Source organism: Streptomyces sp. RLA123 (assembly GCF_056270165.1).
Map to the genome: position 1 here is coordinate 6,927,277 of NZ_JBWDOR010000003.1, position 55,217 is coordinate 6,982,493.

55 protein-coding genes, 4 pseudogenes and 1 riboswitch (2 of these 60 only partly in view) are annotated in these 55,217 nt (G+C 73.3%); of the genes and pseudogenes, 25 read left to right on the forward strand and 34 right to left on the reverse strand.

What is annotated here, in order from left to right; translation table 11 throughout:
- A protein-coding gene (locus RV983_RS31745) for a glycoside hydrolase domain-containing protein (protein ID WP_475989144.1) crosses the window boundary here: on the forward strand, positions 1 to 957 show its 3' portion. The gene continues 414 nt to the left of window position 1, outside the view; the window shows 957 of its 1,371 coding nt (coding positions 415–1,371); its start codon lies beyond the left edge, outside the window; its stop codon occupies positions 955 to 957.
- A 9-nt stretch (positions 958 to 966) separates the two neighbouring features.
- Here RV983_RS31745 and mug read toward each other — a convergent pair whose 3' ends face one another.
- From mug to RV983_RS31785, 8 genes are all read right to left on the reverse strand, one after another.
- Positions 967 to 1,455: a G/U mismatch-specific DNA glycosylase gene (gene mug, locus RV983_RS31750; protein WP_475989145.1), complete on the reverse strand. Its 489-nt coding sequence runs from the start codon at positions 1,453 to 1,455 to the stop codon at positions 967 to 969.
- A gap of 59 nt (positions 1,456 to 1,514) precedes the next feature.
- The gene (gene purB, locus RV983_RS31755; RefSeq protein ID WP_475989146.1) at positions 1,515 to 2,957 is read right to left on the reverse strand and encodes an adenylosuccinate lyase; all 1,443 of its coding nucleotides are present in this window, start codon (positions 2,955 to 2,957) and stop codon (positions 1,515 to 1,517) included.
- An 87-nt stretch (positions 2,958 to 3,044) separates the two neighbouring features.
- Positions 3,045 to 3,824 (reverse strand): SGNH/GDSL hydrolase family protein, encoded by a 780-nt coding sequence (locus tag RV983_RS31760; protein WP_475989147.1) that lies wholly within the window; start codon positions 3,822 to 3,824, stop codon positions 3,045 to 3,047.
- A 37-nt stretch (positions 3,825 to 3,861) separates the two neighbouring features.
- Positions 3,862 to 4,887 (reverse strand): hemolysin family protein, encoded by a 1,026-nt coding sequence (locus RV983_RS31765; RefSeq protein WP_475989148.1) that lies wholly within the window; start codon positions 4,885 to 4,887, stop codon positions 3,862 to 3,864.
- The gene (locus RV983_RS31770; RefSeq protein WP_475989149.1) at positions 4,884 to 6,296 is read right to left on the reverse strand and encodes a hemolysin family protein; all 1,413 of its coding nucleotides are present in this window, start codon (positions 6,294 to 6,296) and stop codon (positions 4,884 to 4,886) included. The genes RV983_RS31765 and RV983_RS31770 overlap by 4 nt, the downstream gene beginning before the upstream one ends.
- A gap of 109 nt (positions 6,297 to 6,405) precedes the next feature.
- Entirely contained in the window at positions 6,406 to 6,861 is a 456-nt protein-coding gene (locus RV983_RS31775; RefSeq protein WP_475989150.1) for a GNAT family N-acetyltransferase, read from the reverse strand.
- 166 nt (positions 6,862 to 7,027) lie between these two features.
- Positions 7,028 to 9,595: an ABC transporter permease gene (locus tag RV983_RS31780; RefSeq protein ID WP_475989151.1), complete on the reverse strand. Its 2,568-nt coding sequence runs from the start codon at positions 9,593 to 9,595 to the stop codon at positions 7,028 to 7,030.
- 9 nt (positions 9,596 to 9,604) lie between these two features.
- Complete coding sequence (locus RV983_RS31785; RefSeq protein ID WP_475989152.1) at positions 9,605 to 10,390, reverse strand: ABC transporter ATP-binding protein; 786 nt, start codon at positions 10,388 to 10,390, stop codon at positions 9,605 to 9,607.
- 151 nt (positions 10,391 to 10,541) lie between these two features.
- Here RV983_RS31785 and RV983_RS31790 point away from each other — a divergent pair, with 151 nt between their 5' ends.
- Together RV983_RS31790 and RV983_RS31795 are read left to right on the forward strand one after the other, a co-directional pair.
- Complete coding sequence (locus RV983_RS31790; protein ID WP_475989153.1) at positions 10,542 to 10,769, forward strand: toxin-antitoxin system HicB family antitoxin; 228 nt, start codon at positions 10,542 to 10,544, stop codon at positions 10,767 to 10,769.
- Positions 10,766 to 11,137, forward strand: a complete 372-nt coding sequence (locus RV983_RS31795) for a fic family toxin-antitoxin system, toxin component (protein WP_475989154.1) — start codon at positions 10,766 to 10,768, stop codon at positions 11,135 to 11,137. Before RV983_RS31790 ends, RV983_RS31795 begins: the two co-directional genes overlap by 4 nt.
- A gap of 12 nt (positions 11,138 to 11,149) precedes the next feature.
- On the opposite strand, the gene RV983_RS31800 is transcribed toward RV983_RS31795, so the two are convergent.
- The 5 genes from RV983_RS31800 to bioB form a co-directional block, all read right to left on the reverse strand.
- Positions 11,150 to 11,740, reverse strand: a complete 591-nt coding sequence (locus RV983_RS31800) for a DUF4865 family protein (protein ID WP_475989155.1) — start codon at positions 11,738 to 11,740, stop codon at positions 11,150 to 11,152.
- A gap of 8 nt (positions 11,741 to 11,748) precedes the next feature.
- A complete protein-coding gene (locus tag RV983_RS31805) occupies positions 11,749 to 12,309 on the reverse strand; it encodes a TetR/AcrR family transcriptional regulator (RefSeq protein ID WP_475989156.1) in 561 nt (186 codons plus the stop codon).
- Between the two features lie 195 nt (positions 12,310 to 12,504).
- Positions 12,505 to 13,230, reverse strand: coding sequence for a dethiobiotin synthase (gene bioD, locus RV983_RS31810; protein WP_475989157.1), 726 nt, complete (start codon positions 13,228 to 13,230; stop codon positions 12,505 to 12,507).
- Positions 13,227 to 14,528, reverse strand: a complete 1,302-nt coding sequence (locus RV983_RS31815) for an adenosylmethionine--8-amino-7-oxononanoate transaminase (protein ID WP_475989158.1) — start codon at positions 14,526 to 14,528, stop codon at positions 13,227 to 13,229. The genes bioD and RV983_RS31815 overlap by 4 nt, the downstream gene beginning before the upstream one ends.
- Positions 14,521 to 15,735, reverse strand: a complete 1,215-nt coding sequence (gene bioB / locus RV983_RS31820) for a biotin synthase BioB (RefSeq protein ID WP_475989159.1) — start codon at positions 15,733 to 15,735, stop codon at positions 14,521 to 14,523. Before bioB ends, RV983_RS31815 begins: the two co-directional genes overlap by 8 nt.
- A gap of 147 nt (positions 15,736 to 15,882) precedes the next feature.
- Between bioB and RV983_RS31825 the strand changes: the two genes are divergently transcribed.
- Complete coding sequence (locus RV983_RS31825; RefSeq protein WP_475989160.1) at positions 15,883 to 17,031, forward strand: 8-amino-7-oxononanoate synthase; 1,149 nt, start codon at positions 15,883 to 15,885, stop codon at positions 17,029 to 17,031.
- A 2-nt stretch (positions 17,032 to 17,033) separates the two neighbouring features.
- Here RV983_RS31825 and RV983_RS31830 read toward each other — a convergent pair whose 3' ends face one another.
- The gene (locus RV983_RS31830) at positions 17,034 to 17,285 is read right to left on the reverse strand and encodes a DUF397 domain-containing protein (protein WP_475989161.1); all 252 of its coding nucleotides are present in this window, start codon (positions 17,283 to 17,285) and stop codon (positions 17,034 to 17,036) included.
- Between the two features lie 14 nt (positions 17,286 to 17,299).
- Positions 17,300 to 18,154: a helix-turn-helix domain-containing protein gene (locus RV983_RS31835; RefSeq protein WP_475989162.1), complete on the reverse strand. Its 855-nt coding sequence runs from the start codon at positions 18,152 to 18,154 to the stop codon at positions 17,300 to 17,302.
- 275 nt (positions 18,155 to 18,429) lie between these two features.
- Here RV983_RS31835 and RV983_RS31840 point away from each other — a divergent pair, with 275 nt between their 5' ends.
- Entirely contained in the window at positions 18,430 to 18,867 is a 438-nt protein-coding gene (locus RV983_RS31840) for an ATP-binding protein (RefSeq protein ID WP_475989163.1), read from the forward strand.
- A 21-nt stretch (positions 18,868 to 18,888) separates the two neighbouring features.
- Here RV983_RS31840 and RV983_RS31845 read toward each other — a convergent pair whose 3' ends face one another.
- The 4 genes from RV983_RS31845 to RV983_RS31860 form a co-directional block, all read right to left on the reverse strand.
- Positions 18,889 to 19,530, reverse strand: coding sequence for an N-acetyltransferase family protein (locus tag RV983_RS31845; RefSeq protein WP_475989164.1), 642 nt, complete (start codon positions 19,528 to 19,530; stop codon positions 18,889 to 18,891).
- Between the two features lie 72 nt (positions 19,531 to 19,602).
- Positions 19,603 to 20,076 carry a C40 family peptidase gene (locus RV983_RS31850; RefSeq protein ID WP_475989165.1) on the reverse strand — a complete coding sequence of 158 codons (474 nt, stop codon included), beginning with the start codon at positions 20,074 to 20,076 and terminating at the stop codon, positions 19,603 to 19,605.
- Positions 20,077 to 20,080: 4 nt separating this feature from the next.
- Positions 20,081 to 20,240: riboswitch (cyclic di-AMP (ydaO/yuaA leader) on the reverse strand.
- 384 nt (positions 20,241 to 20,624) lie between these two features.
- On the reverse strand, positions 20,625 to 20,930 hold the full coding sequence (locus RV983_RS31855; protein WP_475989166.1) for a hypothetical protein: 306 nt from the start codon (positions 20,928 to 20,930) through the stop codon (positions 20,625 to 20,627).
- A gap of 6 nt (positions 20,931 to 20,936) precedes the next feature.
- Entirely contained in the window at positions 20,937 to 21,578 is a 642-nt protein-coding gene (locus tag RV983_RS31860) for an ATP-dependent Clp protease proteolytic subunit (protein ID WP_475989167.1), read from the reverse strand.
- Positions 21,579 to 21,655: 77 nt separating this feature from the next.
- On the opposite strand from RV983_RS31860, the gene RV983_RS31865 reads away from it, so the two are divergent.
- From RV983_RS31865 to RV983_RS31900, 8 genes are all read left to right on the forward strand, one after another.
- The gene (locus tag RV983_RS31865; protein WP_475989168.1) at positions 21,656 to 21,949 is read left to right on the forward strand and encodes a type II toxin-antitoxin system Phd/YefM family antitoxin; all 294 of its coding nucleotides are present in this window, start codon (positions 21,656 to 21,658) and stop codon (positions 21,947 to 21,949) included.
- 281 nt (positions 21,950 to 22,230) lie between these two features.
- The gene (locus tag RV983_RS31870) at positions 22,231 to 22,545 is read left to right on the forward strand and encodes an urease subunit gamma (RefSeq protein WP_475989169.1); all 315 of its coding nucleotides are present in this window, start codon (positions 22,231 to 22,233) and stop codon (positions 22,543 to 22,545) included.
- Positions 22,542 to 22,853 carry an urease subunit beta gene (locus RV983_RS31875; protein ID WP_475989170.1) on the forward strand — a complete coding sequence of 104 codons (312 nt, stop codon included), beginning with the start codon at positions 22,542 to 22,544 and terminating at the stop codon, positions 22,851 to 22,853. The genes RV983_RS31870 and RV983_RS31875 overlap by 4 nt, the downstream gene beginning before the upstream one ends.
- A complete protein-coding gene (locus RV983_RS31880) occupies positions 22,846 to 24,567 on the forward strand; it encodes an urease subunit alpha (protein WP_475989171.1) in 1,722 nt (573 codons plus the stop codon). The genes RV983_RS31875 and RV983_RS31880 overlap by 8 nt, the downstream gene beginning before the upstream one ends.
- A gap of 83 nt (positions 24,568 to 24,650) precedes the next feature.
- Positions 24,651 to 25,310, forward strand: coding sequence for an urease accessory protein UreF (locus RV983_RS31885; RefSeq protein ID WP_475990521.1), 660 nt, complete (start codon positions 24,651 to 24,653; stop codon positions 25,308 to 25,310).
- Positions 25,311 to 25,319: 9 nt separating this feature from the next.
- Positions 25,320 to 26,012 (forward strand): urease accessory protein UreG, encoded by a 693-nt coding sequence (ureG, locus tag RV983_RS31890; RefSeq protein ID WP_475989172.1) that lies wholly within the window; start codon positions 25,320 to 25,322, stop codon positions 26,010 to 26,012.
- The gene (locus tag RV983_RS31895) at positions 26,009 to 26,770 is read left to right on the forward strand and encodes an urease accessory protein UreD (protein WP_475989173.1); all 762 of its coding nucleotides are present in this window, start codon (positions 26,009 to 26,011) and stop codon (positions 26,768 to 26,770) included. The genes ureG and RV983_RS31895 overlap by 4 nt, the downstream gene beginning before the upstream one ends.
- The gene (locus RV983_RS31900; RefSeq protein WP_475989174.1) at positions 26,767 to 27,219 is read left to right on the forward strand and encodes a type II toxin-antitoxin system PemK/MazF family toxin; all 453 of its coding nucleotides are present in this window, start codon (positions 26,767 to 26,769) and stop codon (positions 27,217 to 27,219) included. The genes RV983_RS31895 and RV983_RS31900 overlap by 4 nt, the downstream gene beginning before the upstream one ends.
- Before the next feature lie 104 nt (positions 27,220 to 27,323).
- Here RV983_RS31900 and RV983_RS31905 read toward each other — a convergent pair whose 3' ends face one another.
- Both RV983_RS31905 and RV983_RS31910 read right to left on the reverse strand, forming a co-directional pair.
- A complete protein-coding gene (locus RV983_RS31905; RefSeq protein WP_475989175.1) occupies positions 27,324 to 27,641 on the reverse strand; it encodes an antibiotic biosynthesis monooxygenase family protein in 318 nt (105 codons plus the stop codon).
- 292 nt (positions 27,642 to 27,933) lie between these two features.
- Positions 27,934 to 28,155, reverse strand: coding sequence for a hypothetical protein (locus tag RV983_RS31910; RefSeq protein ID WP_475989176.1), 222 nt, complete (start codon positions 28,153 to 28,155; stop codon positions 27,934 to 27,936).
- A 448-nt stretch (positions 28,156 to 28,603) separates the two neighbouring features.
- On the opposite strand from RV983_RS31910, the pseudogene RV983_RS31915 reads away from it, so the two are divergent.
- Positions 28,604 to 28,873, forward strand: a pseudogene (locus tag RV983_RS31915) (hypothetical protein); the annotation flags it as partial.
- A gap of 51 nt (positions 28,874 to 28,924) precedes the next feature.
- The gene (locus RV983_RS31920) at positions 28,925 to 30,523 is read left to right on the forward strand and encodes an alpha/beta hydrolase (RefSeq protein WP_475989177.1); all 1,599 of its coding nucleotides are present in this window, start codon (positions 28,925 to 28,927) and stop codon (positions 30,521 to 30,523) included.
- Between the two features lie 91 nt (positions 30,524 to 30,614).
- Here RV983_RS31920 and RV983_RS31925 read toward each other — a convergent pair whose 3' ends face one another.
- The 4 genes from RV983_RS31925 to RV983_RS31940 form a co-directional block, all read right to left on the reverse strand.
- On the reverse strand, positions 30,615 to 30,968 hold the full coding sequence (locus RV983_RS31925; RefSeq protein WP_475989178.1) for a cupin domain-containing protein: 354 nt from the start codon (positions 30,966 to 30,968) through the stop codon (positions 30,615 to 30,617).
- A gap of 9 nt (positions 30,969 to 30,977) precedes the next feature.
- The gene (locus RV983_RS31930; RefSeq protein WP_475989179.1) at positions 30,978 to 31,805 is read right to left on the reverse strand and encodes a TIGR02452 family protein; all 828 of its coding nucleotides are present in this window, start codon (positions 31,803 to 31,805) and stop codon (positions 30,978 to 30,980) included.
- A gap of 26 nt (positions 31,806 to 31,831) precedes the next feature.
- Positions 31,832 to 32,905 (reverse strand): NAD-dependent epimerase/dehydratase family protein, encoded by a 1,074-nt coding sequence (locus tag RV983_RS31935; RefSeq protein ID WP_475989180.1) that lies wholly within the window; start codon positions 32,903 to 32,905, stop codon positions 31,832 to 31,834.
- 101 nt (positions 32,906 to 33,006) lie between these two features.
- Positions 33,007 to 33,732 carry a lysophospholipid acyltransferase family protein gene (locus RV983_RS31940; RefSeq protein WP_475989181.1) on the reverse strand — a complete coding sequence of 242 codons (726 nt, stop codon included), beginning with the start codon at positions 33,730 to 33,732 and terminating at the stop codon, positions 33,007 to 33,009.
- A 577-nt stretch (positions 33,733 to 34,309) separates the two neighbouring features.
- On the opposite strand from RV983_RS31940, the gene RV983_RS31945 reads away from it, so the two are divergent.
- Positions 34,310 to 34,483: a hypothetical protein gene (locus RV983_RS31945; RefSeq protein ID WP_475989182.1), complete on the forward strand. Its 174-nt coding sequence runs from the start codon at positions 34,310 to 34,312 to the stop codon at positions 34,481 to 34,483.
- A 34-nt stretch (positions 34,484 to 34,517) separates the two neighbouring features.
- On the opposite strand, the gene RV983_RS31950 is transcribed toward RV983_RS31945, so the two are convergent.
- From RV983_RS31950 to RV983_RS31975, 6 genes and pseudogenes are all read right to left on the reverse strand, one after another.
- Positions 34,518 to 34,679 carry a hypothetical protein gene (locus RV983_RS31950; RefSeq protein WP_475989183.1) on the reverse strand — a complete coding sequence of 54 codons (162 nt, stop codon included), beginning with the start codon at positions 34,677 to 34,679 and terminating at the stop codon, positions 34,518 to 34,520.
- A gap of 72 nt (positions 34,680 to 34,751) precedes the next feature.
- Complete coding sequence (locus RV983_RS31955) at positions 34,752 to 35,798, reverse strand: hypothetical protein (protein WP_475989184.1); 1,047 nt, start codon at positions 35,796 to 35,798, stop codon at positions 34,752 to 34,754.
- A gap of 32 nt (positions 35,799 to 35,830) precedes the next feature.
- Positions 35,831 to 36,784 carry a cytochrome c oxidase assembly protein gene (locus RV983_RS31960; protein ID WP_475989185.1) on the reverse strand — a complete coding sequence of 318 codons (954 nt, stop codon included), beginning with the start codon at positions 36,782 to 36,784 and terminating at the stop codon, positions 35,831 to 35,833.
- A 140-nt stretch (positions 36,785 to 36,924) separates the two neighbouring features.
- Positions 36,925 to 37,951: pseudogene (locus RV983_RS31965) on the reverse strand (6-phosphofructokinase).
- A gap of 167 nt (positions 37,952 to 38,118) precedes the next feature.
- The gene (locus RV983_RS31970) at positions 38,119 to 38,847 is read right to left on the reverse strand and encodes a type 1 glutamine amidotransferase (RefSeq protein WP_475989186.1); all 729 of its coding nucleotides are present in this window, start codon (positions 38,845 to 38,847) and stop codon (positions 38,119 to 38,121) included.
- A 31-nt stretch (positions 38,848 to 38,878) separates the two neighbouring features.
- Positions 38,879 to 40,117 carry a MurT ligase domain-containing protein gene (locus RV983_RS31975; protein ID WP_475989187.1) on the reverse strand — a complete coding sequence of 413 codons (1,239 nt, stop codon included), beginning with the start codon at positions 40,115 to 40,117 and terminating at the stop codon, positions 38,879 to 38,881.
- Between RV983_RS31975 and def the strand changes: the two are divergent.
- A pseudogene (gene def, locus RV983_RS31980) lies at positions 40,107 to 40,825 on the forward strand (peptide deformylase). The gene RV983_RS31975 and the pseudogene def sit on opposite strands and share 11 nt — an antisense overlap.
- A 14-nt stretch (positions 40,826 to 40,839) precedes the next feature.
- Here the strand turns inward: def and RV983_RS31985 are convergent.
- Positions 40,840 to 41,490: a TetR/AcrR family transcriptional regulator gene (locus RV983_RS31985; RefSeq protein ID WP_475989188.1), complete on the reverse strand. Its 651-nt coding sequence runs from the start codon at positions 41,488 to 41,490 to the stop codon at positions 40,840 to 40,842.
- A gap of 125 nt (positions 41,491 to 41,615) precedes the next feature.
- On the opposite strand from RV983_RS31985, the gene RV983_RS31990 reads away from it, so the two are divergent.
- Complete coding sequence (locus RV983_RS31990) at positions 41,616 to 42,839, forward strand: acyl-CoA dehydrogenase family protein (RefSeq protein WP_475989189.1); 1,224 nt, start codon at positions 41,616 to 41,618, stop codon at positions 42,837 to 42,839.
- 685 nt (positions 42,840 to 43,524) lie between these two features.
- Here RV983_RS31990 and RV983_RS31995 read toward each other — a convergent pair.
- Entirely contained in the window at positions 43,525 to 45,603 is a 2,079-nt protein-coding gene (locus tag RV983_RS31995; RefSeq protein ID WP_475989190.1) for an FUSC family protein, read from the reverse strand.
- A 782-nt stretch (positions 45,604 to 46,385) separates the two neighbouring features.
- Here RV983_RS31995 and RV983_RS32000 point away from each other — a divergent pair.
- The 7 genes and pseudogenes from RV983_RS32000 to RV983_RS32030 all read left to right on the forward strand — a co-directional run bounded on the left by RV983_RS32000 (position 46,386) and on the right by RV983_RS32030 (position 54,183).
- Complete coding sequence (locus tag RV983_RS32000) at positions 46,386 to 46,919, forward strand: winged helix-turn-helix domain-containing protein (RefSeq protein WP_475989191.1); 534 nt, start codon at positions 46,386 to 46,388, stop codon at positions 46,917 to 46,919.
- Between the two features lie 189 nt (positions 46,920 to 47,108).
- Entirely contained in the window at positions 47,109 to 49,265 is a 2,157-nt protein-coding gene (locus RV983_RS32005) for a SpoIIE family protein phosphatase (RefSeq protein WP_475989192.1), read from the forward strand.
- A 171-nt stretch (positions 49,266 to 49,436) separates the two neighbouring features.
- Positions 49,437 to 50,015 carry an SRPBCC family protein gene (locus tag RV983_RS32010; RefSeq protein ID WP_475989193.1) on the forward strand — a complete coding sequence of 193 codons (579 nt, stop codon included), beginning with the start codon at positions 49,437 to 49,439 and terminating at the stop codon, positions 50,013 to 50,015.
- 98 nt (positions 50,016 to 50,113) lie between these two features.
- Positions 50,114 to 51,553, forward strand: coding sequence for an NADP-dependent phosphogluconate dehydrogenase (gene gndA / locus RV983_RS32015; protein ID WP_475989194.1), 1,440 nt, complete (start codon positions 50,114 to 50,116; stop codon positions 51,551 to 51,553).
- Positions 51,554 to 51,632: 79 nt separating this feature from the next.
- Positions 51,633 to 52,265, forward strand: a complete 633-nt coding sequence (locus RV983_RS32020; protein WP_475989195.1) for a nucleoside/nucleotide kinase family protein — start codon at positions 51,633 to 51,635, stop codon at positions 52,263 to 52,265.
- Between the two features lie 52 nt (positions 52,266 to 52,317).
- Complete coding sequence (locus tag RV983_RS32025) at positions 52,318 to 53,340, forward strand: N-acetyltransferase family protein (protein ID WP_475989196.1); 1,023 nt, start codon at positions 52,318 to 52,320, stop codon at positions 53,338 to 53,340.
- A 298-nt stretch (positions 53,341 to 53,638) separates the two neighbouring features.
- Positions 53,639 to 54,183: pseudogene (locus RV983_RS32030) on the forward strand (lytic polysaccharide monooxygenase auxiliary activity family 9 protein).
- A 135-nt stretch (positions 54,184 to 54,318) separates the two neighbouring features.
- On the opposite strand, the gene RV983_RS32035 reads toward RV983_RS32030, so the two are convergent.
- Positions 54,319 to 55,217, reverse strand: partial view of an RICIN domain-containing protein gene (locus RV983_RS32035; protein WP_475990522.1) — the 3' portion only. The gene runs 343 nt beyond the window's last position; the window shows 899 of its 1,242 coding nt (coding positions 344–1,242); its start codon lies beyond the right edge, outside the window — the gene reads right to left on this strand; its stop codon occupies positions 54,319 to 54,321.

Sequence of the window (55,217 nt, forward strand, 5' to 3'; positions counted from 1 at the left end):
GCGAAGATCAGCCGGACCGCGGCGACGGCCCGCGCCCAGGGCACCGCCGCGGCCGGCGACGCCGTCGCCGCGGCCAAGGCGCTCGGCATGCGGCCCGGCAGCGCCTTCTACAACGACATCGAGAACTACACGCAGGCCGACGCCGGCTGCCGCACCGCCGTGCTGAGCTATCTGTCCGCCTGGACCAAGGAGTTGCACCGCCTCGGCTACATCTCGGGCGTCTACATGAACCTCAACCTCGGGGCGCGGCAACTCTCCGACGTCTTCACCTCCGCCTCCTACGCCCGCCCCGACGCCCTGTGGGTCGCGCGCTACGACGGCACCGACACCCTCAAGGGCTGGGCGGGCGTGGCGGACGCCAAGTGGGCCGTCCACCAGCGGGCCAAGCAGTACCGCGGCAGCCACGACGAGACCTACGGAGGCGTCACGGTCAACATCGACAACGACCGCCTCGACGCCCCGGTCGCCACGGTCGCGTACGCCTACGCGGTGACCAGTCCCGGCGCGCTCAACGCCCGCTCCGGGCCGGCCGGCAGCTATCCCGTCGTGCGGACCCACGCGTCCCGCTCCGCGCTCCAGGTCGTCTGCCAGACGCCCGGCCCGAAGGTCGGGTCCACCGCGGTCTGGGACAAGCTGAGCGACGGCACCTACGTGACGGACCACTACGTCAGTACGCCCTCGGCCACCGGCTACAGCGCACCCGTCCCGCGCTGCGTCCACCCCTACCAGATCACCGCGAGCGGCGGACTGACCGAACGCAGCGGCCCCGGCGCCTCGTACGCCGCACCGGGCAAGGCGCCGAACGGGGCCCTGGCCTGGGTGGTCTGCCAGACGAGCGGGTCCAAGGTCGGCACCACCGCGATCTGGGACCGGCTCGACAACGGCCGCTACGTCTCGGACCACTACGTGGCGACGCCGAGCGGCACCACGTACAGCAAGCCGGTGCCGCGCTGCTGAGGCCGGGACTCAGTCACCGGCCGCGGCCCGCAGCCGCCCGAACTCCTCCACCATCGCCGCGGTCGTCCACCCGGCGTTGAGCCCGCTGGGGTTGGGCAGCGCCCAGATCCGCGTGCCGCCGATCGTCCGCTCCTGCGGCCCGATCGCGGCGCGCGGATCGGCGAACGCCACGCGGTACGCCGTGACGCCCACCACCGCCAGCCAGCGCGGCCGGCGCCGGAGCACCCGCTCAGTCAACAGCGCGCCGCCCTCGACGAGTTCGGCCTTGCCGAGCTCGTCCGCCCGGGCGGACGCCCGCGCCGCCACATTGGTGATCCCGAGCCCGTAGGACAGCAACTCCCCCTGCTCGGACGGGTCCAGGCGGCGCGGCGTGAACCCGGAGCCGTGCAGGACCGGCCAGAACCTGTTCCCGGGGCGGGCGAAGTGATGGCCCGTGGCGGCGGACATCAGACCGGGGTTGATGCCGCAGAAGAGTACGCGCAGACCGTCCGCGATCACATCAGGGACGATGCGCTCGCGGGCGGCCTCCAGTTCGTCCTGCGTGGGCCGGCGGGCCGTCAGAGGATGGCCCCGGGCCGGTACGTCGCCGCCAGCGGATGACGCGACGTGACCTCCTCGACGCGCCGGACGACCTCCGCGACCTGCGCGGACGCGGCGCCGGTGAAGGACAGCCGGTCCGCCATGAGGGCGTCGAGCCGCGCGCGGTCCAACGGGATGCGCTCGTCCTCGGCGAGCCGGTCCAGCAGCTCGTTGCGGTCGGCACCCTTCTCGCGCATCGCGAGCGCGGACGCCACCGCGTGCTCCTTGATGACCTCGTGCGCGACCTCGCGGCCGACCCCGGCGCGGACGGAGGCCATGAGGACCTTCGTGGTCGCCAGGAACGGCAGGTAGCGGTCGAGCTCGCGGGCGATGACGGCCGGGAAGGCGCCGAACTCGTCCAGCACGGTCAGGAAGGTCTCCATCAGGCCGTCCAGCGCGAAGAACGCGTCCGGCAGCGCCACGCGCCGCACCACCGAGCAGGAGACGTCGCCCTCGTTCCACTGGTCGCCGGCCAGCTCGCCGACCATAGAGGCGTAGCCCCGCAGGACGACGGCGAGGCCGTTGACACGCTCGCAGGAGCGGGTGTTCATCTTGTGCGGCATGGCCGAGGAACCGACCTGCCCGGGCTGGAAGCCCTCCGTGACCAGCTCGTTGCCGGCCATCAGCCGGATCGTCTTGGCCAGCGACGAGGGCGCGGCGGCCAGTTGCACCAGCGCGGTGACGGCGTCGTAGTCCAGCGAGCGCGGGTAGACCTGGCCCACCGAGGTGAACTCGCGCGAGAAGCCCAGGTGCTGCGCGACCCGCCGCTCCAGCTCCGCGAGCCGGGCCTCGCCCTCGGGCCCGCCGCCCAGCAGGTCCAGCATGTCCTGGGCGGTGCCGACCGGGCCCTTGATGCCGCGCAGCGGGTAGCGGCCGAGCAGGTCCTCGACACGGGCGAACGCGACCAGCAGCTCGTCGGCGGCGGTCGCGAACCGCTTGCCGAGCGTGGTGGCCTGGGCGGCGACGTTGTGGGAGCGCCCGGCCATGACCAGCTCGCCGTACTCGGCGGCCAGCCGGCCCAGGCGGGCGAGCACCGCCACCGAGCGGTCGCGCACGAGCTCCAGCGACAGCCGGATCTGCAACTGCTCGACGTTCTCCGTGAGGTCCCGCGAGGTCATGCCCTTGTGGACCTGCTCGTGGCCCGCGAGCGCGTTGAACTCCTCGATACGGGCCTTCACGTCGTGCCGCGTGACCTTCTCGCGCTCCGCGATGGACGCGAGGTCCACCTGCTCGAGCACCCGCTCGTAGTCGGCGATCGCCTCGTCCGGCACCTCGATCCCGAGGTCCTTCTGCGCCCGCAGCACCGCCAGCCACAGGCGGCGCTCCAGCACCACCTTCTGCTCGGGGGACCACAGGGTGGCGAGCTCCACGGATGCGTAGCGGCCGGCCAGGACGTCGGGGATGCGGGGCTTGGAAGTCACGTAGCGAGATTCTACTGCGCGTCCGCGCAGGTCAGCGCCCCGGCGTGGTCTATGCGCGTAGCGCGTGACCCCGTCCGGGGCCCGGGCTCAGGCGTCCACGGGGGGCAGCGGGAGCAGTTCCGCGCGCTTGGGGGACAGGCCGTCGCCCGAGGAGCGGCCGGTGAGGCGGCGGCCGATCCACGGCACCAGGTGCTGCCGGGTGAAGCGCAGGTCGGCCGTGCGGCGGGCGGTCCAGGGGAGGTCGATGCCGAGGGGCAGGGCCTCGGTCCAGTCGAACCGCGGGGTGTGGCCGAGGGTCTGCCAGACCGCCTCGGCGACCCGGCGGTGGCCCTCCTCGTCCAGGTGCAGCCGGTCGTCCGCCCACAGGTGCGGGTCGCCCAGCACGTGCGCGCCGTACAGGTCGACGACGAGGGCGCCGTGCCGGGCGGCCAGCTTGTCGACGAAGTCGAACAGCTCCTCCATGCGGGGTTGGAAGCGCGCCGCGACCGGACCCCGGCGGGCGGGGCTGCGCATGAGCACGAGCTGCCCGCAGTTCGGCGTCAGCCGCTCGACGGCCTCCTCGAGCAGTGCGCACACGCGCGGGACGTCGCACTTGGGCCTCAGCACGTCGTTGAGTCCGCCGACCAGGGTCACCAGGTCCGCGCCCATCGAGGCCGCGGTCTCCACCTGCTCGTCGACGATCTGCTGGATCAGCTTGCCGCGCACGGCCAGATTGGCGTAGCGGAAGTCGGGGCTGTGGGCGGCGAGCCGGCCCGCGAGGAGGTCGGCCCAGCCTCGGTAGGTGCCGTCGGGCAGCGCGTCCGACATGCCTTCGGTGAAGGAGTCGCCGAGCGCGACGAAGCTGGTGTGGGTGGCATTCATCTCCATGGCGGCCGTGATCCTACCGGGCCGTCCCGAGGGCGCCTCAGGCGGCCGGGGTGTGGCCCATCAGCTCCCTGAGCACGTCCTCCATGGTCACCAGGCCCATACCGCGCCCCTCGTCGTCGACCACCGCCGCCAGGTGCGCGCCGCTGGCCCGCATCGCGGCCAGGACGTCGTCCAGCGGGGTCGCCGCGCCCACGCGGGTGATGCGCCGCAGCGCGCCGCGCGGGAACGGCAGGTCGCGCCGCTCGGAACCACAGGCGAGGGCGTCCTTGACATGGAGGTAGCCCAGGATGCGGCCGGTATCCTCGGCGACCGGGAAGCGGGAGAACCCCGATCGCGCGCTCAGCCGCTCCAGCCCGTCGGGAGTGATGTCCGAGTGCGCCGTGACCACGCGGTCGGCGGGCACCACGACCTCGCCCACCGGTCGCCTGCCCAGTTCGAGGGCGTCCTGGAGGCGGATCGCGGCCCGCTCGTCCAGCAGCCCGGCGGCCCCGGCGTCGGTGACCATCCGTGCCAGCTCGTCGTCGGAGAACACGGCGGCGACCTCGTCCTTCGGCTCCACCCGCAGCAGCTTCAGCAGGCCGTTGGCGAACGCGTTGATCGTGAAGATCACCGGGCGCAGCGCCCGTGCCAGCGTCACCAGCGGCGGCCCGAGCGCCAGCGCGGTGCGCTCGGGCGCGGCCAGCGCGATGTTCTTCGGCACCATCTCTCCCAGCAGCATGTGCGCGTACGTGGCCAGGGTCAGCGCGATGGCGAACGACGCCACGTGGACCGCGTTCTCCGGGACGTGCAGCGCCTGGAAGAGCGGGGACAGCAGGTGCTCGATGGCGGGTTCGGCCACGATGCCGAGCACCAGGGTGCACAAGGTGATCCCCAGCTGCGCGGCGGCCAGCAGCGGCGACAGGTGCTGGAGTCCCCACAGGACGTGGCGCGCGCCGCGTTCCCCGGCCTCGGCGCGGGGCTCGATCTGGCTGCGGCGGACGGAGATCATGGCGAACTCTGCGCCGACGAAGAACGCGTTCACCACCAGCGTCAGCAGGCCGACGAGGATCTGCAGGAAGGTCATCGCGCCTCCGCCGCGCCGTCGTCGGTCCCGTCCTGCGACGCCGCCGCGCGGCTCGGCGCGTCCCCGTCCTGCGACGCCGCCGCACCGGTCGGCGCGCCCTCGCCCGGCGGCGGGGAGACCAGCCGCACATGGGCGGCCCGGTGCCCGGAGTCGTCGGTGACCTCCAGCACCCACCCCGCCGCCTCGGCGGTGTCCCCGGTGACGGGGATGCGGCCGAGCCGCTGCGCGATCAGGCCGGCCAGCGTCTCGTACGGGCCCTCGGGCGCCCGCAGCCCGATCTGGGCCAGCTGGTCGGTGCGGGCGGCGCCGTCGGCGTCGTAGACGCGGCGGCCGGTGCGGTCCTGGTGGATGAAGGCGAGGTCGGGGGTCTCCTGGGGGTCGTGCTCGTCCCGCACCTCGCCGACGACCTCCTCGACGATGTCCTCCAGGGTGACCACGCCGGCCGTGCCCCCGTACTCGTCGATGACCACCGCCATGCCCGTGTCCCCGGCGAGCCGGTCCAGCAGCCGGTCCACGGTCAGCGACTCGGGCACCAGCAGCGGCTCGCGCAGCAGCGGGGTCAGCGGATGGCCCGGCCGGCGCTCGGCCGGTACGGCCAGTACGTCCTTGATGTGGACGATGCCGATGACGTCGTCCAGACCGCCGCGGTACACGGGGAAGCGGGACAGGCCGGTCGCCCGGGTCGCGTCGGCGACGTCCTGGCAGCTCGCCCGCTCGTCCAGGGAGGTGACCTGGACGCGGGGCGTCATGACGTTCTCGGCGGTCAGCTCCGCCAGGCCCAGGGTGCGGACGAACAGTTCCGCCGTGTCGGCCTCCAGAGCGCCGGCCCGCGCCGAGTGCCGGACCAGCGCCACCAGCTCCTCCGGGCTGCGGGCGGACGCGAGCTCCTCGGCGGGCTCCATGCCGAGGCGCCGCAGAATGCGGTTCGCGGAGTTGTTGAGATGCCGGATGAGCGGACCGAAGGCGGCGGTGAACGCCCGCTGCGCCGGGGCGACCGCCCGGGCCACCGGCAACGGGCGGGAGATCGCCCAGTTCTTCGGGACCAGCTCGCCGACCACCATCAGCACGACCGTCGAGATCGCCGTGCCCAGGACCAGCGCCAGCGACGTCGCCGCCGACCGCGGCATCCCGAGCGCGCGCAGCGGCCCGGCCAGCAGCTTCGCGATGGAGCCCTCGGCCAGCATGCCGATCACCAGGCCCGTGACGGTGATCCCGAGCTGAGCCCCCGACAACTGGAGCGTCAGGGTGCGTACGGCACGCAGCGCGGCGGACGCGCCCCGCTCACCGGCCCGCGCGGCGCGCTCCAGATCGGCGCGCTCGACGGTGGTCAGCGAGAACTCCGCGGCGACGAAGACCGCGCACGCCAGGGTGAGCAGCAGCGCGACGGCCAGCAGAAGCACTTCGGTCATCGGGACACCTCGATCCCATGATCGGTCAGCGGACGGTGGCGCGCGCGATTTTGCTGCCGTCGGTGAAGGGGGCGCGTGCCCTGGCGGGGACCGGCGACGCCGGGGCGCGCTACCCGGCGGACGGAGGGCCGGGCGGGCGTCCGCCGGCCAGCGGCTTGGTCCAGCGCCGCCACCCCTCGTTCGGCAGGTAGCCCGCCGAGCGCCAGGCGTGGTGGGCGCGCTCGTTGCGTACGAGCACCATGGCGTCCCCGCGGCGGCCGCCGAGGGCGGCGAAGCGGCTCTCCGCCGCGGCCAGCAGGGCGGTGGCGACGCCCTGGCGGCGCCGTTGCGGGTGCACGGCCAGGCGGTACAGGTGACAGCGCCAGCCGTCGAATCCGGCGATGACGGTGCCCACGAGTTCTCCGCCGGATGTCGCGAGGAGCAGTGCCTCGGGGTCCCGGGCGATGAGCCCGCTCACCCCTGCCAGGTCGTCACTGACGGTGGTGCCTTCCGCGGCGTCCTTCCAGAACGCCAGCACGCTTTCGGCGTCGGCAGGCGCCGCGCCCCGTATCTGCAGATCTTTCACCGCCCCACCCAAGCAGGCCGTCCCGGCGCCGGTCGAGGGGGTTGACGTGCCGTTCCGGCGCGGTTCCGCGATCACCTTGACGAAGTACTCCGTACGGACACCTTGTGTCCTGCCGGCGTCCGGTCCCACGACCGTGCCCCCGCACGCCGTTCGGTACCGGGGGGCGTCATTCGTGCGCGATGGCCGCCAGCACGTTCATCCGCGAGGCGCGCAGCGCCGGCAGCAGGGCGGCCACCAGGCCGACGACCACCGAGCCGGCCATGACCGCCCCGACCGTCGTCCAGGGGACCGTGAGTGCCCGGATCCCCTCCAGGGCGAGCACTTCGTGCGTCACCACTCCCCACACCAGACCGAGTCCGAGGCCCAGCACCGCGCCGAACACGGCGATCACCACCGACTCCAGCCGGATCATGCGCCGCAGCTGGAGGCGCGACAGGCCGATGGCACGCAGCAGACCGATCTCTCGCGTGCGCTCGACCACGGACAGGGCAAGGGTGTTGACGACGCCGAGGACCGCGATGAGGATCGCCAGCCCCAGCAGCGCGTAGACGAGGGTGAGCAGCACGGAGATCTGCGTGCGCACCAGCTTCTTGTAGTCGGCCTGGTCGCGGACCTCGACCTGCGGATAGGGCTTCAGCGCCCTCTCCAGCTGGGCGCGGAGCGCCGGCTTGGCCGTGCCGGGTGCCGCGTTGACGTAGAGGGCGGCGTCCTGGCTCTGGGGCAGATGGCGCTCGGCGGTGGCGAGTCCCATGGTCAAGGTGGCGTCGTCGCCGAACAGGGTGCCCTGGCTGGTGGTCAGGGCCCGCAGGGTGAACGTGGCCCTGCGCGCGTCGGCGAACCGCACCGGAAGCCTGCTGCCGATCCGCAGTTCGTGCCGGGCCGCGTACTCCTGGGAGAGCGAGACGCTGTCGGGGGCGAGCGCTCGCGCGGTGTCGCCCCGGGCGTAGTCGAGGTTGAGCACGTCGTCGGCGCCGGGGCCGATGGCGGCGCCGGTGAGCCTGGCCGTACGGCCTCCGGGCAGGGTGACGAGGAGGGGCACGTAGCGCATCGGGACGACCTGACCGGCTCCCGGCACCTTGCGCACCGCTTGGGTGACGGCGGGCGAGAAGGGCGCGAAATGGTCGCCCTGGACGACGAAGTCGGCACCGAGCGTCTTGTCGATCTCGCGGTCGAAGGACGTGGCCATCGAGGTCCCGGCCATCGACATGCCGGTCACCAGGGCGAGGCCGATCATCAGCGCCGAGGCCGTCGCGCCGGTACGCCGCGGATTGCGCAGCGCGTTGCGCTGGCTCATCCGTCCCACCGGCCCGAACAGCCGCGGCAGCGCCCCGCCCACCACGCGGATGACCGGGCGCACGAGCAGGGGGCCCGCCACCACCGCGGCGATCAGCGAGAGTCCGATGCCCAGGCCCAGGAAGGACGCGGCGGTACCGGTCGTCCCCGCGGCGGCCGCGCCCGCGAGCGCGCCCGCCGCCGGCAGCGTGAGGAGCCCGCCCCCGATCGCCCGTCCCCGCAGCGACCTGTCGCCGTCCGTGACCTCGAGGTCGGCCAGCGCGGCCATGGGGTAGACCCGCGAGGCCCGGCGCGCCGGCAGATAGGCCGCGACGAGCGTCACCACCAGCCCGACCGCGTACGCCGCCGCCGGCACCAGCGGGCGCAGCACCATCTGCGAGGCGTCGATGTTCATGCCGAACGCCCCCAGCAGCCGGATCAGACCGGACGCCAGCCCTACTCCGCACAGCAGTCCCAGGGTGGAGCCGGCCAGGCCGAGGAGCGCCGCCTCCGCCAGCACCGAGCGCCGCACCTGCCGCCGGTCCGCGCCCAGCGCCCGCAGCAGCCCGAGCTCGCGGGTGCGCTGCGCGATGAGCATGGAGAAGGTGTTGACGATCAGGAAGACGCCGACGAGGACCGCGACCCCGGCGAAGCCCAGCATCACGTACTTGATCACGTCGAGGAATGTCGCCAGGGACTCGGCGGCCGACTTCGCCTGCTCGGCCTGCGTCGTGTACGTGTAGCCGGGACCCAGTTCGGCGGCGATCCGCCGCTTCAGCGTCTCGTCGGGCACGCCGGGCGCGGCGTCGGCCTGTACCGAGGTCGCGGTGCCCGCCCGGCCGATCAGGCGGGTCTGCGCGGTGGGTGTGTCCACGAACAGCAGGGCCGTGCCGGGGTTGGTGGTGGTGAACGTGGCGATGCCGACGAGCCGCACGGGGAACGCGCCCGGCTGGGCGAGCACGCGCATGGTGTCGCCGATCCGCAGACCGCGGTTGGCGGCGGTGTCGGAGTCGATCAGCGCCTCGTGGTCGCCGTGCGGCGCGTGGCCGCTGGTCAGCCGTACCGAACTGCGGGGGTTGCCCGACCAGTTGGTGGCCAGGGTGGGCGCCCCGGTCGTCGGGCCGACGGGGCGGTCCCGGGCGTCGACGACGGTGACGTTCCGGACGGTGACGTCGATGCGCGCGTCGGCGACCCCCGGCACGGCCCTGACCCGCGTCAGCAGCGACGCGGGAAGGGTGCCCACCTGCCCCGAGGCGTAGTTCTGGTTCTCGGCGAACGCCTCGGGCGGACCCACCGTCACATCGGCCGCCGTCGACGCGAAGAGCCGGTCGAACGTGCGGTTGACGGTGTCGGAGAAGATCATGCTCCCGGTGACGAACGCCACCGACAGCAGCACGGCGAGCGCGGACAGCAGCAGCCGGCCCTTGTGGGCCAGGAAGCTGCGCAGCGTCGCCCGGAGCACGGGAGAGGCCTAACCCTGCTTCCGCAGCGCGTCGAAGCGCTTGAGCCGTTCCAGCACACCGTCGGCCGAGGGCTGGGACAGTTCGTCGACAATGCGCCCGTCGTTGAGGAAGAGCACCAGGTCCGAGTGCGCGGCCGCGGTGGGGTCGTGGGTCACCATCACCACCGTCTGGCCCAGTCGGTCCACGGCCTCCCGCAGGAAGCGCAGTACCTCCGCGCCCGACTGGGAGTCCAGGTTGCCGGTGGGCTCGTCGGCGAAGATCAGCTGCGGACGGGAGGCGAGCGCCCGGGCGCACGCGACGCGCTGCTGCTGTCCGCCGGACAACTGTGCCGGGCGGTGCCGCAGCCGGTCGCGCAGGCCCAGGGTGTCGATGACGCGGTCCAGCCACTCCTGGTCGGGCCTGCGGCCCGCGATGTCCATCGGCAGCGTGATGTTCTCCGCGGCGGTCAGCGTCGGCAGCAGGTTGAAGGCCTGGAACACGAAGCCGACCTGGTCCCGGCGCAGACGCGTCAGCTGCCGTTCGGCCAGGCGCGTGATCTCGGTGTCGCCGATCCACACCTGCCCGGAGGTGACGGAGTCCAGGCCCGCCAGGCAGTGCATCAGCGTGGACTTGCCGGAGCCCGACGGCCCCATGACGGCGGTGAACCGTCCCCGCTGGATGTCCACGTCCACCGCGTCCAGTGCCACCACGCGGGTCTCGCCCGTTCCGTACGCCTTGGTGAGCGCCAGCGCCCGGGCCGCCACCTCGGCGCCCGTCACGGCGCCCTCTGTGTCTGTTGTCGCCGGTGTCGACACGCTTGTCCCCCATCATGCTGATGTGCGTGCTGTCGTATGGGCCGAGGGTAGGTCGTCGCGGGCCCGGGTGCATCGTCCGGCGGTCGCGCTCCGGGATCGTCCGTGTAAGGGGCACTTGTCACTGCTAGCACCTGAGCGCTAGCCTGATGGTATGGCCAAGACCCAGTTGAACGTGCGGGTCGACGAGACCACCGCCGCGACGGCCCGGGAGCGGGCCGCGGAGCGGGGGATCAGTGTGAACCGCTACATAGAGGAACTCGTCCAGCAGGACGCGGGCGAGAACGGCCGCGCCTTCGTCGAGGCGGCCGCCGACTTCATGAAGCAGTACGAGTCCGTCTTCGCCGAGGAGTTCGGCGCGGAGCACGAAGGCCGTCGTTGACCCTGCGGATCGATCTCGCCTGGCTGCTCATGGTCGCCGAGCACAACACCCCCGGCGACCCCCAGGTCGCCGACTGGGGCGCGCTCGTCGCCGCCGTCAGCCGGCACCAGGCCGAGATATTCGGCATGCCCGTGTACGGCGACCCCTATGAGTGCGCCGCGTCCCTCATGCAGTTGCTGGTGCACGTCCCCGCCCTGGAGCGGTCCAACGTCATGTTCGCCTCGGCTGTGGCCTACGCGTATCTCGTCGCGAGCGGGCTGAAGGTCGCGACCTCGCCCGAGCGGGTGCGGGAGCTGGCCCGGCTGGTCAAGGGGGGCACGGCCGACGTGCTGGAGATCGCCGGGGTACTGCGCGGCTGGAGCGCCTGAAGGGCGTCGTCCTCACGACCACCGACTGCCGACGGGCAGTCCTCCCCAGTGCGGCGTGGACAGATGCAGCAGCGCGTAGCGGTCCGGGTCGTCGCCCGCCACCGCGTCCGCCCACAGGGTGAAGTGGACGATCTCCCAGTGCCGCGGGTCGACCGCGAGTACGGCCGCGTGCACGCCCGGTGCCGCGGAACGCTCCTCCCAGCGTTCCAGGGCACGGGCCACCGGCTCCCGCGGGTCGGCGTCCGCCGGCAGGGGCTCGCGCAGGCGGCTCGCCGCCCGGGGCACGGCGCCGTCCGCCGGGCCGGGGCGGAACGCGGCGCCGGTCCAGTGGTGCACGGTGGGGCGGCCGAAGTCGCCGACGATGCCCCCGAAGCCGCCGCCGCCCCACAGGAAGCGGTTCATCCCGCCGGTGTCGCCCCAGAGGTAGAACGGCGCGTACTGGTTGACCGGCGAGCCGTCGGTACCGCGCTCCCGTACGAGATAGGCCTTGAAGCCGAGGCCCTCGTACGCGTCGGTGAGATGGCCGCGGCCGGCCACGCGGTCCTCGATGATCTTCATGTCGTAGTCGGCGGGCAGAGTGATCTCGTACTGCATCGCGTACACGGCTCTCCCTAGGAGTGGTGCGACAGCAGCGCCAGCACTCCGCTGACGGCCTGGTCGAAGGGAGCCGCCGAGCCGGCCGCGCGAGCGAGCACGTAGCCGCCCTGGAGCACGGCGACCACGGTCGCCGCGAGGTCGTCGGAGTCGAGACCGGGGGCGAGTTCGCCACGGGCCTGGCCGTCGGCCAGGACGTCGGCGATCCGGCCGCGCAGCCACTCGAAGGTCTCGTCCACCGGGGCGCGCAGCCGCGGACTGGAGACGATCTCCGGGTCCTGGGTGAGCCCGCCCACGGGGCAGCCGCGCAGCACCTCGCGCTCGCGCCGCAGGTAGCGGGTGATCCGCTCGACCGCCGTACCGGGCCCGGAGAAGTGCTCCTCTGCCGCCGCCCGCATCTCCGCGGCGGTGCGCCGCACGGCGGCGAGTGCCAGGTCGGGCTTGCCGGAGAAATGGTGGTACATGCTGCCCTGGCCGACACCGGAGCGCTGCTGGATGGCCTTGGGGCTGGTGCCGACGTATCCGCGCTCCCACAGCAGCTCGCGGGTGCTCTCGATCAACCGGTCGGGGGTGTCCACGCCGGAGACTGTACATACCAGTAGGTACAGCGGCAAGATCAGCCCGGACGGCGCGTCGTGGCCAGTACGTGCGGCGAGCCGGGCACCGGCAGCCCGCGCTTGTGCCGCCGGAGCGGGCCGCCATGCCTCCTGGCGCGCGGTTCCTGCCGGGGGGACGGCAGCGCGCGTACGCCTCGGCTCGGGGCCGCGGCCCCGTCAGATGATGGAACTCCAGATCGCGGTGAACGCCTCCGCGTCCCACAGTCCGCCGATGCGGGGGGCGAGCCAGCCCGGCGCGGCCTGCCGGAAGGCGTCCGGCGTGAGCGTCGCGGCCCCCGCAGGGACCGCGCCGATCAGCGGGGCGCCGGTGCAGGCCGGGAGATCGGCGAGGTTGCTGCGGGCCGCCAGGTCCGGGTCGTCGGGCCAACTGCCGACGACGAAGCCGGCGCAGGACAGTGCGCGGGCCCGCAGCGCCTCCGCGGTGAGGGCCGCCGTGTTGAGCGTGCCGAGCCCGGCCTGCGCGACGACGAGGACCGGTGAGCCCAGCATCTTCGCCGCGTCCGCGAGCGTCGAGCCCTTCTCGTCGAACCGGACCACGAGCCCGCCCGCGCCCTCGACCAGGACGATGTCGTGGACGGCCGCGAGCTTCGCGGCCGCCTCGGCGATCTCATCGGGGCCCACGGCCCGCAGGCCGGCGCGCCGGGCCGCCGTGGCCGGGGCCAGGGGGTCGGGGTAGCGGGCGAGTTCCACGCCGGTGAGCTCGGGCCCGGCCAGCCGCGTCACCTCGGCGGCGTCTCCCGGCTCGTCGGGACCGACGCCGGTCTGGGCGGGTTTGAGGTAGGCGACGCTGAAGCCCACCGCGAGCGCGGTCGCCGCGATGGCCGCCGAGACCACCGTCTTGCCGATCTCCGTGCCCGTACCGGTCACGAACAACACCGTCATGCCGCCTCCGCCGCCGCGCACACCGCCGCGCAGATGCGCGCGACGTCCTCGTTCCCCGTCACGTACGGGGGCATCGTGTAGATCAGGTCCCGGAACGGCCGCAACCATACCCCCCCGCGGACGGCGGCCCGCGAGACGGTCGCCATGGCGGCCGGGTCGAGGGACTTGTCGAGTTGGACGACCCCGATCGCGCCCAGCACGCGTACGTCGCGCACCCCCGGGAGCGCGGCCGCGGGCGCCAGCCCGTCCCGCAGTCCGGCCTCGATGCGCTTGACCTCCTGCGCCCAGTCCTGCCCGAGCAGCAGGTCGATCGAGGCGCAGGCGACGGCCGCCGCCAGCGGGTTGCCCATGAAGGTGGGGCCGTGGGCGAGGACGGGGACCTCGCCCTGGGAGATGCCGTCGGCGACCCGCGCGGTGCAGAGCGTCGCGGCCATCGTCAGATAGCCGCCCGTCAGGGCCTTGCCGACGCACATGACGTCGGGGGAGACGCCCGCCTGCTCGGCGGCGAAGAGCGTGCCCGTCCGCCCGAAGCCGGTGGCGATCTCGTCGAACACGAGCAGCACGTCGTGCTCGTCGCACGCCTCGCGCAGCACCCGCAGATAGGCGGGGGAGTGGAAGGTCATGCCGCCCGCGCCCTGCACGACGGGCTCCACGACGACCGCGGCGAGCTCGTGGGCGTGGCGGGCGACGGTCTCCCGCAGGTGGTCGGCGTACGCGTCCTCGTACGCGGCCGGCGGGGCGTCGGCGAAGACCTGACGGGGCAGCACCCCGGACCACAGCCCGTGCATACCGCCCTCGGGGTCGCAGACGGACATCGGCTGCCAGGTGTCGCCGTGGTAGCCGCCGCGCCAGGTCATCAGGCGCTGCTTGGCGGGCCGCCCGAGGGAGCGCCAGTACTGGAGGCACATTTTGACGGCGACCTCGACCGACACGGAACCCGAGTCGGCGAGGAAGACGTGCCGCAGCGGCTCCGGGGTGATCTCCACCAGCCGGGCGGCGAGCCGGACGGCGGGCTCGTGCGTGAGCCCGCCGAACATGACGTGGCTCATGCGGTCCAACTGGCCGCGCGCCGCCTCGTTGAGCACCGGGTGGTTGTATCCGTGGATCGCCGACCACCAGGAGGACATGCCGTCCACGAGTTCGGTCATGCCCTCGGCCGGTTCGGCCAGCCGCAGCCGGACGCCGGCCGCGGACGCGACGACGAGTGGTTCCTGGCGGCCCGGCATGGGCCCGTACGGGTGCCAGACGTGCTCCCGGTCCAGCGCCAGGAGCTCGCCCGCGGTGAGCGGTTCAGGCATTGGGCGGCAGGTCCGTTCCGGTGCCGCGGCGGCGCACCGCCACGAGGTCCGTACGCGCGGCACCCGCCGGGACCGGCGCGGCCTCGGCGTGGCCGCCGCAGGGCCCGCAGCCGCCGCCGTCCCCGGCGCCGTGCGAGCCGCAGCCGCCCTGCGCGGCGCCGTGCGAGCCGCAGCCGGCACCCGCCACCGCGTCCGCGACGTCGGCGCGGTGACCGGGGAGGGTGACCGTGCCGGCGCCCTCCACCTCGAAGCCGGCGTCCGCGATCATGTCGAGATCGGCCTGGCCGGCCTGGCCCTCACTGGTGAGGTAGTCGCCCAGGAAGATCGAGTTGGCCAGGTGCAGCGCCAGCGGCTGCATGGTGCGCAGGTGGACCTCGCGGCCGCCGGCGATGCGGACCTCCACGTCCGGGCAGACGAAGCGCACCATCGCCAGGATGCGCAGGCACCGCTGCGGGGTGAGGTTCCACTCCTTGGCCAGCGGCGTGCCCTCGAAGGGGATGAGGAAGTTGACGGGCACCGAGTCCGGGTCCAGCTCCCGCAGGGCGAACACGACGTCGACCAGGTCCTCGTCGCTCTCGCCCATGCCCGCGATCAGGCCGGAGCAGGCGGACAGGCCTGCCGCCTGGGCCTGTTGCACCGTGTCGACGCGGTCGGCGTAGGTGTGCGTGGTGGTGATGTCCCCGTAGGTCGCCTCGGAGGTGTTGAGGTTGTGGTTGTACGCGTCGGCGCCCGCGCCGCGCAGCCGGCCGGCCTGGCCCTCGGAGAGCAGGCCGAGGCAGGCGCAGACCTCCACGCTTTCGTTCTGGTCCTTGATGGCCTCGATGGTCTTCGAGACCCGGTCCACGTCGCGGTCGGTCGGTCCGCGTCCGCTGGCCACCAGGCACACCCGCTTGGCACCGCCGGCGACCCCCGCCGCCGCCGCGGCCGCCGCCTGCTCGGGCTTCAGCCAGGTGTACTTGAGGACACCGGCCTCGGAGCCCAGCCGCTGCGAGCAGTACGAGCAGTCCTCGGGGCACAGCCCCGACTTGAGATTCACCAGGTAGTTCAGCTTCACGCGACGGCCGAACCAGGCGCGGCGCACCTTGCCGGCCGCGGCCACCACATCGAGCAGTTCGTCGTCGGAGGTGACCAGCACGGCGAGGGCTTCCTCGCGCGTGGGCAGCTCGCGGCGCAGCCCCTTCTCCACCAACCCATTGAGCAGATCCATGCCGCGATCCTGACGCACGCGGCGGCCATCAGCCAATGAGGCACCCGACAAGACGGCTCGCGCAGGGTGTGTGGATCACCACACCGTGCGAACCGGCGGGGCACACTACGGTGCTGGAGACACCTCACACCGACCCCGGGGACGACCATGGCCCGCGACCCGTTCGACTGGATCGACGCGCACGCCGCACGGCGCGGCGCAGCGGGGCTGGTGCGCACCCTGCGGCCCCGGCCCGCGGAGTCGCCGCTGCTCGACCTCGCCTCCAACGACTACCTGGGCCTGGCCCGGCACCCGGAGGTCACCCGTGCGGGTGCCGACGCGTGCCTGCGCTGGGGCGCCGGGTCCACCGGCTCCCGGCTCGTCACCGGCAGCACCGAACTGCACGCGGAACTGGAGGCCGAACTGGCGGCGTTCTGCGGTTTCGAGTCGGCCCTGGTGCTCGCCTCGGGGTATGCCGCCAACCTCGCCGCGGTGACCGCGCTGACCACCGAGCCGGGCACCCTGATCGTCTCCGACGCGGGCAACCACGCCTCGCTCATCGACGGCTGCCGGCTCTCCCGGGCCGCCACCGAGGTCGTCGCCCATGCCGACCCGGCGGCCGTGCGCAAGGCGCTGTCCGGGCACGACGGGCCGGCCGTGGCCGTCACCGACTCCGTCTTCTCGGTGGACGGCGACGCGGCTCCGCTCGGCGAACTGGCCGCGGCCTGCGCGGAGGCGGGAGCCGCCCTGCTGGTGGACGACGCGCACGGGCTCGGCGTCCTCGGCGACGGCGGCCGGGGAGCGGCGGCCGCCGCCGGGCTCGCCGGGGCCCCGGGGCTGGTGTGCACGGCCACGCTGTCCAAGTCGCTGGGCAGCCAGGGCGGCGTGGTGCTCGGCCCCGCCCGGGTCATCGGGCATCTGGTCAACGCGGCGCGGACGTTCATCTTCGACACCGGCCTCGCGCCGGCGGCCACGGGCGCCGCGCTGGGGGCGCTGCGGTTGCTGCGCCGGGAGCCGGACCGCGCCGAGCGGGCCCGTGAGGTGGCCCGCGAGCTGTACAAACGGCTGGCGGCGGCGGGGCTGGAGGCCACCGCGCCGGACGCGTGCGTGGTGTCCGTGCGAGCGCCCTCGCCGGAGGCGGCCGTCCAGTGGGCCGCGGACTGCCGGCAGGCGGGGCTCGGCGTGGGATGCTTCCGGCCCCCGTCGGTGCCGGACGGGATCTCCCGTCTGCGGCTCACCGCGCGCGCCGACCTGACGGACCGGGAGATCGGCGACGCCGTCGGGACGGTCGTCCGTACGGCGCCGCCACGCCGCTGAGCTCAGGGGCGCTCGGTGAGGGTTCCTGAGCGCACGGCGTCCAGGAACGCGTTCCACTCGCTGGGGGAGAAGAGCAGGGCCGGGCCGCGCACATCCTTGGAGTCGCGGACGGCGAGCTGTCCCGAGAGCGGCCCGGAGGGGACGGGGGCCGTCTCGACGCAGTTGTTCGCCGCCGTGCTGTAGCTGCTGCGTCGCCAATTCACGCCGAAGAGGGACGCACTGGAGGAAACGTACTGAGGCAGTGCGCTGGACATGGGGGTGTGCCTCCTTACGCGCCTTTGCCGATGCCGTTGATGTAGGACAGCGACTGTTCACTCGACAGGGCGTGGGAGCGCAATCGATTGAAGGCAGCACCGTACGCCCTGATGTCCTCTTTCTGATCCAGATAGAGACTACTCGTCAACTGGTCGAGAACGACAACATCCAGATCAGCAATGCGCGGAAACGAGAAGATGACGAAAGGCCCCGTGACGCCGATATGACCACCGGCGGAGAAAGGCAGCACCTGCAGATGCACATGGGGCAGCGAACCGAGCTCCGCAAGATGGCTTAATTGCGCCGTCATCACTTCCGGACCCCCCACCCGGCGGCGCAGTACCGCCTCGTCGAGCACCGCCCACAGCTCCAGCGGCGGTGACGCGCGCAGCACCGCCTGCCGCGCCATGCGCACGTCCACCAGGGTCGCGATCTGCCGGGGACCCAGTTGGGGCAGCACCGAACGGGTCAGCTCACGGGCGTAGTCCGGAGTCTGCAGCAGCCCCGGCACGACGGTCGTCTCCAGAGTGCGGGCCCGGCAGGCGTCGGTCTCCAGAGAAATGAAGTCCCGGTAGGCGGAGGGCAGTTCCTCGCGGTACTCGTGCCACCAGCCGCGCCGGTCGCCCTCGCCGCCCGCCAGCGCCGCCAGCATGTCGCGCAGCCGCTGGTCGCGGACACCGTACGCGTCCAGCAGCGCGGTCACGTCCTCCGGGCGCACGCCACTGCGGCCCGTCTCGATGCGGCTCACCTTGGACTGGTGCCAGCCCACCCGAAGGGCGACCTCGCCGCTCGTCAGGCCGGCCGTGTCCCTGAGACGGCGCAATTCGGAGCCGATCTTGCGGCGGCGGACCGCCGGAACCTGCTGCATGACTGTGTACCTCCTGGATCCCGGCATGCCCCGCCGGTCCCCGGGCGAAGTCTGCCGCGCAAATACGTTCTCTCGTAGCAGAGTTCACCGCTTTGGGCGACAGATATATGCATATAGCTGTGGTGGCACCCGTTTAACGGCACGATGAGTGGCACTCTGGCGCGTGGAAGCCGGTGAGCACCGTATGGGAAGTGCGGGCCGCCGGCGGCCGGGCGCGCTGCCCGGACAGGCGCGCGCCGGAGTCCCGGTCACGGCGGGAAAGGGACAGCGTCGCCATGGCAGACCATCAGGAAGTATCCGTCACCCTGCCGAGCGACCCTGCCTCGGTACCCGCGGCCCGTCGCTACGTGTGCGACCTGTTGGTGGAGTGGGGGATGGTGGAGGACTCGTCGCACGCCGACGCCGTCCGGCTCATCGTCTCCGAACTGGCCACCAACGCGGTCCTGCACACCCTCGGCCAGTCGCCGACCTTCACCCTCGACGTCCAGCTCGACCGCGACGAGCAGTTGCGGATCGGGGTCACCGACAGCCATCCGCGATGGCCCCAGCGGCTGCCGGCCGCCGTCCAGCAGGACAACGGCCGCGGCATGGTGATCATCCGGCACCTCACCGCCGAGGCGGGCGGCCAGCTCCATGTCACGCCCACCGTCGAAGGCGGCAAGACCGTCTGGATCACCCTGCCGTGGGTGGCCGCGCCCGCAACGGTGGAGTGAGCACGGCGGCCGGACCGCCGGTCAGCCGTGGCCGGGCACCAGCAGCGCCTCCGCGCCGACCGGTGTGAAGCCGGCCGCCAGCAGCGCCCGCACGCTCGCCGCGTTGCCCGGGGCGATCTGGGCCCACAGCGTCCCGCCGTCCGGCACCAGGCGGCGCGCTTCCAGGGCCAGCCGGCGTCCGAGCCCGGCGCCGCGCGCCGAGGGTTCGACCTCGACGGCCATCTCCCAGCGGCCCGCCACGCCGCGCCCGATGAGCACCGTGCCGCCGGGAACCGTCCAGACGCGTACCTCGTCCCGGTGCGACAGCGCCCGCGCGGCGCGGGGGTGCTCGCGGGCGGCGGTCTCCCGCAGGGCGAGCGGGGGGCCGGTCGGCGGACCGGGGAGGGCAGTGGCCGTCGCCAGCAGGTCGACGTTGTTCACCCGGCGCCCGAGCAGTCCGCACAGGGCTGCCAGGAACGGCGGGTTGAGCGGCGCCGACAGATCGCCGGGCGGCAGCAGATCCCGGACCCGGCCGGGGTCGGCGTCGGCGAAGACCACGCTGTGCGCCGTGAAGGCGATGACGCCCGCGTCGCGTGCCGAGGGCTGGGGCACGATCGTGACCGACCCGTCGGCGGGCGGGAAGACGCCCTGGGCGGCATCGGCGAGCAGCTGCGGCAACGTCATGGGCGCAACGCTAGCCGGGCCGGAACGCCGCGGGGCCCCGAGTGGGCGGGCCCGGGGCCCCGCGGCGGGCGGTCACTTCACACGGCCGTACCAGACGCTGCGGGTCCAGATCTTCTCCAGCCGTACCCGGCCGCCGGGTTTGGGGGAGTGCCAGATTCTCCCGTGGCCCGCGTATATCCCGACGTGGTAGATGCTGCTCCCGTAGTGGAAGAACACCAGGTCCCCGCGGGTGCGGTCGGAACTGTGGACGTGTCGTGTGCTGTTGTACTGCGCGGCGGCGGTGCGGGGCAGTTTCCTGCCCACCTTCTTGAACGAGTAGAGCGTCAGGCCGGAGCAGTCGAAGCTGCGGGGGCCGGTGGCCCCGTACCGGTAGGGAGCGCCCTTCTTCGACGCCGCGACCTTCAGTGCCTGCGTCCGGATCGTGGCGGCGTCGGCGTGCTGGGCCATGTCCGGCAGGACCGCGGGACCGGCGACGGCGGCCGCCGTGAGGGCGGAGACCGCCCCGAGCCGGGAGAGAAGCGCGGACATGGGTGATGGCGCGATCATGCGCAAACCCTTCGTCGTCCGCCTGCGAAGGATGACCTGTCGGGTTCGGGCAGGCGAAGATGCCCGGCCGCTGCTGCGGCTTCACCCCAAGGAATCGGCCCGTGGGCCGGTCCCGTCGTACTCGGGTCCTCCGCTCCTGCCGTTGCGTTCGGTGTCGACCTGACGTCCGCGACAGCGGCAGGACTCGGCGTCCGCGCGGACCGCCCCGCCGGATGACGGGGGCTTGTCGTCGAAGGGATGGTCACTCACAGAACGGGTCAGGACATAGCTCATCCGGTCGAATGTGAGTCTCTTCACGACTCACCTATTCGGGTGGACTCCGGTCCCACGAGTCACGTCTGACGACTCGAGACCAGTCGAACACCTGCGATGGAGCGTCAGATTCCGGATGTGTGCGGCCGAGGAGCGCAAGTCGGGACCGACCGCGTGTCGACGTGAGGTACAACGATCGGGCGAGTCCATTCGGTGTTACTTCGTGTCGTGCCCCTGGTGGTGTCTGACAGGCCGGCTACCGGTCCGGTCTGACGACGACTCAATCTGAGGAAACATCAGATCGGCTGCGGGGGAGGCAGGGTGACGAGCCGTGTGCGCCGCTCTCCGTCGAGCATGCGCAGGGCACGCTCGATCGTCGTGGTGTGCAGCTCGCTCTCCCCCCGCAGATGCATCGTGGTCAGTGCGTCGCGCAGTTCGGCCGCGCGCGCCGCCAGGGCCTGGGCCGCGCGCAGCGCGCCATAGGTGTCCCGGACGCGGGCGGGGTTGATCCTCCCCAGCAGATCCACGACCTCCAGGTACGTGTCGATGAGCTCACCCTCGGCGCGGGTGAGGGCGGGCAGCGGCGGCAGTTCTGGCACCACGGCGGGTCACCGCACGGCGCGCGGGCCGGTCCCGCCGTCGCCCTTGCGGCTGACGGTGAGCCGGTCCACCAGCCCGTACGCGAGCGCCGACGGGGCGTCGAAGACGGTGTCGCGCTCGATGTCGGCCCGGATCCGCTCCGGGTCCCGGCCGGTGTGCCGGACCAGCAGCTCCTCCAACTGGTCGCGGCTGCGCAGCAGTTCCCTGGCCTGGAGCTCCAGGTCGGTGATGGTGCCCTGGACCGCCTCCGCGAAGGAGGGCTGATGGATCAGTACCCGCGAGCGGGGAGTCGCCAGCCGCTTGCCCGGCGCCCCGGCCGCCAGCAGCACGGCCGCGGCCGACGCGGCCTGGCCGACGCACACGGTCGAGACGTCGCAGCTGACGAACTGCATGGTGTCGTAGATCGCCGTCATGGCGATGAGCGACCCGCCGGGGGAGTTGATGTAGAGCGAGATGTCCTGCTCCGGAGCCGCGGCCTCCAGGTGGACCAGCTGCGCGATGACGTCGTTGGCGGATGTGTCGTCTATGGGGGTGCCGAGCAGCACGATCCGCTCCTGGAGCAGCTTGGAGTACGGATCCATGGAGCGCACCCCTTCGCTGGTGCGCTCGGTGAACTCGGGCAGGACATAGCGGGCGGTCGGTCGAAGCACTGCGGCACCTCCGTAGGGCACGGGTCCCCGTCCCTGTAAAAAATGTACAGGACGTACATCCCGTTATGATGGGGAGCATGGCCCATGAAGTCCCCGTGACACAAGCGAGAGCGGAGCTCGCCGAGCTCATCAACCGCGTCGTCTACGGCGGTGAACGCGTGGTCGTGACCCGCCACGGCAAGCCGCTCGTCGCCCTCGTTTCCGCCGCTGACCTGCAACGACTCCAGGAGCTCGACGAGGCCGCGGGCGAGGCTGTGGTCAGCACCGTCTCCTCGGTGCGCCCCACGGTGTCCGCCACGGGCGAACGGCGCCGCTTCGGTATCGCCGCCGAGCACCGCGGCACGACGAACGCCCGCGACGACCGAACCTGAGCGGCTCGCGTCCCGGCCGCGCAGCGCCGTGCCCGGCGCAGCGCCCTCGCGGCCATCGGCGGGGCTCGCCCGTGTCCTACGCGGCGGACCTGCGCCGTCGTGGCATGCTGCCCGGGGACGCCCTGCCGGAGCGGGCCGCCCGCACCCGGGTCCGGCGGCGGGGAGTTAACGCGGACGAAACGCCGCCGAACTAGCCTGCGACTTCCTGCTGTCGGAGAACGGGAGACAGGCCGGGGACGGCCTGCGGCCCCGCTCACCCGGGACGACTGCGAGGTGTGGCCATGCAACTGACCCCCCATGAGCAGGAACGCCTGCTCATCCATGTCGCCGCGGACGTGGCGGAGAAGAGGCGGGCCCGGGGGCTCAGGCTGAACCATCCGGAGGCGATCGCGCTCATCACCTCGCACATCCTGGAGGGCGCCCGGGACGGCCGGACCGTCGCCGACCTCATGGCCTCCGGCCGCAAGGTGCTTTCCCGTGCCGACGTCATGGACGGAGTGCCCGAGATGATCCACGACGTCCAGGTCGAGGCCACCTTCCCGGATGGAACCAAGCTCGTCACCGTCCACGAGCCGATCGTCCGGGGGCCCGCGTGATCCCCGGAGAGATCCTCCACGGAGAAGAACCCGTCGAGCTCAACGCGGGCCGGCCGGTCACGCGGCTGGTGGTGCTCAACGCCGCGGACCGCCCGGTCCAGGTCGGCTCCCACTACCACTTCGCCGAGGCCAACCCCGGCCTCCGCTTCGACCGAGCCGCCGCCCGCGGCAAGCGGCTGGCCGTCGCGGCCGGCACCGCGGTCCGCTTCGAGCCGGGCATCCCCGTCGAGGTGGACCTCGTGCCGATCGGCGGCGCACGCGTGGTCGCGGGGCTGCGCGGGGAGACCGGAGGTGCCCTCGATGGCTGAGCTCTCCCGCGCCGTCTACGCGGACCTGTTCGGGCCGACCACCGGTGACCGTATACGGCTCGCCGACACCGACCTGCTGGTCGAGGTGGAGCGGGACCTGTCCGGCGGGCCCGGCAACTGCGGGGACGAGGTCGTCTTCGGCGGCGGAAAGGTGATCCGCGAATCGATGGGGCAGTCCCGGGCCACCCGCGCCGAGGGCACCCCCGACACCGTCGTCACCGGGGCGGTGATCCTCGACCACTGGGGCGTGGTGAAGGCCGACATCGGCATCCGGGACGGCCGGATCGCCGCGATCGGCAAGGCGGGCAATCCCGAGACCATGGACGGGGTGCATCCGGACCTGGTCATCGGCCCGGAGACCGAGGTCATCTCCGGCAACGGCAAGATCGTGACCGCGGGTGCCATCGACGCGCACGTCCACTTCATCTCCCCGACGATCGCCGACGAGGCCCTCGCGTCGGGGATCACCACCCTCGTCGGCGGCGGCACCGGCCCGGCCGAGGGCACCAAGGCCACCACCATCACCCCGGGACCCTGGCACCTGGCCCGGATGTTCGCCGCGCTGGAGCACTACCCGGTCAACATCGGCCTGCTGGGCAAGGGCAACACCGTCTCGCACGAGGCGATGCACTCCCAGCTGCGCGGCGGGGCACTCGGCTTCAAGATCCACGAGGACTGGGGCGCCACCCCGGCCGCGATCGACGCCTGCCTCACGGTGTGCGAGGCCACCGGAGCCCAGCTCGCGCTGCACACCGACACGCTGAACGAGGCCGGATTCGTCGAGGACACCCTCGCCGCGATCGCCGGGCGCGGCATCCACGCGTACCACACCGAGGGAGCGGGCGGCGGCCACGCGCCGGACATCATGACGGTGGTGGCGCACCCCAACGTCCTGCCCTCGTCCACGAACCCGACCCGGCCGCACACCGTCAACACCGTCGATGAGCACCTCGACATGCTGATGGTCTGCCACCACCTCAACCCCGCCGTGCCGGAGGACCTCGCCTTCGCCGAGTCCCGGATCCGCCCCGGCACCATCGCGGCCGAGGACTTCCTGCACGACCTGGGCGCGATCTCGATCATCTCCTCGGACTCGCAGGCGATGGGCCGGGTCGGCGAGGTCGTGCTGCGGACCTGGCAGACCGCGCACGTGATGAAGGGACGGCGCGGCCCGCTGCCCGGTGACGGGCGTGCCGACAACCTCCGCGCGCGTCGCTATGTCGCCAAATACACGATCAACCCGGCGGTCGCCCAGGGCCTCGACGGAGAGATCGGCTCCGTGGAACCCGGCAAGCTCGCGGACCTCGTCCTGTGGGACCCCGCGTTCTTCGGCGTCAAGCCACAACTGGTGATCAAGGGCGGCCAGATCGCCTACGCGCAGATGGGCGACGCCAACGCCTCCATCCCGACGCCCCAACCGGTCCTGCCACGGCCGATGTTCGGCGCGCTCGGCCGGGCGCCAGGACTCAACTCCGTCAACTTCGTCACCGGCACCGCGCTGGACGACGGCCTGCCGGAACGGCTCGGCCTGGCCAAGGAGTTCGTCGCGATCCGCAATACCCGCCGGGTCACCAAGGCGGACATGCGCGAGAACGACGCCATGCCCCGGGTCGAGGTCGACCCCGACACCTTCACCGTCCGTATCGACGGCGATGTCGTCGAGCCCGCCCCCGCCACGGAACTTCCCATGGCCCAGCGCTACTTCCTCTTCTGAGCACGGCCGTGACCGGGACCACGGCGGCAGCGGCAACGGCAACGGCAACGACCGATGGTGTTCCGACCGCGACCCGGGCCGCCCTGCTGGTGCTGGCCGACGGCCGCTTCCCCGCCGGCGGTCACGCGCACTCCGGCGGCGCGGAGGCGGCCGTCAAGGCGGGCCGCATCCGCTGCCCCGCCACGCTGGAGTCCTTCTGCCGGGGCCGGCTGCACACCACCGGACTGGTCGCGGCGGCACTGGCCGCCGCCGCGGCCGCCGGCCTCGACCCGCTCGATCTGGACGACGCGGCCGATGCCCGCACCCCGTCGCCCGCACTGCGCGCGACGGCGCGCCGGCTCGGCCGGCAACTCACCCGTGCCGCCCGCGCGGCCTGGCCGTCGGACGCCCTCGACGCGCTCGCCGCCGTCCGGCCCCGAGGCGCCCACCAGCCCGTCGTACTGGGCCTGACCGCCCGCGCCGCGGGCCTCACCCCGCAGGACGCCGCCCACGCGGCGGCCTACGAGTCCGTGACCGGACCGGCGACCGCCGCCGTACGCCTGCTGAGCCTCGACCCGTTCGCCGTGACCGCCGTGCTCGCCCGGCTCGCCCCCGACCTGGACGAGGTCGCGCGGCAGGCCGGGACCGCGGCGCGGCACGCACTGACCGAGGGCACCGGCGTGCTGCCCGCCGCGTCCGCGCCCCTGCTCGACGTGTACGCCGAGCAGCACGCCACCTGGCCCGTACGCCTCTTCGCCTCCTAGGACGCCGCCATGCATCTCGACCACGACCACGAGTTCCCCGAGCGCTCCGCGTCCGCCGCCCCCGTCACCCGCCTCGACGGCGGCCGCCGCGCGCTGCGCGTCGGGCTCGGCGGCCCCGTCGGTTCCGGCAAGACCGCCACGGTGGCCGCCCTGTGCCGGGTACTGCGCGACCGTCTGTCCCTGGCCGTCGTCACCAACGACATCTACACCCGTGAGGACGCCGACTTCCTGCTCCGCAACGCCGTCCTGGCGCCCGAGCGGATCATGGCCGTGGAGACCGGGGCCTGCCCGCACACGGCGATCCGCGACGACATCTCCGCCAACCTCGAAGCGGTCGAGGACCTGGAGGAACGCCTCGGCCCGCTCGACCTCGTGCTCCTCGAATCCGGCGGCGACAACCTCACCGCGACCTTCTCCAAGGGCCTGGTCGACGCGCAGATCTTCGTCATCGACGTGGCCGGCGGCGACGACATCCCACGCAAGGGAGGACCGGGTGTGACCACCGCCGACCTGCTCGTGGTGAACAAGACCGACCTCGCCCGCTACGTCGGATCCGACCTGGACCGGATGGCCCGCGACGCGAAGGCGCAACGGGGGGAACTGCCCGTCGTCTTCACCTCCCTCGTCGCGGAGGACGGCATCGCCCCGGTGGCCGAGTGGATCCGCGCCCGCATCGCCGCCTGGACCGCGGTCCCGGCATGACGGGTGTCCGTGCCACCGCCCGGATCACCGCCGCCCCCGACGGCCGCGGCGGCACCGAACTGCCGGAACTCGTCGGGGACGGCCCGCTCGCGCTGCGCCGCACCCGGTCGTCCGAGGGAGGCACGGCCCGGGTCACCGTCGTCGGCGCCATGAGCGCGCCGCTCGGCGGCGACCGTCTCGCGATCCACGCGACCGTGCTGCCCGGCGCCGCCCTGCGCGTGGACGCCGCGGCGGCGACGCTGTCCCTGCCCGGCCGGTCCGGGGAGCCCGCCCACTACGAGGTGCGGCTCACCGTCGGCGAGGACGCGGAACTGCACTGGCTGCCCGAGCCCCTCATCGCGGCCGAGGGCAGCGACCTGCGCATGACCACCACGGCCGAACTCGCCCCCGGTGCCCGGCTCGTGCTGCGCGAGGAGCAGATCCTCGGCCGGGCGGGCGAACGCCCGGGACGGCTGGTCTCCCGGCTGGTCGTACGGGTCGGCGGGCGCCCACTGCTCGACCAGGCCCTTGCCTTCGGCCCCGGCGCGCCGGGCTGGTCCGGCCCCGCGGTGCTGCACACGCACCGGGCGTCGGGACAACTGCTCGTCGTGGACCCGGCCTTCGGGGAGAAGCCGGTGAGCGCGCGCATCCTCGGCGAGGACCCGGAGCGGGGCGAGGCCGTGCTCACCCCGCTGGCCGGGCCGGCCGCGCTGCTCACCGCCGCCGCGGCGGACGGGCTGTCCCTGCGCGGTCTGTTGTCGGCTAGCGTGGGTCCGTGAGTTCGATAGACACCGATGACAACGAGTGCCCGGGCCGGTACGGCCCCGGCGCGACCACCGAGGCCGAGCCCGAGCAGGTCGGTCCCGTCCGCACCGAGTACTCCCCGGACCACGACGGAGACCCCGACCCCGGGGAAATCGTGTGGACCTGGGTGCCGTTCGAGGAGAACGACGGCCGCGGCAAGGACCGCCCGGTCCTGGTCGTGGCCCGCGAGCCGGCCGGGACCCTGCTCGCCGTCCAGCTCTCCAGCAAGGAGCACAACGACGACCGCGAGTGGGTGCCCATCGGCTCCGGCCCCTGGGACAAGTCCGGCCGCGCCTCCTGGGTCAACGTCGACCGCGTTCTGCGGGTGCACGACGAGGGCATGCGCCGGGAGGCGTGCGCGCTCGACCGCGGCCGCTTCAACATCGTGGTGAACCGGCTCAAGGAGCTGTACCGCTGGCGCTGAGCCCCGCCGGCGACGCGAGGCGAAGGCCCCCGGGCGGCCGTGCCGCCCGGGGGCCTTCGCGTGCGCGGTCTGTCCGCGGACCGGTCACCGGACCGGTTCGCGGGTCACTCCGCGATGATGGAGTACTGCGAGGAGTCGTGCTCCAGCACGCACTTGCGCATGCCGGCGCGACGCGCCGTGAACTCCTCGCTCGCGACGAACGCGAGGTACTGCTCCATGGACGCCCATTCGCTGGTCACGATCCAGCAGTCGGGGTCCTTGACGGATCTGCACAGCTGGGAGCTGATGTACCCGTCGGCCTTGGCGATGTCGTGGTGCACGAGGTCGTATGCCGCCGCATACTGGTCGCCCATCCCCTCGTGCAGCTGGATGCGCAGGACGACGCGCGTTTTCGTGGGTGAAGTCGTCGGTGAAGTGCTCATGACCCTCGACCTCCCGTGGGACAACGAGGACGCTGTTGCTTCGCCGGATGCTCACTCTGCGGGGCCGTCAGGCCACGATGCGGGACGGCGGCGGGTCCGGCGGGCCGGGACCGCGAGGCGCGGCTCCCCGGCGGGTCGGTGACGTGACGAGGGGGTGTCCTGCCCCGCGTTTCCCATGAGCGGACTCCCATGGGGCGCGGGCACCCCGAATGCCGCCGTCCCACGACTGTGGCCCCCTCACCCGGGCGGCGCATTACCGATGGGCCGAACGGGTGAGGGAGCCCTTGGGGCGTCAGGCCGCCCGTCCCGGCGGTGCGGCCGCCGTCAGCAGCGCGGTCAGTGCCCCCGCGGTCTCCCCGGGACCGCCGCGGTGGTGCAGGAGCCCGGTGCGGTGGACCACCAGCCGCGGCGCGGCCGGCGGCACCGCCACGACGCCGTGCCTGCCCATCACGGCCGACCGGGGCAGCACCACCGGGCCGAGCCCGGAGCGCACCAGGTCGAGCACCCCGCGCACGGGTCGTGTCCCCTCTCGTGGTGTAGCCGATCACAGGCCGTCGCCTCCGCTTCGGAGCCGTCCGGTACGTGCCGCTGCAGTCCGCTTGGCGATCACCGCTGGTCCAACTCGGTGGCCCTCCGAACAGAGCCCCATTGAACGCGAGTCGGGCCGCGACCTGGAGATTCCGCAGACTTGATCGGCTACACCACGAAGCGGGACGCCATCCGCGCACGTCCGGTCCCTCGCAGCGCACCCCGGTGCGGAAGCCCTCGCCGGCCGCGGCCGGCCGCAGTCCTGACCGGCACGCAGGCGGGTGGTCCGCGGCCGGCGCGACCACCAGCTTCTCCTCCGCGCAGCGCACGGCCCGCAGATCGCCGGCATCGGGCACCCCGGCGGATCGCTCGTCGCGGCGGAGCCGTCCACCAGGCGGCTCCTTCGGCCTCGACCGCGACCGCCTCGGGGAACTCGACGGCCGGGGCCGGCCTTCACCGGGCACGACCCGGACGGCGAGCCGCGGATCGCCGAACTCCCGGGCCGGCCCTTCTATGTGGCGACCCCGTTTCAGCCCGAACTGGCGGGGGACGGCTCGGCGCCGCACCCGCTGGTCCGCGGCTCCGCCGCGGCGGCCGTCGGCCGTCGACCGCGCCGTCAACGACCGCGTCATGCTTACGGCTTGGTAAAGATACGCCCGTGCGATCTTCTCCCGACGGCCATGCGGACGAAAGGATCCCTCTGAAGTTCTGTGCTCGCGCCGTCACAAGCGGCTCAACAGCAGGGGGACGTCATCGTGAGACGCACAGCCGTGCTCGGGCTCGCCGGAGTCCTGATAGCCGGCACCGTCGTCGCCGCCGCACCGCAGACCGCGGTCGCCGGGGGTGTCGCCCACGGATCCGGACACCATGTGAACGCGGAGGACGTCGGCGTGCGGGTCGCCGCCGCGCGCGCCGCCAGGGCGGGCGTCGACTGGGCGTCCTGCCCCGCCGACTGGGGCATCGCCGCACCCGTCCAGTGCGGCTGGGTCACCGTGCCGGTCGACTACGCCACACCGCACGGCAGGACCATACGGATCGCTGTCGACCGCATCGGCAACACGGGCACCGCCGCCGAGCGGCAGGGCGCCCTGATCTACAACCCCGGCGGCCCCGGCGGCTCCGGTATGCGCTTCCCGCTCCGCGTCACCGCCAAGAACCCCATCTGGACGGCCACGGCCAAGGCGTACGACTTCGTGGGCTTCGACCCGCGCGGTGTCGGCCACTCCGCGCCCATCTCCTGCGCCGACCCGCAGGAGTTCGTGAAGGCCCCCAAGGCCGACCCGGTCCCGGACGGCGAGGCCGACAAGCGCGCGCAGCGCAAGCTCGCCGCGGAGTACGCGCAGGGATGCAAGGAGCGCACCGGCGCCGCGATGCTCTCCCAGATGACCACGCCCAACACGGCGCGGGACCTCGACGTCATCCGGGCCGCGCTCGGCGAGCGGAAGCTCAACTACCTGGGCGTCTCCTACGGCACCTATCTCGGCGCCGTCTACGCGACGCTCTTCCCGGGGCACGTGCGCCGCATGGTCGTCGACAGCGTCGTCAACCCGGCCCGCGACCAGATCTGGTACCAGAACAACCTCGACCAGGACGTGGCCTTCCAGGGCCGCTGGGACGACTGGAAGGCGTGGGTCGCGAAGTACGACTCCGTCTACCACATCGGCAGCACGCCGGCGAAGGTCCAGGCGCAGTGGGAGCGGCTGCGCGCCGCCGCCACGGCCCACCCGATCGGCGGGACCGTCGGCCCGTCCGAACTGCTCGGGCTCTTCCAGACGGCCCCGTACTACGACTCGTCGTGGGCGACCGTGGCCGGGGTCTGGAGCAGGTACCTCGCCGGTGACACCCAGGCTCTGGTGGACGCGGCGGCCCCGGACCTGTCCGACACCGCGGGCAACATTGCCGCGGAGAACGGCAACGCGGTGTACACGGCGGTGGAGTGCACCGACGCCGGCTGGCCGCGCGACTGGCGCACCTGGGACCGCGACAACTCCCGGCTGCACGCCAAGTACCCGTTCCTGACCTGGGCCAACGCGTGGCTGAACCTGCCCTGCGCCACCTGGGGCGTCCCGCAGAAGAAGCCGGTGGACGTGCGGACCGGCCACGGCCTGCCGCGCGTCATGATCGTCCAGAGCACCCGTGACGCGGCGACGCCGTTCCCCGGGGCCGTCGAACTGCACCAGCGGTTCAAGGGTTCGCTCATGATCACGGAGAAGGGCGCCGGTTCGCACGGCGTCACCGGCCTGGTCAACCCCTGCATCAACGACCGGGTCACCGGCTACTTCGTGAACGGCTCCCTGGACCGCCACGACGTCACGTGCGCCCCGCACGCGGCGCCGGTCCCGGCCACGGGCTGACCCCGGCGGCACACCCCGCGCGAACGGTCCCGGCCCCCGGTCGAGGGGGGCCGGGACCGTTCCTTCGTGCGGGGAGCGAACGGGTGGCCGGTCAGGCCGGGCGCACGCCCGTCGTGCCCTCGTTGCCGTCGCCGGTGTTGACCGTGCCGCGCGGCTCGAACATCAGGATGCGGGTACCCTCCTCGGCGCGCGGCCGGTGCGGGACGCCCCTGGGCACCGTGAACACCTCGTGCGGGCCGAGCGTCACCGTGCCGTCCGGCAGGTCCAGATGCAGCCGGCCGGCCAGGACGAGGAAGAACTCGTCGGTGTCGGCGTGGGTGTGCTCGGTGAAGTCGCCCTCGACGTTGGCGACCTTGACGTCGTAGTCGTTGACCTCGGCCAGGACGTGCGGGAGCCACTTGTGCTCCACGGCGTCCATGACGGTGTCGATGTTGAGTCTCTCCATGGTCTCTCCCTACCCGGGGAACGCGGCGCCGAAGGCCGCGCGCGTGGGAGCGTCCCGCTGCCGGTCCAGAACGGCGAAGACGACCCGGTCGAAGCGCTCCGCGAAGCGGCCGCCGGGGACGAGCAGGCCGCGGAACGCGGCGGCGACGTGCGCCGGGTCGTTGCGGAACACTCCGCAGCCCCACGCGCCCAGCACCAGCGCCCGGTATCCCTCCGCGGCCGCGACCTCCAGCACCCGGCCGGCCCGCGTGCCGAGCACGGCGGGCAGCCGCACGGCGGCCGGCGGGTCGTGGAGCCCGACGACCCCGGCATTGGGCGCCGCGCAGGTCAAGAACCCCGCTTCGAACGGTTCCTCCAGCAGCTCCCCGCGCGGGTTCCGGAAGACCGGGACGGCGGGGGAGTGAATGACACGGTCGCTGTAGAAGGGACTGCCGTCGGTGCGGTGCCACGTGTAGAAGTCCCGTGCGGCGAGCAGGGTCGTGTACAGCGCCGAGGAGCGGCACAGCGCCTCCTCCTGGGCCTGTGCGCCGTTGAGGTAGCCGCCGCCGGGATTGCGGGCCGAGGCGAAGGTGAGGACCGCGACCGGCCCGGCGCCCTCGCGCACGAGGCGTCCGGCCGCCTGGAGGCTGTCCTCGCCGGTCACCTCGAAGCCGGTCGGCACCGGCAGCGCGCGGGCCGCGCCGGGTTCCACCGGCTCCGGCCCGAGGACCCGGGTCCCCGCGACGGCCCGCTCGACCGCCGCGCCGATCGACACCTCGGTCCCCCGCGGCGTGCGGTAGCCGCCCGCGGCGACGACGGATTGCGTCTCCCGGGCGATCGCCCGCAGCCGGGCGCTCATGACTGGTCCTTTCCCACGCCCGAAGGCTAGTTGGGGCCCACCCGGGGAGCCAGCGGGTTTCCCCCGGCCAGCCAGCGGTCCTCGGCCGCGTAGTCGAAGAGGTCGCCGAAGCGGTCGTACGTCGTGGCCAGCACCGGGAACGCGGCACGCCAGTCGCGGTCGCCGAGTCGCGCCACGAGTTCGTCCACGGTCTCCGGCAGCGACTCCGCGTAGCCCGTCACGGCACGGTAGCCCAGCTCGCGTTCGGCGGCCGTCATGTCGAGGACGAAGGGATGCGCGGCACCCCACGGGGTGTCGCCGACATTCGGGGCCGGCGGCGGCCCGTCCACCAGGACCGTCTCGGCGTCATGGCCCAGCAGCCCGCCGACAGCGGTGGCGATCTCCGCGACCGTCGGGGCGTACGGATCACCGGCGTTGAGGACGCGCGAGCCGGGGCGGCGGGCGGCGAGCCGCACGAGCTCGGCCAGATTGGCGGTGTGCACCGGGTGGAAGCGGCTCTCGCCGTTGCGGGCCAGGATCAGAACCGGCCGCTTGTCCCTCGCGCGCTTGACGAAGTACAGCTCACGCGGGCGCAGGCTGTGCGGCCCGTGGATCGCGCCCGCCCTCAGCAGGGTGGTCGGCAACCGGTCGCCCGCGGCGAGGAGTTCACGCTCGAGGGCGACCTTGCGGCCGGCGTAGTCGTCGGGTCCGGCGGGCACGAGCGACTGGGTCTCGGGGACCGGGACGGGCAGGACCGGGGCGCCGTCCGGTTCCCCTTGGGTCTGCAGGCTGCGGCCCCGGTCGTCCTCGTACACCGAGCAGCTGGAGACGACGACGGCCGAGCCGATCCGCCCGGACAGGCCCAGCAACTGGCGTGCGTGCTCCGTCCCGTACGCCACGCAGTCCAGCAGCAGGTCGCAGCCCTCGCGGAGTGCGGCGGCCAGGGCCGCGGTGTCCTCGCGGTCCACCGTGACGGGCCGCACGCCTTCGGGCCAGGGCACATCCCCGCCGCCTCCGCGTGAGGCCGCGCGCACCTCCCAGCCGTCCTCCGCGAGCGCGCGCACCGCCGCCCGCCCGATCTGTCCCGTCGCCCCGATCACGAATGCGCTTCCCGTCGTCATGCGGCGACGCTAGGCGGCCGCGCGGGGTCCCGGCCAGGGCGTTTCGCCCTGCGCGGATCCGCTGACGGCGCAAGGGCGGGGCGCGACGGGGACGGCGCGCCTCAGGCGCTGCGCCGCAGCCGGGAGCGGACTCCGCGTCCCGGTCCCCGGCCCTGCTCCTCGGCCTTGACGTCCGCGGCGTAGCGGTCGACGTACTCCTGACCGGACAGCTCCAGGATGGCGTACATGATCTCGTCGGTCACGGAGCGCACCACGAAGCGCTCGTGGTCCATCCCCTCGAAGCGCGAGAACTCCAGCGGTTCGCCGAAGCGGATGGTCACCGGCTTGATGCGCGGCAGTCGGCGCCCGGCCGGCTGGATCTCGTACGTGCCGATCATCGCGCAGGGGATCACCTTGACCTTGGCGCGCAGCGCCATCGTCGCCACGCCCACCTTGCCCTTGTAGAGCCGGCCGTCGTGCGAGCGGGTGCCCTCGGGGTAGATGCCGAGCAACTCCTGCTGGGACAGCACCTTCAGCCCCTCCCGGATCGCCGATTCGCCCGCCTTGCCGCCGGAGCGGTCGACCGGGATCTGCCCCACGCCCCGGAAGAAGGCCGCGGTCAGGCGGCCCTTGATGCCGGGGCCGGTGAAGTACTCCGCCTTCGCGAGGAAGGTGATGCGGCGCGGCAGGATCGCCGGCATCAGGAAGTGGTCCGAGAACGACAGGTGGTTCCCGGCGACGATCGCCGCCCCCTCCTCCGGGATGTTCTCCATGCCCTCGATCCTCGGGCGGAACAGCAGCCTGAGGAGCGGGCCGAGGAGCACGTACTTGAGCACGTAGTAGAACACGGGGCGACTCCCAACCGTCCGGCTCGGCCTCGGGGCAGCGTTCTGCCACGTCGGAAGGCGTGTCGGGGACGGCCAGTGTAGGTCCCCGCCTTGCCGTCCGTCACCGGTCGCGGGCGGCCGTCGTGCCGACGTGGCGCGAAGTCCGTATGGACATGGCCAATCGTCAGCCCTGGGCTCACGGCGACGTCGTCGACGAGAGCGCTCTCATCCGCTCCCCCCGCACGCCCCTGCACCCCCCTGGACGACTTCCTCCCACAACAGTGAGGGGACCTGCGATGAGACGCAGGGGCAGTGCGCGTATCGGCCTGTCGGCCCTCCTTGTGCCGGCCGGCCTGGGCGGCACGTTCGCCTCGTTCTCGCCCGCCGCCGCGCCCGCGGTCCGCATTTCCGCCGGCGCCGCCGCGCCGACCTCCGCCGAGCTGGTCGGGGTCATGGCGCGCGACCTGGGGCTGACCCGCGGTCAGGCCCGGGAACGGCTCCGGGACGAGGCCGCCGCGACGCGTACGGCGGCTCCTGGCACGACGCGGACAGCGACCGGCTCGTCGTCGCCGTCGTGGACGCCCGTGGAGCCGAAGCCATGCGCGGCACCGGGGCGGCGGTACGGGTCGTCCGGCACGCGATGTCGAAGAACGGCGCCATGACCAGGCCCATCGCGAAGCCGTTCAGCAGCAGTGCGGGCAGCAGCTGCCAGGTGGTCGCCCCGTGGCCCGCGGGGCACACCACGGGGCCAGGCGTCCGCACGCGCCGCTGACGACGCCGGCGTGGCGGACGCCGCCGCGGCGACCTCAGTGAGGGGTGCGGATGGCGAACATGCCGATCGTCGCGAGTCCGAGCACGACCCACGCGAACCACAGCCAGCCGTTCGGCCCGAGGGCCACCGTGTAGGCGGTCACGGCCACCAGGCAGGCAACCGTGAGCGCGATCATCGCCTTCGCAGGTGCGGGCATCGACGCCCTCCTCCCCGGGCGGCGTACGGCGGCGGCCCGGACACCATGGTCGCCCCGCCGGGCCCTGGAGCGCTACCAGTCGCCGTCCGCCACCGTGCCCTCGTCCTTGAGCTGCTGCACCTGTCCCGGCGCCGGCGGCACCCAGGGCGACTCGTCCTCGCCCAGCCAGTCCCCGACCGGCGTCACCTGGGTGAGGGTCTCAGGAGCCGGCAGGTCCTCCGCGTCGGCGTCGTAGTAGTCGAACCACGGCAGCCCGGCCGCCGTGTACGCCGCCCGGTTCACCGGGGACGGCGGGGGAGCCTCGCCGGTGATGCGGAGCCACTCGGGAGCCGTCGTCAGATGGACGAAGATCCGGCCCGAGGGCTCCTCCCGCCAGTGCGAGGGCTTGCGGTCGTCGCGGTACACCTCCTGCCGCATCCGCCCGCCGGCGCCCAGCCCCATCGCGGGGGCGGACCGCGCCGGCCCGCGCGTCCGGCCGGACGGTGCCGCGCCGGGCGCGGGTGCCGCCATCGGCGCCGTCGGCATGGCGCCCGTGGGACCGCCGTACCCGCCGAAGGCCGCCCGGCTCAGGCCCTCCCCGCGCCGCTGCTCGGCCTGCCAGGCCGCCAGCCGTTCCTCGCGGAGCTCGAAGACCTGGAGCTGTACCCCGCCCCAGACCTCCTCGCCGGTGACCTGGCCCTCGACGGTCGCGCCGAGGCCCAGCGGCACGGCGACGAACTGCCGGATCGTGCCGGAGCCCGAGTTGATGCCGTCCAGCCACGGCTGGCGGGGCAGCACCACGTAGTTCTGCGGGTTCTGGGTGAGCCGGTCGTTCCACGGTGTGCCCGACACCGCGCACACCTTGCCGACGCCCACCTGGAGCGCGGCCGGCGCGGCGGCCGAGAAGCTCAGCCACATCGCCTCGCGCTGGTAGACCGGCAGCATGACGCCGCCGCGTGCGAGCCACTGCTCGGGCGCGCGGTCGGGGAAGTCCGCGACGCGGCGCAGCGGAAAGGTGCCGAGCCCTGGTGGCAGGGGGTGCGTGCCCGTCTCGGGCAGACGCAGTGTGCGCATGAAGCGCACCGTCACCCCGCCCGGCAGGAGCAGCGCGTCGCCCGATATCCGTACCTGGTCGCCCATCGAGGGCCTCCCTTCGCGGCGGGTGGCCCCGGTCAGCCCCGACCCCGCGCCTCCAAGGATGCCAAGTATGCGTTGTACGCGGCCAGTTCCGCGTCACCGTCGCGGTCCGCTGCACGGTCCTTGCGGCGGGCGTGCCGCTGTTCCGAGGTGTACCACTGGATCAGCAGCGCCACCAGCACCAGCACCGAGGGGATCTCGCTGAACGCCCACGCGATGCCGCCGGCAGCGGTCTGGTCGTCGAGGGCGTCGATCCCCAGCGAGGCCGACGGGTGCTCGAAGGTGCGGATCATGGGTTCGGAGGCCATCATCAGCGCGATGCCGAAGAACGCGTGGAAGGGCATGCCCGCGAACAGCTCCAGCATCCGCATCACGTACCCCGGCCGGTGGGGTCCGGGGTCGACGCCCATGATCGGCCAGAAGAAGACCAGCCCCACGGCGAGGAAGTGCGCCATCATCGCGATGTGCCCGGCCCGGCTGCCCATCAGGGTGTCGAACAGCGGGGTGAAGTAGAGCCCGTACAGGCTCGCGATGAACAGCGGGATGGTGAACGCCGGATGCGTGACCACCTGCATGTAGCGGCTGTGCAGCAGCGCGACCAGCAGCTCCCGCGGCCCCTTGCGGCCGCGCGGGGCGGCGGGCAGCGCGCGCAGCGCCAGCGTCACCGGGGCGCCGAGCAGCAGCAGGATCGGGGCCACCATGGACAGGACCATGTGCTGCACCATGTGGACGCTGAACATGACCATGCCGTAGGTGTTCAGCGCGGTGCACATCGCCAGCGCGATCGACAGCACACCGCAGGCGAAGGCGATGATGCGTCCGACCGGCCAGCCGTCGCCGCGACTGCGCAGGCGTACGACGGCGGCGCCGTACAGGGCCAGCGCCAGAAGACATCCGGCCAGGAACACCGGGTCTCCGCTGAAGGCGAGCCCCCGGCCGAGGGTGAACGGCGGGAGCTCCGTCATCATGCCGTGTCCGCCGTGGTCCATCCGTCACTCTCCTGTCGTGCCGTCCGCACGCACCGCGCCGTCGGCAATGTGCCGGTTGGGGCGGGTGCGCCCGCACCAGACTAGAACCGCCCCCGGCCGCGGGTGCGGCCGGGGGCGGTTCCAGGAAGGTGATCAGCTCGTCACAGCACGCACTCGGCCTCGACGTAGCGTTCGACCGGCACCGTCTTGAGGTGCTCGACGGCCTCGGCCAGCGGGACCAGGGTGATGTCGGTGCCGCGCAGCGCCGTCATCATGCCGAAGTCGTCGTTGTGCGCGGCTTCCACGGCGTGCCAGCCGAAACGGGTGGCGAGCACGCGGTCGTACGCGGTCGGGGTGCCACCGGCGCTGCACGTGGCCGAGGATCACCGGACGGGCCTCCTTGCCCAGCCGCTCCTCCAGTTCCACGGACAGCCGGGTGGCGATGCCGGTGAAGCGCTCGTGGCCGTAGGCGTCCTTGACGCCGGCCTCGAACGGCATGGTGCCCTCCAGGGGCTTGGCGCCCTCGGAGACCACCACGATGGCGAACTTCTTGCCCGCCGAGAAGCGCTCGCCGACCCGCCGGGTCAGCTCCCCGATGTCGAAGGGACGCTCCGGCACCACGATCGCGTGCGCGCCGGCCGCCATGCCGGAGTGCAGCGCGATCCAGCCCGTGTGGCGCCCCATGACCTCGACGATCAGCACCCGCTGGTGCGACTCGGCGGTGGTCTTGAGGCGGTCCAGCGCCTCGGTGGCGACGGTCACGGCGGTGTCGAAGCCGAAGGTGACGTCGGTGGAGGCGATGTCGTTGTCGATGGTCTTGGGCACGCCCACGATCGGCAGCCCGTTGTCCGACAGCAGGCGGGCGGCCTTGAGGGTGCCCTCACCGCCGATCGGGATGATCGCGTCGAGACCCAGGTCGGCGACGTGGCCCTTGGCCCGCTCCACGCCGTCCCGCAGGTGCTCGGGGCGGACCCGGGAGGAACCGAGGATCGTGCCGCCGCGGGCCAGGATGCCGCCCACCGCGTCGAGGTCCAGCTTGCGGTAGTCGCATTCGAGAAGGCCCTTCCACCCGTCGTGGAAACCTATGACCTCGTCCCCGTGGTCGACGACCGCGCGGTGCACGACCGACCGGATGACGGCGTTCAGGCCGGGGCAGTCGCCGCCGCTCGTCAGCACACCAATACGCATTGCTCGTTACTCCTGGAAGATCGATCCGGGCGCCGGACGCCGTCGTCCGGATGGACCCGCGGCGCGCACGCCGCAATACCTACGTTATCGAGCCGGGCGCGGACGACGGAAACGCCGCCCGCACTGCGGACACTCCCGGCCCGGGCCCCGTTCCCGGTACCGCTGCTTCAGGAAGGCTGCGAGGCGGATGCGATCCGCTCGGCGCGCAGCGCCTCGTACCACTGGTCGTCGACGGGCGGCAGTGCCCTGACGTCCATCGCCAGCTTGATCAGCATGTCCGCGATCTGCGGATTGCGGGCCATGACCGGGCCGTGCATGTAGGTGCCGAAGACGGTGTCGTTGTACGCGCCCTCGGTGCCGTCGCCCGTGCCGTTGCCGTTGCCGAAGCGGGTGCGGGCGAGCGGGCGTGCTTGCTTGCCGACGTGCGTGATGCCCTGGTGGTTCTCGAAACCGGTCAGCGGCGGCAGGCCGAGCGCCGGGTCGATGTCGGCCAGCACGTCGCCGACGCACCGCTCGCCCTCGCCGCGGACGCTGACCACGTCGAGCAGGCCGAGGCCCGGCTCGGGGCGGCCGAGGTCGTTGACGAACTCGTGACCGAGGATCTGGTAGCCGGCGCAGACCGAGAAGACGATGGCACCGTTGTCGACCGCGCGGTTCAGCCCGCCGTCACGGCGCAGCCGCTCGGCGGCCAGCCGCTGCGGCCGGTCCTCGCCGCCGCCGATCAGGTAGATGTCGCCGGAGGTCGGGATCGGCTGGTCGGACCGTACGTCGATGCGCGTGACCGGGACCCGGCGCTGGCGCGCGCGGCGCTCGGTGACCAGGGCGTTGCCCTGGTCACCGTAGGTGCTGAGCAGGTCGGGATAGACCCACACCAGGCGCAGGCTGGAGTCGCTCATGGCGTGTTCTCCTGTCGAAACGGGTCGTGGGTCAGTTGCCGACGCGGCGGCGCAGGTCCTGGAACGCGGTGTAGTTCGCGATGGCCTCGATCCGGCCCTGCGGCGAGGTGCGTACCGCCTCGTCGAAGTCCGCGCACACCTGGAACTGCAGCCCGGCGACCTCCAGGCGGACCGCCAGGTCCAGTTTACGGTCACCGATCACACGGATCGGGTGCCCGGTCAGCCGGGTGTAGTCCACGTCCCACAGCCAGGAGGTGTCGGTGCCGTCGGCGCCGCGGGCGTTCACCGACAGGATCACCGGCGTGGGCGGCCTGTCGATCAGCGAGAACGTCTCCAGCCAGCCGGCCGGGTTCTTCGCCAGCAGCAGGCGCACGTCGCGGTCCTGGAACTGCACCACGTCGTAGCGTCCGGCCACCGCCTGGACCTTGTACATCCGCTCCAGGGCGACCTTGGGGTCCACGCCGAAGGCGGCGGCCGTGGCGGCGGAGACGGTGGCGTTGGACTTGTTGGCGCGACCTGGCAGTTGCAGCTGGATCGGCCAGGCGGAGCCGTACGGGTCGATCACGTGGTCGCCGGAGAGCGCCCACGTCGGGGTCGGACGGCGGAAGCCGCACTCGCCGCAGAACCAGTCCTCGGAGGGGCGCTGGAGCACACCGCCGCAGGAGGGGCAGGACCAGGCGTCGTCCTTCCACTCCTGGCCGGCCGCGACCCACACCACGGTCGGGCAGGACGAGGCCGCCCAGGTGATCAGCGGGTCGTCGGCGTTGGCGATGATGATCGCGTCGGTGCCGGCCAGCCCCTCGCGCCACTTCTCGGCCAGCATGCGCGTCTCGGCGGCCCGGTCCAGCTGGTCGCGGGAGAGGTTCAGCAGGGCGATGGCCTTGGGGCGCACGTCCCGCGCCACACCGGCCAGGTACTTCTCGTCGACCTCGATCACGCCGTAGCGCGCCTCGGAGCCGCCCGCCAGGGCCGAGGTGATGCCGGCCGGCATGTTGGCGCCGAGCGCGTTGGAGACGACCTCGCCGTTGGCGCGCAGCGCCTCGGCGAGCAGCCGGGTGGTGGTGGTCTTGCCGTTGGTGGCCGAGACGAGCACGACGTCGAGGTGCGTCGCCAGCCGGGCCAGCAGGTCCGGGTCGAGTTTGAGCGCCACCCGGCCGCCGATCACCGATCCGCTGCCGCGTCCCGCCGCCCGTGACACCGCCGCCGCGGCCTTGCCCGCCGTCACGGCGAGCTTCGCCCGCGGCGACAGTGGCTCCGCGTTGCCTGCCATCGTCTCCACCATCCTCCTCGCGTCCGGCCCCGCTCGCCCTCCCCGGCGGTCGGCCGGAGCGCGTGCCCCGGCCATCGCACCGGCCAAAAGGCATCGGTCGCCGATCAGCCTATCCACTTCCCCTGCCGGCGCTGAAACGAGCCGCCCCCGTACGCTGGCCCGCATGCCACACGTCGCCATCCCCGGCAGCTCCGGGACCGTCCGTCCGATGCGGCTGCTGGGAGACCCCGAGCTCACCGCGCCCTGTCGCGAGGTGACCGCTTTCGACGCCGAACTCGCCGCGCTCGTCGAGGACTTGTACGCGACGATGTACTCCTGCGACGGGGTCGGCCTGGCCGCGAACCAGATCGGCGTCCCCCTGCGCGTGTTCGTCTGGGACTGCCCGGACGACGAAGAGGTCCGCCATCTCGGCCATGTGGTGAATCCGCGGGTGACGCACATCGGCGGCGTCACCGTGACCGGCCACGAGGGGTGCCTGTCGCTCCCGGGTGTGCACGCGCCCACCCCCGCCACGACGAGACCGTCGTCGAAGGCGTCGATCTGCACGGCCGGCCGCTGCGCGTGGAGGGCACCGGGTTCTTCGCCCGCTGCCTCCAGCACGAGTGCGACCACCTCGAGGGCGGTGTCTTCACCGACCGGCTCACCGGCCTGCGCCGCCGGCGGACCCTGCGCGCCGCCCGCCGCGCTCCGTGGGCGGTGTCCCGCTGACACGTCCGCCGGGCCTACCGGAGCGGCGCGCCGGGGCGGTCGCCGACCGCGGCCAGCCGGCCCCACAGAAGGTCCGCCAGGTGGCGCACCAGCACATCCCGCGAGCAGGGGCGTTCGCCGAGCCACCAGTCGCCGGCGGCGTGCATCATGCCGACGATGCCGTGGCCCCAGACCCGGGCCGCCTCCTGGCCGTCGGGGCCGAGGTCCAGCCGTTCGGCGATGAACCGGGCCAGTTCCTCGCCCATGCGGCGCAGCACCGGGGCCGAGTGACGGCCGACGTCGAAGCCGCGCTCGCCCTCGGAGGGGTGTTCCGCCGGGTGCATCAGGAAGCGGTAGACCTGGGGCCGGGCCTCGATGGCGGAGAGGTACGCGTGCAGGGTCGCCTCGACCCGGTCGCGGCGCTCGTTCGGCGCGTCCAGGGCGGCCCGCAGGTTGGCGAGCAGCGCGTCGGTGTGACGGATGGCCAGGGCTCGGTAAAGACCGCTCTTGTCGCCGAAGTGCCGGTACAGAATGGGCTTGGTGATGCCCGCCTCGGCGGCGATCGCGTTCATGGACGCCTCCGGGCCGTCCCGCAGCACGACGCGGTCCGCGGCCTCGAGCAGCTCCCTGCGGCGTTCCTCCGCCGCGGTCGCCGTTCGCTGGTCCTGCCGCTGGCTGGTACCCACCCGAGCCTCCCCGCCCGTTCGATTTCTCCCGTCTGCGCAACGTAACACCCCGGGTCCGGTTGACAGCGCTTACCAGCCAGTAACACACTGGCGTTACCGTAAGTAACCAGCACGTGGAGGGGACCATGGGCGGCTTCACGCTCGAGCTCGACGACGACCAGAAATCGGTGCGCGACTGGATCCACGGCTTCGCTGCCGACGTCATGCGCCCGGCGGCGGCGGAGTGGGACGAGCGCGAGGAGACGCCCTGGCCGGTGATCCAGGAGGCCGCGAAGATCGGCCTGTACTCCCTGGACTTCTACGCCCAGCAGTACTTCGACCCCACGGGTCTCGGCATCCCGATCGCCATGGAGGAGCTCTTCTGGGGCGACGCCGGCATCGGCCTGTCCATCGTCGGCACCGGCCTCGCCGCGGTCGGGGTCCTCGCCAACGGGACCGAGGAGCAGATCGGCACCTGGATCCCGCAGATGTACGGCGACGCCTCCGACGTCAAGGTCGCCGCCTTCTGCTCCTCGGAACCGGACGCGGGCTCCGACGTCAGCGCCATGCGGACCACCGCGGTGTACGACGAGGCCAAGGACGAGTGGATCGTCAACGGCACCAAGACCTGGGCGACCAACGGCGGCATAGCAGGCGTCCACGTCGTGGTCGCGGTCGTCGACCCCGCGCTGGGGTCCAAGGGCCACGCCTCGTTCATCATCCCGCCGGGCACCCCCGGGCTCTCGCAGGGGCAGAAGTTCAAGAAGCACGGCATCCGCGCCTCCCACACCGCCGAGGTCGTCCTCGACGGCGTCCGCGTCCCCGGGCACTGCCTGCTCGGCGGCAAGGAGCGGCTCGACGAGCGCCTCGCCCGGGCCCGGGAACGCGCCCTGGGCGGCGAGCGCGTCAAGAACGCCGCCATGGCCACGTTCGAGGCCTCCCGGCCCGCGGTCGGCGCGATGGCGGTGGGCACCGCCCGAGCCGCGTACGAGGTCGCCCTCGACTACGCGACGACCCGCACCCAGTTCGGCCGCCCCATCATCGACAACCAGGGCGTCGCCTTCCAGCTCGCCGACATGCGCACGCAGATCGACGCCGCACGCCTGCTGGTGTGGCGGGCCTCCTGGATGGCGATCGCCGGCAAGCCCTTCACCTCGGCCGAGGGCTCGATGTCCAAGCTCTTCGCCAGCGAGACGGCCAAGAAGGTCACCGGCCAGGCCATCCAGATCCTCGGCGGCAACGGCTACACCCGTGAGTACCCGGTCGAGCGCATGCACCGTGACGCGGCCATTTACACCATTTTCGAGGGCACCAGCGAGATTCAGCGCCTCGTCATCGCCCGCACGCTCTCGGGCGTTCCCGTGCGCTGACGGGGGGCGGCTCGGGGCCCCACCGGGGGCTCCGCCGACGCCCGCCCCGTCGCCGGGATCGCACGGCGCACGGGGCGGGCGCGGGCGCCGGGCGTCCGCCTCGGCCTGCTCGATGGCATCGACCACCGCATGCGCGGTCCGACGCATCGTCCGGCTCCCTCGCCCCGAAAACGATCACGGCGGAGCGGGAGGGCCGAACACCGCGGCGCCGACCCGTCGCCCGGACCGCCGTGCGGACGCGTTCCGCCGACGGGCCCGGCCCGTGCACACGCCGCGGCGCGTGTCTCTTCGAAGCGACTGCAGGAGGCCGTGTCCGCTCGCCACCGGTCGGCGCGTCCATCGGGTCCGGGGCATTCCCGGGGCGTTCCCGCAGGCAATGCCTGCGAGCCGCGCTGCGCCGGGTCCTGCGCCCGTGCGGCAGGATCTCCCGGCGCGGGCGGCGGGTGCGGTCTGTGGCGGTCGGTCGCTTTGCGGGTCCGGGGCGTTCCCGCAGGCACGGCCCGCGAGCCGCGCTGCGCCGGGGTCCTCCAGTTCGGCAGGATCTCCCGGCGCGGGCGCCGGGTGCGGGCGCCGGGTGCGGGCGCCGGGTGCGGGCGGTCGGGCCGCCTCCGTGCGGCAGTGAGGGTTCCGGGCCTGCGTTCCCCCGTGCTCCGCCGCCACCCGGTCCGGCGACCCCCGGGGCGCGTCAGCGGCGGCGGGAGGGGCGGGTGCGGGGGAGGGGGCGGAAGGCGGCTTCGAGGTCGTCGAGCGTTTCCACGAGGAGTTCGGCGCTGCGGCGCACCACGCGGTCCTCCGCCGACGGCGGCCAGTGCCCCAGCGTCGCCCGGACGCCGGAGAAGTCCGGCGGGCGCCGGGCGCGGACCGCGGCGGCGCCCTGGACCGTGGCGTCGCGCAGCGCGGCGGCGAAGGGGACGGCGTCCGGTACCGGGGGAGCGTCCGGTGCGGGGAGGTGGGCCTCCATGAGCATCGGGATACGGCCCAGGGCCGAGAGCGCGGCGTCGGCGGCGTCCGCCGAGCGGCGCGACAGCCCGCGGCCGCGGACCGGTTCGGCGTTCGCGCGGGCCACGGCCTGGTCCCATGCGAGCGCGGCGGCACGCGCGTCCAGCAGCGCGGAGCGCACGGCCTCGCGGCGCCCCTTCCCCGGGGCGCCGTGCGCCTCGAGGGTGGTGGCGGCGTAGCGTCCGGTCGCCACGATGCGCTCCGCGAGCCGGTCCCGCAGCCGGGGCGTCTCCCACGCGGGGAAGACCGCGTACCCCACCATCGCCAGCAGCCCGCCGAGCAGGGTCAGCAGGACCCGCTCGGGGACGGTCTGCGTCCACTGGGCGCCGGCCATGCCCAGCAGGAACACCACGTACGCGGAGACGGCCACCTGGGAGACCAGGTAGCCGGTGCGCATCAGCAGGTACAGCAGGCCGACCGACACCAGGGCCAGGGCCGCGCACGGGTACGGCCCCGGGGAGAACGCCTGCATGACGGCGGTCGCCACGGTCACCCCCGCCAGCGTGCCGACGAAGCGCGCCACGCCGCGTGCGTATGTCTGCGAGAAGTCCGGCCGCATCACCATCACCGAGGTCAGCGGCGCCCAGTAGCCGTGGCCGAGCGGCAGCGCGGTGCCCAGGGCGTAGCCCGCCGGGGTGACCGCCGCGAGCCGGATCGCGTGCCGGAGGACGGGGGAGTCCTTGCGCAGTTCCCGGTGCACCGTGCGGACGGTCAGCGGCACGAGTTCCCGCAGCGTCGGGCGCCGCAGGTGCGCGGTGTCCACGCCGGCGGGGCCCTCGCGGCCGGTCGCGGAGGACACGGCCTCGCCGAGCAGCGCGATCAGCCGCAGGCCGGTGCGCCGGGCGGGCCCGGTGAGCTGGTCCCCGGGCCCGGGCTCGACCAGCGCCACGTCCTCGGCTTTCGCAGGCACCCGGACCGGCTCGGCCTTGCGTACCGCCCGCGCCACCGCGTCCAGCACATCCGCCGCGGCGGCCAGCAGTTGACGGGCCCGGTCGCGTTCGGGTCCCTCGGCGGCCGCGCCGACCGCCGGGTCCGCCAGCGAGGCCAGGACCGGGCGGATGCGCTCGGCCAGAACGCGTTTGCCCCGCAGCGCCGGCGGACGGCGCCGGGCCTGGCGGGGCGTCACCGTGGCGGCGCTTCGTGCGGCCATCAGGGGCGCGGGATCGAACGGCGCCACCGGGTCGTGCCGCAGCCGGCGTGCGTAGTCCGCCTCCGCCGCGAAGGCGTCGGCCAGGGCGTCGCGTTGCGGCCCCCAGCGCCGTACGGGAAAGATCACGATCAGCGCGGCCTGCACCGCGCCGCCGGCCGCGATCACCGCCGCGTGCCCGAGCGCCGTCGCCACCGACGTGGGGAGGGTGACGACGACCAGCATCACCGCGATCGTCAGCGACGACACGAGGCCCGCCGTCGGGCCCAGCGCCCATGCCGTGCCCGCCAGGAACGCCCAGACCGCGAGGAGCACCACGAACAGGGCCCAGTGCGCGCCCGCGAGATAGCCCAGGAAGGTGCTCACCGCGAGCCCGGTCCCGGTCACCAGGGCCAGCACCGGCCGCGGGCGCCAGCTGCGCTGGAAGGTGGCCATGCCGGAGGCGAAGGCTCCGAAGGCGGACGCCGCGGCGACCACCGGGGAGGCCAGCCACAGCGTCACGCCGACCATGACGGCGACCCCCGCCGCGCCGCGCAGGGCGACCAGCGGCTCCAGCTTGGCGCGCTCCGGCCGCAGCCCCGCACGGGCGGCCCGGCCCACCGCGCGCAACCAGCTCATGATCCAGAGGATAGGACCCAAAGGGCCGGGTAAGCGCAGCGCAAGATCCGTACCGGCGAGCCCCGAGGAGGACCTTCCGTCATGACCGCCGTTGCCCGCGCTCCCCGCGCGACCGTGCCTCCTGTGCCGTCCCCGAACCCCGTGTCGCCCTTCCCGCCCGATCCGGTCCCGCCCTCGCCGCATCCGGTTCCCGGTCCCGCACCGGACCCGCTGCCCGAGCCGCCCTCGCGGCCGGATCCCGATCCCGCGCCCGAACCGCAGCCGGAACCGCAGCCGCTCTAAGCGTGTTTCGAAAGTCCCGCCTGTCCCGCGACGCCTGGCACGGCGCTCCCCCCACGCTGCGTCCTCGAATCGTCCGGGTAACCCGCTACGAGGACGGCTCCCCGCCTTGCGATGCACCGCACCAGACGCCGTGGGACCCACTCTCCGGGCGGTGGGGGCACCTCCCAGCGGTGGCTGGGGAGCTACTTTCGAAACACGCCCTGCCGAAGGGGCCGGACGGCCGGGGTCGCGCATTCGCGCTCAGGGCGGGCAGGGCCCGTGGTTCAATGGTTTTCATGGCCAGCCTCACTGACACCGCGACAGGTCGCAGCGACCTCGAGCCGTTCTGGCCGTCTCGGCAGGAGTACCAGTTCGACCGGGAGTGTTGTCGCGCGGTTCCCGCGCGGACCCCGGCCCACAGCTGACGCCACCGATCCACGGCTGCCGCCCGCTGTCGGTTTCCCGGTCGTCCCGCGCAAGACGTCGTCCACGACTCCTTCGCGCGAAAGAACCGAGACCCCATGTCGCTCACCCCTTCCGTCCCCGTGCCGGCCGGCGGCCGCCAGCGTCTGCGCGCTGTGCGTCCCGGCGAGGTCCCGCCGCCCGTTCCCGACTTCCTGCCGCCCGGTGCCACCTGGCTGCCCGCTCCGGGACATGTGGTCCCCGAACTGGCGGGGCAGCCCCCGATGATCGGCTATCTCGTCCTCGTCCCCGCGGAGCAGGCGGTTCCCGCGCCGGAGCCGCCCGTCGCGTCCGTGCCGTCGCCGCTGGTGCGTGTCGACGCCGAGCGGCGTGTCGCCCAGGTGCACGGCCGCACCCTCGACCTCACGTACCTGGAGTTCGAGCTGCTCGCCCACCTCGTCGCCCACCCGCACCGGGTGCACACCCGGGACCAGCTCGTCACCACCGTGTGGGGATACGGCCATGTGGGTGACGGTCGCACCGTCGACGTCCACGTCGCCCGGCTGCGCCGCAAGCTCGGGCCGGATCACCGCGACAGCATCGTCACCGTGCGGCGGGTCGGCTACAAGTACGCCCCGCCCGCGGTCGGCTGAGTCCCCGTCAGCCGCACGGACCGGTCCCGCGGCGGGGCCCGTGGCGCCGCCGGGGAGCCTCCGTGGCCCCCGGCGGCATCCACTTCCGACACGCGTGACGTCCATGGCATGTCACCCCACCGGACTATGGGTACGCTGTCCCCATTTCCGGCGCGGCCCGGCGCGGCGGAGGCAGGTCCGGAGGGCGTGATGGCTGAGTCTCGGGAGTGGGCGCCCCCGGCATCCGGGATACCCGTGCCGGCCGGCTGGCCGGCCTCCGCGGCCACGCACATGGCGCTCAACGGCGTGGGCGGCTTCGACTGGGACCTCGACCTGGACCGCGTCCATCTGGACGACGCCGCGCTGCGCGCTCTCGACGTGGGCCCCGAGGAGTTCGACGGCGACCCCCGGGCCATGCTGTCCCGGCTGACGCCGGACGAGGCCGCCGCCGTCGACCGCACGGTCAAGCAGGCGCTCGCCGAGGGCCAGGCCTCCTGGGGTGCCTACAGCCGGCTCACCCGCCGTGACGGGCGCCGCGGCTGGGTGCGTCTGCGGGGCCGGATCGTGCGCGACGGCGAGGGCCGGGCCCGCCGCGTGATCGGCGTCGTCATCGACGCCACCGACGAACTCGTCCAGGCCGCCGCCTGCCTGCGCGAGGAGGAGGACCGCTCCACCGAGAGCAACCTCGTCGTCGAGGTGACCGCGTCGCTGGCCCGGGCCGTGACCGTCCGCGACGTGACCGCCGCCCTGACCGGCAACCGCAGGATGGACCGGCTGGGCATCGCCAGCCTCTTCCTCGGCCAGGTCGAGGGCGGCCGGGTGCATGTGGTGAGCGACGCCAAGGAGACCAGCTGGGTCCCGGAGCTCCGGTACACCCGCATCGACGACGACTACCCGATGAGCGAGGTCGTCCGCACACGGACACCGCGCTTCATCACCTCGCCCGAGGAATTCGGCCGGCGCTACCCGAGGTTGTGGCCGCACATCGAGCCGCTGGGCGCCTCGGCCGCGGCCTATCTGCCGCTCATCGCGCAGGGCGAGCCGATCGGCGCGCTGGGGCTGCTCTACCGGCACAAGACCACGTTCTCCCCTCAGGAGCGCGATCTGCTGATCGCGCTCGGCGGCAGCATCGCCCAGAGCCTTCAGCGGGCCATCCTGTACGACCAGGAGCACGACCTCGCGCAGGGTCTGCAGACCGCCATGCTGCCCCGCACGATCCCGGACGTCCCGGGCGCCGAGATAGCCGTGCGCTACCGTTCCGCGCGGCTGGCCCGGGACATCGGCGGCGACTGGTACGACGTCGTGGCGGTCCCCGGGGGCCGGGTCGCCGTCGTCATCGGCGACGTCCAGGGACACGACACGCACGCCGCCGCCGTCATGGGGCAGTTGCGGATAGCCCTGCGCGCCTACGCCGCCGAGGGCCACCCGCCGGCCAGCGTCATGGCCCGCGCCTCCGCCTTCCTGCACGAGCTGGACACCGACCGCTTCGCCACCTGCCTGTACGCGCAGGCCGACCCCGCCACCGGCGCCACCCTCGTGGTCCGGGCCGGGCACATCGACCCGCTCGTGCGGCAGGCGGACGGCACCGTCCGCGTACTGCCCACCTCCGGTGGGCTCCCGCTCGGGCTGTCCGCGCAGTTCGGCCGACCCGAGTACCCGGTGACCGCGGCCGAACTCGCCCCGGGCGAAACGCTTCTGATGTTCAGTGACGGACTCGTCGAGCGGCCGGGCGCCGACCTCGACGACGGCGTGCGCCTGCTGGCCGGGGCGCTGCGCGACGGGCCCTGCGGGCTGCAGAACCTCGCCGACCACCTGACCACCGTCATGGGCGAGCCGGCCACCGAGGACGACATGGCGCTGCTCCTGCTGCGCCGCGACGGTGACGCCGCGTCGGCCCCCGCCCTCCGCCGGCACCAGCACGTCGCCCCGGGGGACCCGCGGGCGCTCGCCGGGGCCCGCGCCATGGTCCGGGACGCCATGGCGGCGTGGGGCATGCCCGGCCGCGCCGACGAGGCCGAGCTCGCCGCCGACGAACTGATCACCAACGCCCTGGTGCACACCGACGGCGGCGCCGTGCTCACCCTGCGCCTGCTCCCCGACCCGGCATCGGCACCGGCAGCCGCCCCGGCGCACGACGGCGCCGGTCCCACCCGGCGGCTGCGCATCGAGGTGCACGACCTGGCCGCGAACTGGCCGCGCCGCCGGCGGCCCGGCGACGGCGAGCTGTCCGGCCGCGGGCTGCTGCTGGTGGACCTGCTCGCCGACGCCTGGGGCGTGGAACCGCACGGCTCCGGAAAGTCCGTGTGGTGCGAGTTCCACGACCGGAGTGCCGCCGGCGAACCCGCCCCCGGTACCCCGGCCGGCTGAAAGCACGCGCCTGGGTTCCCCCCGAAGGGCGTTTCGGCCGGTCACAGGCCTCGCATTCACCCGTACGGCTCACCCGCCACGACACGCCGCCATTTCCCCCGCACGCTGTCGGTGAGGAGCCAAGAGGGAACTGCTCACATGCTGGCCGCGCCGGCACCGGGGAGGTCTGCGATGCCGACGGTGTCTACAAGCGTGATCGTCACCCGAACCGTGGAAGAGGTCTTCGACTTCCTGGCCGACGCCCGCAACCTTCAGGTGTGGAGTTCGGGCGTGGCCGCCGTCTCGACGGAGTGCGTGCCACCGGGGGAGCGGGCCGTGTACCGCTACCACTACCCGGGCCGCCACCGCGAACACCGGCTGGTCTGCTCGGTCTACCAGCCCTGCCGCAGGATCACCTACCGGGGGCGGCGGATGTGGAGCCCCCTGGGCACCCAGGTCCCCGAGTACGCCTTCCGTGTGCTGCCCCACACACAGGGCTCGTTCGTGCAGCTCAGCGTCACCAGCACGCTCGGCGGGGGCATGCTGCTGCTGGCCCCCTTTCTCGGCTGGGCGTGGCGCCGGGACCTCCCGGAGGACGCACGCCGGTTCCGCGAGGTGCTCGGCAGTCCCATGGTGGCGCCCCCGCAGCCGCCCCCGCCGGCCGGACAGGTACGGGCCGGCGCCCCGCGCGCCCCGGCCGCCGCGGCAATGCTCCCGGCGGCCGCACTGCCTCGTCTAGCAGGTCAGGACCGCATAGGCACGGGCACCTGACGGATCCGCCCGAAGTTCCCTCGATCCGGGTACTTCGCTGACAGGCTGGACGCCGTAGGTGCCCCACCCCTGCACGACTGAACAGAGAGGACCCGCAGATGGCGGAGCAGGCCCGCATCGGCGTCACCGGACTGGCGGTCATGGGCCGCAACCTGGCCAGGAACCTCGCGCGGCACGGTCACCCGGTGGCCCTGCACAACCGCACTCCGGCAAGGACGCGGTCCCTGGTCGAGGAGTTCGGCGGCGAGGGCGAATTCCACCCCGCGGAGACCCTCAAGGAGTTCGTCGACTCCCTCGAACGTCCCCGGCGCATCATCATCATGGTCAAGGCCGGTGCCCCCACCGACGCCGTGATCGACGAGCTCGTGCCGCTGCTCGAACAGGGCGACATGGTCGTCGACGGCGGCAACGCCGACTACCGCGACACCCGCCGCCGGGAGCAGGCACTGCGCGAGCAGGGCCTGCACTTCGTCGGCACCGGCATCTCCGGCGGCGAGGAGGGCGCCCTCAACGGGCCCTCGATCATGCCGGGTGGTTCGGCCGAGTCCTACGAGTCCCTCGGCCCGATCCTGGAGGACATCGCCGCCAAGGTCGACGGCGTCCCGTGCTGCACGCACGTGGGCCCCGACGGCGCCGGGCACTTCGTGAAGATGGTGCACAACGGCATCGAGTACGCCGACATGCAGCTCATCGCCGAGGCGTACGACCTGCTGCGGCATGCGGCGGGCAAGCGGCCGGGCGAGATCGCGGACATCTTCCGGACGTGGAACTCCGGGCGCCTGGAGTCGTACCTCGTGGAGATCACGGCCGAGGTGCTGGCGCACACCGACGCGGAGACCGGCAAGCCGTTCGTCGACGTGGTCCTCGACCGCGCCGAGCAGAAGGGCACCGGCCGCTGGACCGTGCAGAACGCGCTCGACTTCGGTGTCCCGGCGTCCGGTATCGCCGAGGCCGTGTTCGCCCGCTCGCTGTCCGGCAGCACCGAACTGCGCGAGGCCAGCGGCGGACTGCCGGGACCGGGTGAGACCTGGCTGGACAGCGCGGCGAGCGACCGCTTCGCCGCCGATGTCGAGGAAGCGCTGTACGCCTCGAAGATCGTCGCCTACGCCCAGGGCTTCAACCTCATCCAGGCCGGCAGCGCGGAGTTCGGCTGGGAGGTCGACCCGGGCGCCATGGCCACCATCTGGCGCGGTGGTTGCATCATCCGGGCCCGCTTCCTGAACCGCATCAAGGAGGCGTACGACTCCGATCCCGGCCGGGCCACCCTGCTGACGGACTCCCACTTCGCCGACGCGCTCGGCTCCGCCCAGGACGCCTGGCGCCGCGTCGTCACCACCGCCACCCAACTGGGCGTTCCCGCGCCCGGGTTCTCCGCCGCGCTCGCGTACTACGACGCGCTGCGCGCGGAGCGGCTGCCCGCCGCGCTCGTCCAGGGGCTGCGGGACTTCTTCGGGGCGCACACCTACGGGCGCGTCGACAAGCCGGGCGCGTTCCACACGCTGTGGGGCGGGGACCGCTCGGAGATCTCCGCCGGCTGAGTCGCGGCCCGTCCACCCGCCGCTCGTCCACCCGCCCCCGCGAGGGCGGGTGGACCGGCGGGCCCGGCACAATGGGGGCGTGCGACTGACCCCCGTGAGCTGGGAACGGCTGACCGAAGCGCTGGCCGACCGCGTGGTGGAACTGAGGCCGCAGGACGGGGGAGAGCGCCCGCGCGTGGCCGTCGACGGGGCTCCCGCGGCGCGTCCCGAGGCACTGGCGGAAAGCCTCGCGGACGCCCTGCGGCTGCGCGGGCGGCCGGTGCTGAGGGTCACCGCGCGGACGTACTGGCGGCCCGCGTCGCAGCGTTTCGAGCTGGGGCGCCAGGACCCGGACGCCTACTACGACCGCTGGCTCGACACCGGCGCGCTGTGGCGCGAGGTGTTCGACCCGCTCGCGCCCGGCGGCAGCGGGCGGGTGCTGCCCTCGCGCTGGAACCCGGAGACGGACCGCGCGACCCGCGCCGCGTACGAGGAACTGCCGCCGGGCGGCGTACTGCTCCTGGAGGGCGCGCTGTTGCAGGGCTACGGGTTCCCGTTCGACCTGAGCGTGCACCTGCGGATGTCGCATGCGGCGCTGGCCCGCCGGACCGCGGAGGAGGAGCGCTGGACGCTGCCGGCCTACGAGCGGTACGAGCGGGAGGCCGCGCCGGGGGAGACCGCGGACATCCTCGTCCATACCGACGACCCCCGGCATCCGGCGTGGACGGGCTGACCGGGCGCCGCTTGCAGCCGCCCCACGGCGACCGTTAGCGTCCCGGAGCACCATGACTGTCGCCATAGCTCCGCTGACCGCCGAGCACGTTCCCGAGGCCGCCGCACTGCTGGACCGCTGGTACGGGAAGGCCCGAAGAGGGCTGCCGCTCCAGCCGGGACGGGCCGCGGTCTCGCCGGGCGGCGAGGAACTGCTCGGGAAGATGCTCGCCGAGCCGCGCACGGAGGCGGTCGCCTCCCGCGGTGGCGACGCCGCCATGACCGGGTACCTCGCGGCGACCCCGCTGGACCTCGCCGACGACGACCGCGCGGCACTGCGCGCCCACCCGCGCTCGGCGCTGGTGGGGTACGGCGGGCACGCGCTGCGCGGCGGCCGGGTGGACGTGCGGGACGACGTGCTGCGGGGGCTGTACGCGACCGTGGCGCAGCGGCTGGTCGCGGACCGCCGGTATGTGCACTACGTGGACCTGCCCGCCGACGACGAGGCGGCGCTCGCCTGGTTCCGGTGCGGTTTCGGGCTGGAGCGGGTCCGCGGTCTGATGGCCGTGCGGCCCAAGGGCCGCCAGCCGCGCGGTGTGGACGCACTGTCGGTGCGCCGGGCGGGGCCGGGGGACCTGGACCGGATCGGGCGGATGGCGGTGGAGGCGGCCCGCGCCGACCGCGGCTCCGCGGTGTTCCGCCCGCAGTCCGAGCCGGCGCTCGCCGCTCTGCGCAGGCACTACGCGGGCGCGCTGGCCGATTCCCGCAGCGGTGCATGGGTGGCGCTCCGGCGGGGCGAGGAGATCGGCATGGTGGTGCTGATCCCGGCGGAGCCGGGCCCGGTGGTGCCGGAGGGGTGCGTCGAGCTGGTCGAGGCGTACGTGACGCATGTCGCCCGCGGCGAGGGCATCAGCCGGGTCCTGCTGGCCACCGCGCTGGCGTGGGCGTACGACCACGGGTACCGGCACATCACGGCGAGCTGGTCCGCGGGCTCGCCGGTGTCCGCGGCGAACTGGCCCGCGGTGGGGTTCCGCCCCGTGGCGTACCGGCTGCAGCGGGTGCTCGACCCGCGGATGTGCGCGACCCCACAGCGCTGAGGCGTTCGATGGTGAGAAACACTCTCCTTGACTGTTAAACTTTCTAGGGATCGCACCGTGAAGAATCGTTACCGCTGCGCTCCCCTGTGACTGCCCCGGCCAGATCCCCCCGTCCTGGCCGGGGCTTCTCCTTTTTGGTCTAGACATGAACAACTCATCGGAGTGGCTCCACGTTTGGTCCAGACCAAGCCGGTCCTGCAGGCTCCGCAACTGCTCTCAGAACTCCCCCACGTTCTCCGAGGAGCGAAGCACGCCCAGAAAACCCGGTGCGGCCTTTGTCGGCCTCGGCCTCGCCGGGCTGTCCGTCCTGTCCACCGGTAGCGCCTACAGCCATGGCTGCACGGACGCCCCGATCAGCCGCCAGAAACTGTGCGCCAACGGCAGGTGACCAACTGCGGTGACATCCAGTGGGAGCCGCAGAGTGCCGAGGGACCCAAGGGCTTCCTGTCCGGCGGACCCTCCGACGGCACCATCTGCGCCGGCGGCAACAGCCGGTTCGCCCAGCTCGACAACGCGCGCGGCGGCACCGGCTGGCCGGCCACCTAGGTGACGGGCGGTCAAAGCTACAGCTTCCGCCGGCAGTTCACCGCCGTACACGCGACCGCCGCCTTCACGTACTACATCACGAAGCAGGGCTTCGACCCGAGCCGGCCGCTCACGCGCTCCGCGCTCACTGCGACGCCCTTCCTGACGGTCGACTACAACGGAGCCCGGCCCCCGACGACCGTCACCCACCAGGGCGCCATCCCCACCGGTCGCACCGGGCGCCACATCATCCTGGCGGTGTGGACCGTCGCGGACACGGGCAACGCCTTCTACGCCTGCTCCGACGTGCAGTACTGACCACCTGGCCGCGCCGCCGGGCCCGCCGGTCCCCCCCTCGGCGGCCCGGCGGCGCTGCCGTTCCCGGGGGACGGCCGTGCGGAGCGCCGTCGACCGGCGCTCCGCACGGCAGGTCCGGGGTCCACAAGGTCAGGCTCAGGGGCTCAGCGTCCACTTCTGGTTCGCGCCGCCGGTGCACGTCCACAGCTGGAGCCGGGTGCCGTTGGCGGAGTTGTTGCCCGCGACGTCCAGGCATTTGTTCGCCTGCGGGTTGACGATGTCGTGGGCGGCGGACAGGGTCCACTTCTGGTTGGTGCCGCCGGCGCAGTCCCAGAGCTGGAGCTGGGAGCCGTCGGCGGTGCCGAAGTCCTTGACGTCCAGGCACTTGCCCAGGGCGCGCAGGGTGCCGTCCGCGGCGGCCGTCCACTGCTGGGCGGCCGAGCCGTTGCAGTCGTAGAGCTGGACGGGGGTGCCGTTGGCCGGGTTGGCGCCGGCGACGTCGACGCACTTGCCGGCCAGGCCGGTGATGCGCCCGGTGCCGCCCCCGCCCGAACCGCCGTCGGAGGTGGTGACGCGCACGTAGTCGACGACGAGTTGCTGCGGGAAGGAGGTGCTGCCGTCCGGGTCGCCCGGCCAGTAGCCGCCCACCGCGAGGTTGAGGATGACGAAGAAGGGCTTGTTGAACACCCACTGCCGGCCGCCCAGGTCGGCGGGGGTACGGCGCTGGTAGACGGTGCCGTCGACCGACCAGTTGATGGAGTCGGGGCTCCAGTCGATGGCGAAGGTGTGGAAGGTGTCGGCGAAGGCCTGGCCGCCCGGGAGGGTGTAGCCGGCGCCGATGCCGCCGGACCCCGAGTAGCCGGGACCGTGGAGCGTGCCGTGGACGGAGCCGGGCTCGAAGCCGACGTTCTCCATGATGTCGATCTCGCCGCCGGCGGGCCATCCGACGTCGCCGATGTTGTTGCCCAGCATCCAGAACGCGGGCCACATGCCCTGGCCGCGGGGGAGTTTCATCCGGGTCTCGACGTGCCCGTACGTGGTGGTGAAGCGGCCGG

What these genes read in the sequence shown, in the direction of transcription:
- RV983_RS31760 (WP_475989147.1), bottom strand. Translation starts at nt 3,824, where the DNA reads ATGGAGATGAATGCCACCCACACCAGCTTCGTCGCGCTCGGCGACTCC.
- RV983_RS31765 (WP_475989148.1), bottom strand. Translation starts at nt 4,887, where the DNA reads ATGACCTTCCTGCAGATCCTCGTCGGCCTGCTGACGCTGGTGGTGAAC.
- RV983_RS31770 (WP_475989149.1), bottom strand. Translation starts at nt 6,296, where the DNA reads ATGACCGAAGTGCTTCTGCTGGCCGTCGCGCTGCTGCTCACCCTGGCG.
- RV983_RS31790 (WP_475989153.1), top strand. Translation starts at nt 10,542, where the DNA reads ATGGCCAAGACCCAGTTGAACGTGCGGGTCGACGAGACCACCGCCGCG.
- bioD (WP_475989157.1), bottom strand. Translation starts at nt 13,230, where the DNA reads ATGACGGTGTTGTTCGTGACCGGTACGGGCACGGAGATCGGCAAGACG.
- RV983_RS31815 (WP_475989158.1), bottom strand. Translation starts at nt 14,528, where the DNA reads ATGCCTGAACCGCTCACCGCGGGCGAGCTCCTGGCGCTGGACCGGGAG.
- bioB (WP_475989159.1), bottom strand. Translation starts at nt 15,735, where the DNA reads ATGGATCTGCTCAATGGGTTGGTGGAGAAGGGGCTGCGCCGCGAGCTG.
- RV983_RS31825 (WP_475989160.1), top strand. Translation starts at nt 15,883, where the DNA reads ATGGCCCGCGACCCGTTCGACTGGATCGACGCGCACGCCGCACGGCGC.
- RV983_RS31830 (WP_475989161.1), bottom strand. Translation starts at nt 17,285, where the DNA reads ATGTCCAGCGCACTGCCTCAGTACGTTTCCTCCAGTGCGTCCCTCTTC.
- RV983_RS31835 (WP_475989162.1), bottom strand. Translation starts at nt 18,154, where the DNA reads ATGCAGCAGGTTCCGGCGGTCCGCCGCCGCAAGATCGGCTCCGAATTG.
- RV983_RS31840 (WP_475989163.1), top strand. Translation starts at nt 18,430, where the DNA reads ATGGCAGACCATCAGGAAGTATCCGTCACCCTGCCGAGCGACCCTGCC.
- RV983_RS31845 (WP_475989164.1), bottom strand. Translation starts at nt 19,530, where the DNA reads ATGACGTTGCCGCAGCTGCTCGCCGATGCCGCCCAGGGCGTCTTCCCG.
- RV983_RS31850 (WP_475989165.1), bottom strand. Translation starts at nt 20,076, where the DNA reads ATGATCGCGCCATCACCCATGTCCGCGCTTCTCTCCCGGCTCGGGGCG.
- RV983_RS31865 (WP_475989168.1), top strand. Translation starts at nt 21,656, where the DNA reads ATGGCCCATGAAGTCCCCGTGACACAAGCGAGAGCGGAGCTCGCCGAG.
- RV983_RS31870 (WP_475989169.1), top strand. Translation starts at nt 22,231, where the DNA reads ATGCAACTGACCCCCCATGAGCAGGAACGCCTGCTCATCCATGTCGCC.
- RV983_RS31880 (WP_475989171.1), top strand. Translation starts at nt 22,846, where the DNA reads ATGGCTGAGCTCTCCCGCGCCGTCTACGCGGACCTGTTCGGGCCGACC.
- ureG (WP_475989172.1), top strand. Translation starts at nt 25,320, where the DNA reads ATGCATCTCGACCACGACCACGAGTTCCCCGAGCGCTCCGCGTCCGCC.
- RV983_RS31895 (WP_475989173.1), top strand. Translation starts at nt 26,009, where the DNA reads ATGACGGGTGTCCGTGCCACCGCCCGGATCACCGCCGCCCCCGACGGC.
- RV983_RS31905 (WP_475989175.1), bottom strand. Translation starts at nt 27,641, where the DNA reads ATGAGCACTTCACCGACGACTTCACCCACGAAAACGCGCGTCGTCCTG.
- RV983_RS31925 (WP_475989178.1), bottom strand. Translation starts at nt 30,968, where the DNA reads ATGGAGAGACTCAACATCGACACCGTCATGGACGCCGTGGAGCACAAG.
- RV983_RS31930 (WP_475989179.1), bottom strand. Translation starts at nt 31,805, where the DNA reads ATGAGCGCCCGGCTGCGGGCGATCGCCCGGGAGACGCAATCCGTCGTC.
- RV983_RS31935 (WP_475989180.1), bottom strand. Translation starts at nt 32,905, where the DNA reads ATGACGACGGGAAGCGCATTCGTGATCGGGGCGACGGGACAGATCGGG.
- RV983_RS31945 (WP_475989182.1), top strand. Translation starts at nt 34,310, where the DNA reads ATGCGCGGCACCGGGGCGGCGGTACGGGTCGTCCGGCACGCGATGTCG.
- RV983_RS31950 (WP_475989183.1), bottom strand. Translation starts at nt 34,679, where the DNA reads ATGCCCGCACCTGCGAAGGCGATGATCGCGCTCACGGTTGCCTGCCTG.
- RV983_RS31955 (WP_475989184.1), bottom strand. Translation starts at nt 35,798, where the DNA reads ATGGGCGACCAGGTACGGATATCGGGCGACGCGCTGCTCCTGCCGGGC.
- RV983_RS31960 (WP_475989185.1), bottom strand. Translation starts at nt 36,784, where the DNA reads ATGGACCACGGCGGACACGGCATGATGACGGAGCTCCCGCCGTTCACC.
- RV983_RS31970 (WP_475989186.1), bottom strand. Translation starts at nt 38,847, where the DNA reads ATGAGCGACTCCAGCCTGCGCCTGGTGTGGGTCTATCCCGACCTGCTC.
- RV983_RS31975 (WP_475989187.1), bottom strand. Translation starts at nt 40,117, where the DNA reads ATGGCAGGCAACGCGGAGCCACTGTCGCCGCGGGCGAAGCTCGCCGTG.
- RV983_RS31990 (WP_475989189.1), top strand. Translation starts at nt 41,616, where the DNA reads ATGGGCGGCTTCACGCTCGAGCTCGACGACGACCAGAAATCGGTGCGC.
- RV983_RS31995 (WP_475989190.1), bottom strand. Translation starts at nt 45,603, where the DNA reads ATGAGCTGGTTGCGCGCGGTGGGCCGGGCCGCCCGTGCGGGGCTGCGG.
- RV983_RS32000 (WP_475989191.1), top strand. Translation starts at nt 46,386, where the DNA reads ATGTCGCTCACCCCTTCCGTCCCCGTGCCGGCCGGCGGCCGCCAGCGT.
- RV983_RS32005 (WP_475989192.1), top strand. Translation starts at nt 47,109, where the DNA reads ATGGCTGAGTCTCGGGAGTGGGCGCCCCCGGCATCCGGGATACCCGTG.
- RV983_RS32010 (WP_475989193.1), top strand. Translation starts at nt 49,437, where the DNA reads ATGCCGACGGTGTCTACAAGCGTGATCGTCACCCGAACCGTGGAAGAG.
- gndA (WP_475989194.1), top strand. Translation starts at nt 50,114, where the DNA reads ATGGCGGAGCAGGCCCGCATCGGCGTCACCGGACTGGCGGTCATGGGC.
- RV983_RS32025 (WP_475989196.1), top strand. Translation starts at nt 52,318, where the DNA reads ATGACTGTCGCCATAGCTCCGCTGACCGCCGAGCACGTTCCCGAGGCC.